Source organism: Mycolicibacterium peregrinum, assembly GCF_001665625.1.
GTDB classification, from domain to species: domain Bacteria; phylum Actinomycetota; class Actinomycetes; order Mycobacteriales; family Mycobacteriaceae; genus Mycobacterium; species Mycobacterium peregrinum_B.
In genome coordinates this window covers 1-47,528 of the sequence record NZ_LZSY01000185.1, presented here as the reverse complement: position 1 = coordinate 47,528, position 47,528 = coordinate 1, and the positions used below count along the sequence as shown (strand labels likewise).

Sequence of the window (47,528 nt, the reverse complement as noted above, 5' to 3'; positions counted from 1 at the left end):
CCTAAGCCGGAACAACGAGACCCATCTGAACCCAACTCCAGATAACTGCGAATCCAGAATGCCACCGACCGCGCCGACCCCCGGCGCGGTCGGTGGCACCTCAGATACTCAGAACCATTGACCGAACTTGCGGATGTAGAGGGTCTTGACGGTCTGAGCGACGACGCAGTAGGCCACCAACGTCGCGGCCAGCCATCCGAAGTACGCCCACGGCAGCGGCTGCAATCCGACGGCCGCCCCCAGTGGCGAGAACGGGATGAGGATCCCGAGAACGCAGACCGTCCCGGTCGCCAGCAGCACCGGCAACGCTGCCGTGCTCTGGATGAAGGGGATCTTCTGGGTTCGCAGCATGTGGACGACCAGCGTCTGCGAGAGCAGGCTTTCGATGAACCAACCCGATTGGAACAGCGATTGCATCTCGGGTGAGTTGGCGGCGAAGACGTACCACATCACCGCGAACGTGGTGATGTCGAAGATCGAGGACGTCGGCCCCATCCAGATCATGAACCGGCCGATGTTCCTGGCGTCCCACTTGCGCGGCTTGAGCAGGAACTCCTTGTCCATGCGGTCCCACGGCAGCGCCAGCTGGGAGATGTCGTACAGCAGGTTCTGGATCAACAGGTGGATCGCCAGCATGGGCAGGAACGGGATGAAGGCGCTCGCCACCAACACCGAGAACACGTTGCCGAAGTTCGAACTCGCAGTCATGTTCAGGTATTTGATGATGTTGCCGAAGGTCTCGCGGCCCTTGACCACGCCCTCTTCGAGCACCATCAGGCTCTTCTCGAGCAGGATGATGTCTGCCGATTCCTTGGCGATATCGGTGCCGGTGTCCACCGAGATGCCCACATCCGCATCCCGCAGGGCGGGTGCGTCGTTGATGCCGTCGCCCAGGAACCCGACAGTGTGCCCATTGGCCTGCAAGGCTCGCAGCACCCGCGACTTCTGCAGCGGCGTCAGCTTCGCGAAAACGGTTGTCTCGTCGACAACGCGCCGAAGTTCGTCGTCGTCGAGGGCGTCGATCTCGGCGCCGAGAATCGGCTGGCCGGGATCGAGTCCCACCTCACGACAGATCTTGGCGCTGACGACTTCGTTGTCGCCGGTGAGGACCTTCACGGTCACGCCGTGTTCGGCCAGGGCCGTGATGGCCGGGGCGGCCGTCTCTTTCGGCGGATCGAGGAAGGTGAGAAAACCGTGGACGACGAGGTCCTTCTCGTCCTCGATGCGGTATCGGTGGGTGCGCTCGGTGCGCGGGATCTCCCGGGTGGCCACGAGCAGCACCCGGAACCCCTCACGGTTGTAGTCGCGCGCTGTTTCGGCCAGCGCCTCGCGGTCGGCCTCATCGAGCGGGCGACTGGCCGTGCCGTCCCACACCTGGGTGGACACCGCCAGCATCTCCTCGACGGCACCCTTGCAGACCAGCAGATGATTGCGTTCGACGTCCTGCACGACGACGGACAGCCGGCGTCGTTCGAAGTCGAACGGAAGTTCGTCGACCTTGCGGTACGCCGAGGCGGCAAGTAGCGCTTCGGGTGTCCCGTCGGCGAAGTGCAGCACGGCGCGGTCCATCAGATTCTTGACGCCGCTCTGGTGAAAGCTGTTGAGCCAGGCCAGGGCCAGCACGTTGTCGTCGCGATCACCCCGGATGTCCGCGTGATGCTCGAGGATGATCCGGTCCTGGGTGAGCGTGCCGGTCTTGTCGGTGCAGAGCACGTCCATGGCGCCGAAGTTCTGGATGGCGTTGAGCCGCTTGACCACGACCTTGCGGCGTGACAACGCCACGGCGCCCTTGGCCAGATTGGACGACACGATCATCGGCAGCATCTCCGGGGTGAGCCCGACCGCGACGGCCAGTGCAAACAGGAATGCCTCCGGCCAGTCGCCCTTGGTGAAACCGTTGATGAACAACACGATCGGCACCATCACCGACATGAACCTGATCAGCAGCCAGCTGACGCTGTTGACGCCGCGGTCGAAGGCCGTCTCGGCGCGAGAGCCCACGACCGCCTTGGCCAGCGAGCCGAAATAGGTGTGTACGCCGGTCGATACGACGACCGCGCTGGCCGTGCCGCTCACCACATTGGTGCCCATGAAGCAGATGCTGGGCAGGTCGAGCGGATCGGCCGCGTCGTCGGCGCCGCAGGTGTCGTACTTCTCCACCGGCAGGGCCTCGCCCGTCAGCGCCGCCTGGCTGACGAACAGATCGCGAGAATCGAGCAGGCGGAGGTCGGCCGGAATCATGTCGCCGGCTGACAGTTGGACGATGTCACCGGGGACGATCTGCGCCATCGGGATCTCGGTGAGTTCGGGTGTGGCATCTGGGCTGGCCCGACGCCGGACTGTCGCGGTGGTCCGCACCATCGCCTTGAGTGTCTCGGCTGCCTTGCCCGAGCGGTACTCCTGCCAGAACCGGAGGAGGGCGCTGAGCGCGACCATGGTCACGATGATCAGCACACCGGTGTAGTCCGGCTCCTGCCCATCGCGCATCGGAAGGTAGATGTCGGTCACCGAGCTGATCGCGGCGAGCACCATGAGGACCGCGATGAACGGGTTCTTGAAGGCCTCCAGGAACTGGAGGATCGCGGGAGGTGCCTTGTCGTGGGCGACCTCGTTGGGGCCCTCGCCGGCGAGGCGTTCTGCGGCATCCTCGGACGTCAACCCGTTGAGGTGGCCTCTGACATTCGCCAGCGTGACCTCCACATCGTTGTGCGCTTCGGTGGCTGCCCGCAGGGAGAGTCGGCGGTCATCGTGTTTGGCGGGGGTCAGGGCGGTCTGCTCGACAGCAGTGTTCATGTGGCTGCTCCGGTCGGTGGTGCGCGCGCACCCCAAGTCACACCGAACCTCCTGGCGGAAGCCGTGATTCGGTGTGACTTGAGTGTGCTGTGCGGTATGAAAGGTGTCAGTTCACGTCGGTGATGGCGTGAAAGACAGTCGAATGAAGGGAATCTGGGATCACCCGGTTATCGGGCGGTATGCGAGCCGCCGCCCAGGGACGCGGTCAGGACCGCCACCGGGGTGTTGCTCATCCTCAGGTTGTGCCGCTCCTGCGGGGTCAGCGACGCACGCGTGTGAATCCACGCGATGGGGCCCTTGACCGCGCTTCGGGCATGACGAAGAAAGGTGTTGCGCTGCATCGGATCATCTCCAGTTCAATCGGAGCTCTCCGCGTCGATACGCATGCGGCAGCCTGCCACCACGGGTGTCTCGGGGTGGCGGCCCTAGCCGGTCATCGACAGCGGAAAGGCGTTTATGGACAGACGTTTTCGAATCGGACTGGGATACGGACTGTCACTCGACGTCATGTCGTCGTCACCTCCTCGCTGTCGGGCGCGCGGCGCGCCGCTGGTCTTGACGCAACCGTCAGATGCAAACACGCTGAAGAGGAAGTTTGGGCACATGGCCGAACGCGCCAACTGACGCGAGCACTTCCTCATCAGAGCTTTGGCACTACACGACGTGTCCCACCAGGGTGGGAAGCCACTTCGGGTCATCCCTTAAGCCGGGAAGACCTGTCCTAATCCTGGGCGTCTCTCGACGTCGTCGGATCAGTGGCCTGTGTTCGTGTAGGAGCCTCACCTAACGAAGCGCGGTTTTCATTAGAGACCTTACACGAGCCAATTGTCAACACGGTTCGCGGTTGGATTTCAGTTCCCAAATGGGTTGTGTCAGTTGGGTAGTGACACATCTCGCCGTTTTGGTGACGGCCGTCACCGGAAGTCTCGGAGCGGTTCCACAGCATTCACCCAAGAATCGGCAGGGCAACGGGGTTTGCGGTTGCCTGTGCGCGCCCGCCGGATGTGTTGTGATGTGCCTATGCCTGAGCAAAGTCTCGAGCCTGACGCCGGCGAGGACGAGCAAAAGCCCCCGGCCATCACTGCGCGCGGAATCATGATGCACGGGCCATGGGGCCCGGTGTACGGACCCATCGACCTCGACATCGACGAAGGCGGTGTCACGGTGCTGGTCGCGCCGTCGGGTACCGGGCGCACCGCACTGCTGATGACGCTGGCCGGGCGGATGAGAACCGCGCGCGGGCAGCTGACCGTGTTCGGGCGTACCCGGGCACCCGACATCTTCCGCTCCGCGGCGTTGGCCGGCATCGACGAACTCGACACGGTGTCGGAGTCGGTGACCGTGCGCGACCTCGTGACGGAGCAGCGTCGGTGGGACGCCCCCTGGTACACGCTCGTGGGTCGGGCCGACGAAGACGCGCTGGCTGCCATGTGCGCGCCGGTGTTCGGTGAGCTGCCGCTGCCGTCGCTGACGTCGTACTTCGACGGCCTCACCGAACTCGACCAGATCCTGCTGCGCATCGCGCTGGCCAATACCGCGACCCCGCCGCTGCTGGTGGTCGGCAACCTCGACCACCTCACCGACGACCGCAACCGCGACATCCTGCTGGGGCGGCTGTTCGCGCTCGGGGAGAAGCAGACCGTGATCACCGCGACGGTCAACGGGGTGCCCGGCCATCTGGTCTCGGCCGTGCGGGCGCAGGTGTCAGTACCCAACACGACGCTGGCCGAGCTGGCCGGTTCGCAGAAAGGTGGCGAGTAACCGTGCTAGCCGGAATGTCGTTGGGCACTGACCTCAAACGATTCTCGCGCGGCACGATGCCGCGGATCGCGCTCGTGACGGTCATCCTGCTGCCGCTGTTGTACGGCGCGATGTACCTGTGGGCGTTCTGGAACCCGTTCGGCGAGGTGAACAAGGTTCCGGTGGCGCTGGTGAACGAAGATCAGGGCGCCGTCGCGGAGGGGCAGCAGGTCAAGGCCGGGGACGAGGTCTCCGATGCGCTGGTGGATTCGGGTCAGCTTCAGCTGCATCGGGTTTCGGCGCAGGAGGCAGCCGAGGGGGTGGCCGACGGCAAGTACTACTTCTCGATCACGCTGCCGCAGGATTTCAGCACCAGCATCACGTCTCCGTCGGGTGGGTCGCCGCACCAGGCCAACGTGCGCTTCACGTTCAACGACGCGAACAACTACCTGGGCTCGATCATCGGCCAGAATGCCGCCCGTGAGGTGATCAACCAGATCAACGCGAAGATCGGCGAACGCACCCTCGGCACCGTGCTGACCGGACTGACGGATGCCGGAACAGGTCTGGTGAAGGCGGCCGACGGCGCGCAGCAGCTGGCCACCGGCAGCGCGGCGGCCAATGACGGTGCGCACCGGTTGTCCACCGGCGCCAACGCCTTGACGGCGGGCCTGGTCACCGCGCGCGACGGGTCCGCGCAGCTGGCCGCGGGCACCCGGCAGTTGTCGACGGCGGTCGACACCGCGACCGACCCGCTGCTCACGGTGCTGGACCGGGTCAGCGGGCTCGGCCTGGACCCCAACGAGGTCGGCATGGCTGCGCAGCGGCTGTCGGGGGCGGTGCGCTCGACCACCGACCGGATCGCGGCGCTCAACATCGATCAGGCGCAGGCTGCGGCGATCGTCGATCAGGCGGTCGGGTTCTTGCGGAACAGCCCCGATCCCGCGGTGCGCGACACCGGGGAGTTCCTGGCCGGCGCGCAACGGCTGCTGCAGGCGCGAGGGCTCGACCCCACCACCGACGAGGGGCTGATCCGGTTGCGGGACAACGCCACCCAGTTGGAGAACGAGCTGGGCGACCCGAACAGCAAACTGCGGGTGTTCCTCACCAAGGCGGTCACCGGAGGTTTGCGCTCCGACGTCGTCAAATTGCGCGACGGTGCGCACCAACTCAACAGCGGCGCGCAGCGGCTCAACAGCGGTCTGGTGCAGCTGACCAACGGCGGGCGCCAACTGTCCAGTGGGGCAGGCGAACTGGCTGCCGGTACGGAGAAGCTGCAGGCCGGCAACCAGCAACTGGCGACCGCGCTCAAGGAAGGCTCGACCCAGGTCCCGTCGTGGACCCCGCAGCAGCGGACCGACGTCGCGCGGACCTTGGCCGCGCCGGTGGCGCTGGACATCCAGACGCACAACCCGGCCGCCACGTTCGGCACCGGTTTCGCGCCGTTCTTCCTGCCGCTGGCACTGTTCATCGGCGCGCTCATCATCTGGATGTTGTTGAAGCCGTTGCAGTCCCGTCCGGTGGTCAATGGGCTGGGGGCACTGCGTGTGGTGCTCGCCTCCTACTGGCCTGCCCTGCTGATCGTGTTCTGCCAGGTGGTTGTGATGTATGTGGTGGTGCATTTCGGGGTGGGCCTGCAAGCCAAGTACCCGCTGTCCACCGTGGCGTTCCTGCTGTTGGTGGCGGGCACGTTCCTGGCGCTGATCCAGGCGTTCAACGCCTTGTTCGGGGTGTCGGTGGGCCGGGTGGTGACCCTGGCCTTCCTGATGCTGCAACTGGTCTCGGCCGGCGGTATCTATCCGGTGGAGACCACCGCGAAACCGTTCCAGATACTGCACCCGGTCGATCCGATGACCTACGCCGTCAACGGACTTCGTCAGCTGATCGTGGGCGGGATCGATTCCCGGCTGTGGATCGCGATCGCGGTGCTGCTCGGTGTGCTGGTGGTGTCGCTGGCCGCCAGTTCGTGGGCCGCGCGAAGAGACCGGCAGTACACCATGGACCGATTGCACCCACCGATCGAAGTGTGAGCCTCGCAAAAGCTCCCGAGAGCAACGCTATGGTCGTGAATCCTCGAGCCGAGCGACCACAGCGTTGATCTGGGCGGTGCCGGAATCGGAGAAGCTCAGGCCAACCCGATGCGCCGGTAGCGGTCCATCCGAGTCTGCAGTCGCTGCTCGCCGGGCACCGCACGCAACTGGGAAAGCTCGCTGCCGATCGCGGTCGACAGTCGCTGGGTGAAGGCCCGCGGCTCGTCTGCGGCGTCGGGATGCTCGGGCACGATCACATCGACGATGCCGGCCCGCAGCAGGTCTGTCGACCGAACCCCTTGTGCGGCAGCAAGTTCGGCGGCATGAGCGGTATCGCGGAAGACGATCGCGCTGGCCCCCTCGGGCGGCAGGGGCGCGAGCCAGCCGTTGGCCGCGGCCAGCACCCGGTCGGCGGGCACCATCGCCAGGGCGGGCCCGCCGCTGCCCTGGCCCATCAGCACCGACACCGTCGGGGTGTCCAGCGTGACCAATTCGGCCAGGCAGCGGGCGATCTCGCCGGCCAGCCCGCCCTGCTCGGCCTCGATCGACAGGGCTGGGCCCGGGGTGTCGATCACCAGGACCAGCGGCAGCTGCAGTCCGGCCGCCAAGGCCATGCCCCGGCGGGCCTCACGCAGCGCGCCGGGTCCGACCAGCCCACCCTCGCTACGGCGCTGGCCGAGCACCACCGCGGGCTGCCCACCGAAGCGGGCCAGGGCCAGCAGCATCGTCGCGGCCTCGCCGCGTTCGGTCCCGGAGAGCAGCACCCGGTCCGTCGCTCCGTGCCGCAACAGGTACCCCACTCCTGGGCGGTCGGGCCGCCGCGAGGCCAGCACCGACTCCCAGGCGGGCACGTCGGGCAGTGGTTCAGGGGCCGTGGGCGCAGGCGGCGGGACAGGGGTGTCCACGACCACCCGCAGCGTGCGGTCCAGGGTGTCGCGTAGCAGTGCGAGGGGCACCACCCCGTCGATCACGCCGTGGGCGTGCAGATTCTCGGCGGTCTGCACGCCGGACGGGAACGGTTCGCCGTACAGGTGCTCGTACACCCTGGGCCCGAGGAAACCGATCAGCGCGCCGGGCTCGGCGGCGGTGACGTGCCCGAGTGAACCCCAGGAGGCGAACACCCCGCCGGTTGTGGGATGCCGCAGGTAGACGAGGTAGGGCAGGTGAGCCTGCTTGTGCAGTTCGACGGCGGCGGCGATCTTGACCATCTGCAGAAAAGCCACGGTGCCTTCCTGCATCCGGGTCCCGCCGGAGCTCGGGGAAGCCAGGATCGGCAGCCGCTCGGCTGTGGCTCTCGTCACCGCGGCGGTGATCCGCTCGGCGGCGGCGACCCCGATCGATCCGGCCAGGAAATCGAACTCGCAGGCCACCACGGCCACCCGGCGGCCGAAAATGGTGCCCTCGCCGGTCAGCACGGATTCGTCGAGCCCGGTCTTCGCCGACGCCTCGGCCAGTTCGCGCTGGTAATCCTCGGAACGCGCGACGTCCAGGGGCGGGGCGTCCCAGCTGCGGAACGAGCCTTCGTCGAGCACTGCATCACGAAGCGCGCGGGCGCCGATCCGACTCACGCGCCCAGCGTATATAGGCTGGCCGCATGATTGGTGTGACCAGAGACGGCAGTGTCCTGACCCTGGAACTGCAACGCGAGGAGCGGCGCAACGCGCTGAACTGCGAGCTTGTCGACAGCTTGCGGGAAGCGGTCGAGCATGCCGCTGAGCAGGACATCCGGGCCATCGTGCTGACCGGCGCGGGCCCGGTGTTCAGCTCGGGCGCGGACCTGACCGACGCCGCGGGCATGGCCGAGAAGCTCCCCGACAAGGCCCTGGCGCTGAACCTGGCGATCGACAAGGCACCGGTTCCGGTCATCGGTGCGATCAACGGCCCGGCGATCGGTGCGGGCGTCATCTTGTCGATGATCTGCGATCTGCGGGTCGTCGCCCCCGAGGCCTACTTCCAGTTCCCGGTCGCGAAGTACGGCCTGGCCTTGGACAACTGGAGCATCCGGCGACTGACCTCGCTGGTGGGTTACGGTCGGGCACGCGGCATGCTGCTCGGCGCCGAAAGGCTCACCGCGGAGACCGCGCTGCAGACCGGCATGGCCAACCGCATCGGCACGCTGGCCGACGCCCAGAAGTGGGCCGCCGAGCTCGCCGGGTTCGCCCCGCTGGCGCTGCAGCACGCCAAGCGGGTGCTCAACGACGACGGCGCCTACGAGGAGTCGTGGCCCGCCCACAAGGAGCTGTTCGACAAGGCGTGGGGCAGTCAGGACGTCATCGAAGCCCAGGTGGCCCGGATCGAGAAGCGGCCGCCGAACTTCACCGGGGCCTGACATGCTGGGCGCTGCGCTTCGGTTGGGTGTCAGGTCGGCTTCACTGCTCGCCGGCGGGTGGTTGGTGCGTGCGCTGAACGGCACCTACGCGTCGGTGGGGGCACTGCCCCGCGACATCCGCCCGGTGGCGCAGCGGTCCCTGCAGTACGCCGACGGTGTGTTCGTCAACATCGAGCCGGCCTCTCCCGGCGTCACCATGAGCCGGGAAGAGTGGCGCATGCTGCTCAGCGAGATGCTCAGCTCGCGTTCGGCCAGCCGGCCGCCGGGGCCGATCCCGCTCGCCGAACCCACCGAAAACGACGGCGGAGAAGCCGCGTCGTGCGCGGTGTCCTGGTTTGGCCATTCCACCGCGCTGGTGGAGATCGACGGGTACCGGGTGCTGACCGATCCCGTGTGGAGCCGTCGCTGTTCGCCGTCGCGCGTGGTGGGCCCGCAGCGGCTGCATGAGCCGCCGCTGCCGCTGGAAGCTCTGCCGGCCGTGGACGCCGTGGTGATCAGCCACGATCACTACGACCATCTCGATATCGAGACGGTCCTGGGGTTGGTCCGGACCCAGCGGGCGCCGTTCGTGGTGCCGCTGGGTATCGGGGCGCATCTGCGCAAATGGCGGATACCCGAAGAGCGGATCATCGAGCTGGACTGGAACGAGAGCCACCGGATCGGCGAGCTGACCCTGGTGTGCACGCCGGCCCGGCACTTCTCCGGGCGTCTGTTCCAGCGCAACACCACGCTGTGGGCGTCGTGGGCCTTCGTCGGGCCGCAGCACCGGGCTTTCTTCGGCGGAGACACCGGCTACACCAAGAGCTTCGCCGAGATCGGTTCGGAATACGGGCCTTTCGATCTGACCCTGCTTCCGGTCGGGGCGTATCACCCGAGTTGGCCCGACATCCACATGAATCCAGAGGAGGCGGTGCGCGCCCATCTGGACGTCGCCGATTCCGGGTTGTTGGTGCCGGTCCACTGGGCGACGTTCCGGCTGGCGCCGCACCCGTGGGCCGAGCCGGTGCGCCGATTGCTGACTGCGGCCGATCCGGCCGGGGTGCAGATCGCGGTGCCGCGCCCGGGGCAGCGGGTGGACGCCGCGTCCGCGGCACTCGACCCGTGGTGGGAGTTCTGACCGGTTTCCGGTGGCAAACTGACGGCTTGAGCTCCACGACACCGACGGGACGAGGACTTTTCGCGGATGACGACGATCAATGTCACTGGTCTCACCGATGCCGAGGTGGCCCAGCGGGTAGCCGAGGGTAAGAGCAACGACGTCCCGACGCGTGCGGCGCGCAGCATCTCCGAGATCATCCGCGGCAACGTGTTCACCCGGATCAACGCGATCCTGGGTGTGCTGTTTCTGATCGTGCTGTCCACCGGTTCGTTGATCAACGGGGCGTTCGGCCTGCTGATCATCGCCAACAGCGCCATCGGCATCATCCAGGAGATCCGGGCCAAGCAGACCCTGGACAAGCTGGCCATCGTCGGACAGGCCAAGCCCACGGTGCGGAGAGAATCCGGTAGCCGCGCGGTGCTGCCCGCCGAGGTCGTGCTCGACGACATCATCGAACTCGGCCCGGGCGATCAGATCGTGGTGGACGGCGAGATCATCGAGGATTCCAACCTTGAGGTCGACGAGTCGCTGTTGACCGGCGAGGCCGATCCGATCGTCAAAGCCGTGGGTGATGCGGTGATGTCGGGCAGTTTCGTGGTCGCCGGTTCCGGCGCCTACCGCGCCACCAAGGTCGGGCACGAGGCGTACGCCGCCAAGCTCGCCGAGGAGGCCTCCAAGTTCACGCTGGTGAAATCCGAACTGCGCAACGGCATCAACAAGATCCTGCAGTTCATCACCTACCTGCTGGTGCCCGCCGGCCTGCTCACCATCTACACCCAGCTGTTCACCACCGACCCTCGGGTCCTGGACTCGCTCAAGCGGACCTACCACGACATCGTCGCCAACGAGGGCGGCTGGCGAGAGTCGCTGGCAATCATCGTGAGTCAGGTCTTCACCACCGATGCGGTGTGGCATGAACCGGTGTTGCGCATGGTGGGAGCCTTGGTGCCGATGGTGCCCGAGGGCCTGGTGCTGATGACGTCGATCGCATTCGCGGTCGGGGTGGTGCGGTTGGGCCGACGCCAGTGCCTGGTCAACGAGCTTCCGGCGATCGAAGGTCTGGCCCGCGTCGACGTGGTGTGCGCGGACAAGACCGGTACGTTGACCGAAAACGGTATGCGGGTCAGCGATCTGAAGCACTGCCACGGGGATCGCGAGAATACCGTCACGGAGGCGTTGGCACAGTTGGCTGCCGATGACGCCCGGCCCAATGCGAGCATGCTGGCCATCGCCGAGGCTTTCGCGACGCCGCCGGGATGGAAGGCCACCGCGACGGCCCCGTTCAAGTCCGCCACCAAATGGAGCGGTGCGTCCTACGGCGAGTACGGCAACTGGGTGATCGGCGCCCCGGATGTGTTGTTGGACTCCAGCTCACCGGTGGCCGAGGAAGCCGAGCAGATCGGGGCCCAGGGGCTGCGGGTGCTGCTGGTCGGGTCGTCCGACCTGGCGGTCGACGCGCCGCAGGCCCCGGGCACGGTCACCCCGGTCGCATTGGTGGTGCTGGAGCAGCGGATCCGTCCCGATGCCGCTGACACCATCGAATACTTCGCTTCCCAGCATGTTTCGGTCAAGGTGATCTCCGGGGACAACGCGGTGTCGGTGGGTGCGGTGGCGGGCAAGCTCGGACTGCACGGCGAGACGATGGATGCCCGGCAGTTGCCTCACGAACCTGAGCAGTTGGCCGAAACCCTGGACGAATACACGACGTTCGGCCGAGTGCGTCCGGATCAGAAGCGGGCCATGGTGCACGCCCTGCAGTCACGCGGACACACGGTGGCGATGACCGGTGACGGCGTCAACGACGTGCTGGCCCTCAAGGATGCCGACATCGGCGTCGCGATGGGCTCGGGCAGTTCGGCGTCGCGTGCGGTGGCGCAGATCGTGTTGCTGGACAACAAGTTCGCCACGCTGCCCTATGTGGTCGGTGAGGGCCGGCGGGTGATCGGCAACATCGAACGCGTCTCGAATCTGTTCCTCACCAAGACCGTGTACTCGGTGTTGTTGGCGATCCTGGTTGCGCTGGCCGGATTGTCGTCCAAGTTGTTCGGCACCGACCCGCTGTTGTTCCCGTTCCAACCGATCCACGTGACCATCGCGGCCTGGTTCACCATCGGTATCCCGGCGTTCGTCCTGTCGCTGGCCCCGAACACCGAGCGCGCCCACACGGGTTTCGTGCGGCGGGTGATGACGGCCGCACTGCCCTCCGGCCTGGTGGTCGGCACCGTAACTTTCATCTCCTACCTGGTGGCGTATCAGGGCCGGGATGCCGATCTGACGGAGCAGACGCAGGCCTCGACGGCGGCGCTGATCACGTTGCTGGTGTCCTCACTGTGGGTGCTGTCGGTGGTGGCCCGCCCCTATGAGTGGTGGCGCGTGGCCCTGGTCGCGTTTTCCGGGTTGGCATACGTGCTGATTTTTTGTTTGCCGTTGGCTCAACGCCTGTTCATGCTTGATCCGTCGAACCTCAAGGTCACCGCGGTTGCGCTGGGCATCGGCCTGGTCGGAGCATCGCTGGTGGAGGTGCTCTGGTGGGTTCAGGGGAGGGTCCTGGGGGAGAAGCGCCGGTTGTGGAGATAGCTGGCTGCGGGGAGAATGGCCAGCGTTCAGTCGAGAATCGAGAAGATAGGGTGGGCTGATGGGATTCCTGGACAAGGCCAAGAGCCTGTTGTCGCAGAACGCTGACAAGGTGGAGCAGGTCATCGACAAGGCCGGCGACATCGTCGACGAGAAGACGCAGGGCAAGTACAGCCAGCATGTCGACAAGGCGCAAGAAGCGGCGAAGAACGCCCTCAACAAGGAAGAACCGCAGCAGTAAGTTATGGCCAAATTGTCTGTCTCCGTCGATGTTCCGTTGCCGCCGGAGAAGGCGTGGGAGTACGCCTCAGATCTGTCCCGTTACGACGAGTGGCTCAGCATCCACCGGGCGTGGCGTTCGAAGCTGCCCGAAACCCTGGAAAAGGGCACGGTCATCGACTCGATCGTCGAGGTCAAGGGCATGTTGAACCGCGTGAAGTGGACGCTGGTGAACTACAAGCCGCCGCAGTCCCTGACCCTCAACGGCGATGGCCGTGGCGGGGTAAAGGTCAAGCTGATCGGAAAGATCACGCCGGCCCAGGTGGATGGCGGAGAGGGCGCGAAAGTGTCGTTCGACGTACATCTCGGTGGGCCCGCCCTGTTCGGGCCGATCGGCATGGTGGTCGCCGCCGCGCTCAAGGGCGATATCCAGCAGTCGCTGAACAAGTTCAAGGCGCTCTACGCGTCGTCGTAGTTTCTCGCAAACAGCCCCTGCTTGCGGGGGCTGTTCGGCGTCAGCGGCGAAATCGCCGGCTGACCAGCTTGCTGAACTCGGCCGTCGAACGCCGTACGGATTCGAACTCCAGAGACACCAGCAGCGTGTCGACCATCGCGAAGGGCAGCGTGGTCACGACTGCGCCGCGGCCATATTCGAGGTGCCACGACCCGGGGTGGATGGTCAGGCCGCGGGCATGCCCGCGCTCCAGACAGGTGCGCTCGCCGGGGAGCAGCGTCGGCAACGGCACCATGTCGTCGGAATCGAGGTCGTAAGAGTCGATCTGTCCGGCGAGCAGGAACTTGTGGATGTCGACGTGCTTGTAGCGTCCGGAGAAGCCCTGTGTCCCAGTGGGGGAACCGAAAAGCACGAGATACTCACGGCGGCTGAAGTACAGGAACCTGACCTTGCCGAGGATTCCGCCGGCCTTGCTGCCCACCCACCGTCCCGGTCCGGTGTCGATCAGGTCGGGATACTCGGCGGCGAGCCGTTCGATTGCGTGTGCGAGTAGCCCGCCGTCTTCCAGCGGCAGGCCGACGACCTGCTTGGCCACGGTGTGCAGCACATCCGGGTCAATCTTGTACGTCATCGGTCGAACTCCAGCGGCAGGCTGGTCGGGCCGCTCAGGCCGAGCAGTGGCTTCCAGGGAACCGGTCCGGCCACGCGAGGGTTCGGAAGCCGGCGAGACAGGATCGTGAGTGCCTCGGACAGCTCGAGCCGGGCCAGGTTGGCGCCCAGGCAGTAATGCACGCCGCCACCGAAGGTCAGGATCGGCGGCGGGCCCTCGCGGGTGATGTCGAAGCGGGTCGGGTCGTCGTAGACGGACTGATCACGGTTGGCCGCATAGGTGTTCACGATGATGAATGTCCCTGCGGGAAAACTGTAGTCGCCGATCTCGGCGTCATCGGCGACGCTGCGCACGGTGCTGCACATCGACGGCGAATGCCGCATGGTTTCCTCGACGGCGCGCATGGCCAGGTCGGGCTGCTCCCGCAGCAGCGCCCACTGGTCGGGGTGATCGCAGAGCACCTGCATCGAAGCCGCCAGTTGGCTGCGGGTGGTGTCGGTTCCGGCGATCAGGATGGAGAACGCCAGCATTCGTAGTTCGGCGGCGTCCAGCCGGTCGCCGCCGTCTTCGATCCGGATCAGGTCGGACAGCAGATCATCGGTCAGGTGGCGACGCCGGTGGGCGATCATGTGGTCGATGTAATCGTCGAACTCGCCCCACGCCTTCAATACGACGGGCTCCTCCTGCGCGAGATCGCAGTCGAAGCTGACGATTTTGAAGATGTCCTCGGCCCAGCGGGAGAATTGCTGCCAGTCCTCGCGTGGTGCGCCGAAAAGGGCGCAGATGATCGGAATCGGATACGGCCGCGCGACGTCTGCCACGAACTCGCACCGGCCGGAGTCCTGAATACTGTCGATCAATTCGTTGACGACACTGTGGATCGCGTCGTGCATGCGCGCGGTGGCACGTGGGGTGAAAGCCCGGGCGACCAGGCTGCGCAACCGGCGGTGTTCCTCGCCCTCCATGTTCAGGATGCTGCGGGTCACCCTGTCCCACAACGGACCTGACGTGATGCCATGGGCAGACAGGTGTATGCCCTGGGGGATCCCGAACCGCGGATCGCGCAGTACGGCACGCGCCATCTCGTAGGACAGCACTTCGGGCCCGATCGGTCCCAGTGCGATCGGCGCGACTTCCTGAGCCTCCCGGAACTGCGAATAGATCTGCTGCGGGGTGTCGGTGACGGAGTAGTCGAGGGTCGGCAGACCCGCGTCGAAAACGCTCGGCTTACACATTGGTGGACAGGAATGTCAGGGGCAGTCCCAGGGCGGACAGGTCGATCTCGTCGAGGTAGGAGCCGTCACCGGAGAATCCCTGACGGAACCGCGTCACCGACCCGTACCGCTGTGTCACGGCCTCAGCCGCCCCGGCGTCGGGCACACGGACCACCACGGTGTAGACACCGTCGCCGTGGCGGTCGAGGAAGTCGTTGACAGAGGCCGCCACCGATGCGGTCGAGCCGGGCAACGGGCTGATCAGCTCGACGCCGCGGTCCCAGTCCAGGTGCACATGGACGCCGAGGTCGGTGAGTTCGGCCGCGTTGAAGGTGAATCCGAGGTCGGTGAACATCTGCACCATGTCGGCTGTCCGCTCCGCGGCGACCGCGAACACGACGTGGTGCAGTGCCGGTTGGGAGGTCATCGGCGGACGAGCCCTCGGGGCCGGATGAGCCCGAGGTCGAGGTGGTTGTGCCAGCCGGGCGGGGCATCGCAGACATCGGGGATCGCGTTGATGGCGCCCATGGCCGTCCAGTCGTAGCCGGGATGGGTCATTGTGCCGTCGGCCCGCCGGACACCTTTGAGGGTCAGCTCGGTGGGCGGGTCGCCCTCGATCACGATCTCGTACCGGGTCTCGCCCCAATCCCATGCCGGTTCGAGCTTGTCGGGGCCTGCGGTCACATAGATCGCGTGGAAGACGATCAGTGGTTTCCCGCCCACCCACGCGGTCCATTCGTGGCGCTGCGCGGCGACGGTGCCTTTCGGGATCGCGCCCTCGTCGTGGGGGATTTCCGCGGCAGCGGTCGCGACTTCGACCTCGGCCGCGGTCACCTCGTCGATGGTCACGCCGAGTCCGTCGGCGATCATGTGCATCGATTGGGCGAAGAACGGCAGGCCGAGACCCAGAATCGTTGGCTCCGCGAGGAATTTGTCCTTGTCTTTGCCGAATCCCATCCAGTCGATGTGGTCCATCGGGGCGTCCTTCAGTACGTCGACGACCTCGTACACATGGATGGTGTCGATCCTGCTCATCACGCGGGCCAGGGTGAGCGGCAGGATGTCCCCGGCGTAACCGGGATGGATACCGCCACCGTGGAACGACGTCCCGCCGTCGGCGCAGGCCGCCCGGATCTGTTCGGCGGGCTTGCTGAAATCCGGTGAGGGATGAAAGAACCCGCTCGTGGTCACCACGTTCTTGCCGGACCGTAGCAGCCGGCACACGGTGTCGACGTCCATGATGATCGGCGTGTAGAAGACGCAGTCGGCGTCCAGCGCGACGATGGCGTCGACGTCGTCGGTGGCGGTCACACCGATCGGTGCGATACCCGCGATCACGCCGGCATCTTTGCCCACCTTGTCTTCGCTGTGCACCAGGACTCCGACGAGGTCGAACACGGGGCTCTCGGCAAAGTGTCGCACGCCGGCCCGGCCGACGTCGCCGGTCATCCACTGGATGATCCGGTAGGTCTTGTCAGACATTGAGCACACCTCGGGGCAGTAGTAGGGGCAGGTCGTTGTAGGTGGCGATGCCCGGGGGTGCGGCCACCACCGTGGGGATCGCGGTGATTGCGGGCATGGCGGTGATCGTCAGCCCGAGCATGATGAAGTCCTCGATGGTTTCGGCTACGAAGTCCGGGGGAGGTTCAAAGCTCAAGGTGCTCTTGATCGTCGGCCTGCCCTCCACAGTGACGGTGTAACCGAACGTGGTCGACCAGGCCGGTTCCAGCGACTGGCCTTTGGTCCACACGCCGCGGATCTCGATCACATCCCGCCCGCCGACCGTGCCTATCCACCGGACGTCGATGCCGGCGACGCAGCCGGCGGCGATGGTCCAGTCGCCGGGCAGATCCAGGTCTTCGGTGGTCTGGGCATAGCTGGGGTCGCACCGGATACCGTCGAGTTCGACGCCGAGAGCGACGGCAACCAGCTGGACCGCTTCCCGGAAGATGCCCGATCCCTTTTCGGTGATCGCCTGTAGATCAGGGTGGTCGATGGGATAACCGAAGCCCATCGGGATCTCGGTGGCCGGCGAGTTGTAGATCGTGGTGTCGAACGACTCCAGGATGGAGATCCGGTCGACGCGATCAGAGATGCCTGCGGTGACCACGGCGAACAACTGGATGAAGCCCGGGTTGATGCCGCTGCCGAAAATGGTTGAGCCGCCTCGTTCACAGGCGTCGATGACACGATCGCGACCCTCGCCCAGGCCGTGCCCGTTGATGAACTCGGACGTGGTGACGACGTTGATGCCGGCGCCGAGAATGCGGACCAGTACGTCGACGTCGGCGAACATCGGGTTGTAGACGACGCAATCCGGCTGCAGGGCCAGCAGCGCGTCGGCGTCGTCGGTGGCTGCCACGCCCAGCGGTTCGATGCCGCAGAGCTCGCCGACGTCCTTGCCCACCTTGTCGGGTGCCCAGGCGTAGCAGCCGACGAGCTCGAGTTCGGCATTCGCGACGATGGCGTGGACCGACTTGCGGCCGACGTTGCCTGTCGTCCACTGCACGACCCGGTAGGTCATGTGGTGGTCCGGCCGCCGGGCGTGAAAGTTACCGGGACCGAGCGGAATCCGCGGGTCACGGAGTTGCCGTGAAACTTCGCCTGCTCTCCCGCTGCGAGCGTGAAATCGGGCATCCGGGACAGCACCCGCTCCAGGCCCACCTGGAATTCCAGCCGAGCCAGGTTGGACCCGAGGCAGCGGTGCACGCCGGCCCCGAAACCGAGATGCCGGTTCTCGCGGCGGTCGAGGATGCACCGGCCCGCGTCGGGAAACTCCTGTTCGTCGCGGTTGGCGGCGGCGTAGTTGACGATGACCGACTCGCCCGGCGAGAACGTGCAGCCGTTCAGTTCCACCTCTTTGGCCACGGTGCGGGGGATGCCGTGGATCGACCCGGCGAACCGGATGAACTCCTCGACGGCACGGGCGAGGAGTTCGGGATCGCCGATCAGGCGGTCCCGCTCGGCCGGGTTGGTGGCGAGGTAGTGATAGGCGAAAGACATTGCGCTGGCGGTGGTCTCGAGACCGGCCTGGACCAGGAGCATGGCGTTGGACACGACATCGCCGAATGACAGTTTTTCTCCGTCGATCTCGGCGGACAGCAGGACATCGATCATGTCGTCACGCGGCGGCTGGTCCATACGAGCGGTCACGGCGTCGTGCAGGTGCTGGTACAGCCCGCCCCAGGCGCTCGTCCGGTCCTGCTCGGTGGCGCCGTTGAGCGCGGTGTCGGTCAACTCGACGCACAGCGGGACGTCTTCGATCGGCATGCCGAGCAGATACTTGAAGAACACGATTCCGGGCTGGCGCCAGGCGATCTGAGCGAGGTCACCGGATCCGCTCTCGATGAGATCGTCGATGAGCCGGTCGGTCTCGGTGCCGATCTCGGGTCGCAACGCCTTCATCCGCGCCGGCGAGAAGTACGGGTTCAGGACCTTGCGGAACTTCTGCTGCCGCGGTGGGTCGAGGGTGATCACCAGATCACCGGCGAGCTGCTCGGCGCCCTCGGGCGTCGGGTTGCTGGAGAAGTGCTCCCAGTCCTGCAGAATCTGGACACATTCCGCGTAGCGCACCGCCACCCACGCGCCGGCCGGCGTCGCGCTGAGAAACGGCTTGTCGGTGCGCGCGAACGGCGATTGGCGTCGCATCACCGAGTAGACGTCGTAAAGAAAGTCGTTGTCGTTGAAATCCTGGTGGCGCAGGTCCCAGTTCTCGGCGTGGCGTTCGAGTGACTCCGGCACGGTGGCTCCTAGCGGCTCTGCTGCTGTTGCTGGGCTGACTCACGTGCTTCTCGTTCTTCGTGGATCCGCACCAGCTCACGGAACCCGATCCGGTGGTACTTGGGTACCGGCTGGATGCCCCACTCGTCCTGCGCGGTGTCCTTGCCTTCGGCGCCCTCGGGTGGGCCGAATGCCGGGTACGGGACCTTGCATTCGAGGGTGTCGTCGGAATAGCGAACCTTGAGCAGTTCACTGCAGATCTGGGTGAGGCTCAAGGTGGGGTAGCCGTAGTAGACCGCCATGAACGGCAGGGTGAAGGCGCCCTCGAGGACGAGGGCGACCAGGCACACCAGCACCGCGCGCTTGATCCACTTGTGCATGCGCGCGTAGTAGGGCGTGGTGCCGGGAGGGAGATCCTCGGGCTTCTGGTCTTCGGTGGCTTCAGGTGTGGTTGTCACAGTGTCTCTCCTAAGTGCCGCATGAATTATGTTCAGTCGGAGAAGATTTCGCGGTTCACCGTGTGCAGGTACGGGATCGCGAGGAACGGGGTGATGTAGAAGATGTCGTAGAGCCACCACCCGATCACCGGGAACACGACGCCTGCGTAGCGGACGTCGGCATACATCGTCATGTTGAACACGTACAGGCACCAGATCAGCACGCCCATCCAGCAGGTGATGATCATCCACTGGTGGCCCCAGCGCTTCATTTGCAGAAAGCCGATCGCGGCGGCGCACCGCATCGCGAAAACGGTGAGGATCATGCCGAACACCATGGACTTCTCGCCCGGCCCGGCGGCGCCGCCCATCCACAGTTCGTTGTAGTGCCAGAAATATCCGGCGTCGAACATGGCGCCCCAGCCGACCATCAGCACCCGGTTGATCAGCGTGTGGTTGGCGACCAGGTCGAGGGCCCAGCCGAGGCTGTTGAGCATGCCGTCGATCAGCACGAGATAGCCGATGAGCGTGACGATCATCGGCCGGACGGAATACCCCGCGCGCAGTGCCTGGCGCTGCAACCACACACCGCGCATGAAGATGGGGAAGCCGATGAGCCCGGGTGCCCACATGCCCATCAGCGCGGCACCGACGATCATCCACTTGTCGGCCCGCCGCTGCGCCAGGCGGGACTGTTCGTGATGCTCTTCGAGGTTGAGGGAACCCTCTGCCGGGACGGATGCCGTCACCTTCACAGGTCCCACCAGCCTCGGGTGAACGACATGTAGAGCTGAATTCCGAACATCATCAACAGGTATCCGTAGATGACGATCTGCAGGACGATGAGGGCTTTCTTGCGGTTGCGTTCCTTCTGATCCACCATGGTGGCGATTCCTTCCTAGGCGCTTGGGCTGTCGGCGTCGGCTCCGGAGAGGCACGCGGACGCGACCTCCCGCAGCCCTTCGGTGATGGCGCCGTCGCTGGACAGCGGGGCGAGGACACAGGCCTCTGCGGCTTCGAGTTCCGTTGCACCGGCGGCGATCAGGTGTGCCGCCGTGACCAGTACCCGAGTCGACGGCGGTTCGAAGTGGAATGCCTCGTCCGCGGTACGGATCGCGGTGGCACACCGGACCAGCCGCTGTGCGGTGGGCAGTCCGACGCCGGCTTCGGTAACGATCACCTCGGCCTCGCGTTCGGGCGGCAGGTACCGCATCGGCAGTGTGACGAAACGCTGCCGGAAGGAGGGTTTGAGCTCCTTGAGCGAGCTGCGGTAGGCAGGGTTGTAGGAGCACACCAACATGAAAGCCTCTGGCGCATGAACGACTTCGCCCGCACGATCCAGGTAGAGCGTGCGCCTGTGGTCGGTGAGCGAGTGCAGCACGGCCAACGAGTCGTGGCGCGCCTCGACCACCTCGTCGAGGTAGCAGATCGCTCCGGCCTTGACCGCCCGCGTGAGGGGCCCGTCGGTCCAGACCACGTCACCGCCGGTGACCATGAACCGGCCGACGAGGTCGGAGCTGGTCAGGTCGTCGTGGCAGCTGATGGTGACGACCGGACGGCTGAGTAGTAGTCCCATGTGCTCGACGAGGCGAGTCTTGCCGCATCCTGTCGGACCGGTGAGCATCACCGGCAGGCGCTGGCGGCAGGCCTGCTCGAACAGCTGAACCTCGTTGGCATTGGCGTAATACGTGTCGGTCATGCAGATACCAGCTCCCGGTGGACGTGGGCGAGGACTCGGGGTAGTTCTTCGATTCGTCGGATGCGTTGGGACCGTTTGGGTCCGAATACCTCCGGCAGGGGATCGACGCGGACGGGGCCGACGCCGACGTAGTACATGGAGACGCCGGCGTCGTTGGCTTCCTCCACGGCGTGGGCGGCATCGGCCCACGCGTAGCGGCCCTCGTAGCCCTCGTCCGAGATCAGGCCGTCGCCGATGACGATGAGCAACCTTCGCTCAGAAGGCTGCGCGAGCAGGCGGCCGGTCATATGGCGCAGCGGCGCACCGAGTCTGGTGTAGCCACCGGTGGACAGGCCCAGGCTGCCGGGCGGTACGAAACGGCGGTCCGCGAAGTCCTTGAGGCAGCTGACTTCCACGCGATGGCGGGTGTTCCCGGTGAACGTGAATATGCCGTGGCGTTCCCGGGCCGAGGTCATCGCGCGGGACAGGGCGTCGGCGCAGGCGAGCTCGAGTTTGAAGATCCTGCCCCCGTGCACGCCCAGCGAGGAGCTGCCGTCGAGGAGGAGCGCGGTTGTCACGTCGCGGCTGGCGGGCAGCAGTTCACGGAAGAGGCGCGGTTCGACCGCCTCGCCGGTCGTCAGGTCGATGAAATGGTTGACGTACTGGTCGACGTCGAGGTCCGAGCCGTCTTCCAGCCGGCTCTTCATGGCCCGATGGGTGTTCTGCTCGAACCACTTCCGCACATCGACGGCGACTGCGCCCGCGTGCTGGTCGCGTCCGGAACGTGCCTGCTCGAGAACCGCGACGTGGTCCGGCATGAAGCTCTTCGTCCACGCGTTCCATTCCGGGTAGGGGATTCCCGGCCGGTGGTCGGGGGTGATGTCGAGGTCGTTGTCCTGAGGCCGGCTGGGTGGGGGAAGGTTGGAGTTGCGGACCCCTCCGTCCCCGCCGGCGGGGACGGAGTGTGGTGCCGGTGAACGCTTCTGGTTGGTGGTCCACGGCAGCCGTCCGAACGTGCGGCGCAGCTTGTCGGACAGCCCCTGCGGCAGGGTGTATGCCCGCGGCAGGCTGCCGAGCAGTGGGTCGATGGAGAGCTGCTGTGAGGTACGCGCAAGGGCGATGGCCCGATTCAGCATCTCCTCGGCGTCCATGTCCGCGCTGGTCGGTTCCAGGTGCGGCAGTGCTGCGCGCAGGTCAGCCAGCAGTCCGGGCCAGTTCTCGGCGACCCAGCCCAGCGCGACGCCGGCCTCGACGAGGGTGAGCGCGGCCAGTTCGCGGGTCGAGAGCTCGTTGAGTCGGTAGTCGAGGATGCGCTCTTTGGACGGTGAGCACTGCAGTGCCACACCGCAGGTCAGCGTTCGGCGGGTCCAGTCACGATGCGGGGGATAGGGCACGTGCACGACATCGAGTAGGGAACTCAGACCGAAGCCGCGGTGCTGTCCGCTGACCAGGCGCGCGCCGGTGCGGCGCTGGTCGCTCAACGCCACGGCGGTGACGGCGCAACTGCGCTCGGTGGCCATGGCGTGGGCCTCGTCGAGTTCGGGCATCTGCTGCGTCACGCCTTCAGAAGGTGCCGATGTTGGAGAACATCCAGTACCAGAACCAGATGATCAAGCCGGTGCCGCCCCAGGCGGCCACGTAGCGGAGTATCTCCCAGATCCAACCGGCCACGTCAGTTCTCCTCGCAGAAGGGATGATTCATCGGACCTCCAGTCCTCGTAGTGCGGTGATGACCAAGTTGGCCAGCATCGCGTCGCGGTGCTGGCTGTTGGCGGTGGTGGTCAGGACGCCGTAGATCCCCAGCAGGAAGAATGCGGCGCTGTAGAAGGCGTCGACCTCGGGATGCACCTCGCCGTCGCCGCGGGCACGCTCGATCTCGCGGACGAGCAGAACGATCATCGGGTGGTCGCTCCATTCGTCCTTGGTCGGACGCGTCGGCGAGAAGTGCAGCGCAAGTAGTTCTTTGAACAGAAGCGGTCCGAATCGTTGCTCCAGGCTGCCCACCAGACGGACGAGCTCGGTCAACGCCGTCGCGAGATCATGCGTGTTCTCCAGAAAGCCGGCGAATTCGGCTGCCATGCGCGTCTCTTCACGCCGCTCCAGTTCGAGCAGAACGTGTTCCTTGCTGGGGAAGTGAAAGAAAAAGGTGCCGTGGGCGACGCCCGCGGCACTGACGATCGCGCCGACGTCCGCCCCGGCCATGCCTGACGCCTGGAACTCGGCGACGGCCGCGCCGAGTATCCGTTCCCGCGTTTGCAGTCGGCGCAACTCGCGCGCCGACTGCTTGGTCTGTGGCGTCATGTTGCGCTCATTTCTAACTCACTTACTGATTGCAGTCAATGAGTTAAGTCATTGGGCTAGTCGGAGAAGATCTCGCGATTGACCGAATGCAGGTACGGGATCGCGAGGAACGGAGTGATGTAGAAGATGTCGTAAAGCCACCACCCGACGACCGGCAGTACGACGCCGGCGAACCGGACATCGGCGAACATCGTCATGTTGAACACGTAGAGGCACCAGATGACGATCCCCATCCAGCAGGTGATGATCATCCATTGGTGACCCCACCTCTTCATCTGGAGGAAGCCGATACCCGCAGCGATCCGCATGGTGAAAACCGTGAGGATCATGCCGACTTCCATCGCCTTCTCGCCGGGTCCCGCGGCCCCGCCGATCCACAGCTCGTTGTAGTGCCAGAAGTAGCCGGCGTCGAACATTGCGCCCCAGCCGTTCAACAGGATTCGGGCGAGAATGGTGTGGTTGGCGGCGACGTCGAGGGCCCAGCCGACGGTGTTGATGGCGGCGTCGATGATGACCAGATAACCGATCAGTGTGACCAGCATCGGCCGGACCGACAATCCGTCGCGCTGAGCTTTGCGAAGCAGCCAGACGCCTCTGAGGAACAGCGGCAGGCCGAAGATGCCGAGGGCTGCGGAGCCGATCAGCAGGCTGCCGGAGATGAGCCATTTGTCGGCCTGGCGCTGCGCACGCTGGGAGGCCTCCAGGTGTTCGTCGAGCCCGCTGGCCGACGGGCGCGCCACGTCGTCCGCACTGCCGCCACGCTTCAGATTGAACGTTGGCAAGTTCATGCAGACTGACTATAGTCAATAAACATGGGCAGTCAAACGCCTGCCCGCCCTCTCGCCGAAATCGCATTCCAGCCGGAGCCCACTCGAATTTTCACTGCTGGAATGCCATTTCGGCGGAGCTGGTTGGCAGCACCTCGACGGGGAGACGCGCATGGCAATGGAGCAGTTCGGCCTGGAAGGTCAGGTCGCGATCGTGACCGGCGCCGGAAAGGGCGTCGGGCAAGGTATCGCGCGAGTGCTGGCAGAGGCCGGCGCCACCGTAGTAGGCACGGCTAGAACGGAATCCGACATCGTCGAGACCATCGCCGGCATCGAAGCCGCGGGCGGTAAGGGCATGGCGGTGGTCGCCGACGCGATGAGCCGGCCCGACGGGGAGCGAGTGGTGGGCACGGCTATGGAGCGGTTCGGCCGCATCGACATCCTTATCAACAACGTCGGCGGATCCACCTATGCGCGGTTCCTCGACATCACCGACGAGGACTTCAGGCACACCTTCGACTGGTGTGTCACTTCGGCGTTCATCATGAGTCAGCTTGTCGCGCCACACATGATCGCGGCCGGACACGGCTCGATCGTCAACATTTCTTCGGGGTCGGCCCGGTTCGGCATCCGTGCCTTGACCGCCTACTGCACGGCAAAAGGCGGTCTTGAGGCGCTCACCCGTGCGATGGCGCAGGAGTTGGCGCCCAAGATCCGGGTGAACGCGATCGCGCTGGGGTCGTTCGCGACCGACGGTTTACAAGGAAGCCTTGACTTGTTACCCGGGTCGTTGGAGAAGATGAAGGAGGCGACGCCGTTGCATCGCCTCGGCGATGTGGAGGACCTCGGAAGGTTGTGCGTGTATCTGTCCACGCGCGACTGCTACGCGACGAACGCCATCTTCCACGTTGACGGCGGTATCGACTCGAACAACTCGCCGCTGCCGATCCCCGACTACTGAGCAGGAACAGGATTGACGATGCGCAGAGTGGTCCAATTCTCGACCGGGAACGTCGGCAGGCATTCGCTGGCCGCGATCATCGGCAGGCCGGATCTCAAGTTGGTGGGTGTTCATGCCTCCGGCCCGGACAAGATCGGCCGCGATGCTGCCGAATTGTGTGGAATCGCCGAGCCGACGGGTGTCATCGCGACCGACGACATCGACGCGCTCATCGCGCTCGGGCCTGATTGCGTGGTCTACACAGCCTTGGGTGAGACCAGGCCGATGGAGGCGATCGAGCAGATGTCGCGGTTCCTGGCGGCGGGGATCAACGTCGTCGGAACCTCCATGGTGTGGCTGGTGACACCGCGCCAGGCCGACGACTGGTTGCGGGTGCCGCTTGAGGAGGCATGTTCGGCGGGGAACTCCTCGCTGTATGTCAACGGCATCGACCCCGGGTATTCCGGGGACACCGCGGTGTACGCGGCGCTCAGCCTGGTCACGCGTGCCGAGTCGGTGACAGTCAAGGAGATCTTCGACTACGGCAACTACGACGACTACGAATACACCGGCACCGCCATGGGTTTCGGCACCACCCCCGACGACGACCTGCCGATGGCATTCCAGCCGGGGGTGATCACGGCGATGTTCGGCGGCCTGGTGCGCAACCTCGCCGAACGGCTGGGGGTGGAGCTCGACGAGGTCGGTCAGCGTTTCGAGCCGTGGTACAGCCCCGACCGTATCGAGTGCACGATGATGACCGTCGAGCCAGGACAACTGGCCGGAGTGCGGTTCGCCGCCGAAGGGGTGCGCGGCGGCGTTCCCATCATCACGATCGAGCACACCACCCGGCTGACCCCGGCGGCCGCGCCGGATTGGGAGTATCCGCCGGAAGGTCAGTCCGGGGTGCACAAGGTGATCGTGGAGGGCGAGCCGCGTATCGAGGTGAGCACTGAGCTGTCCCATCCGACGCTCGACGTGACCGACGCCGGATGTGTGTCCACCGCGGCACGGGTGGTCAACGCGATCGACTGGGTGTGTGACGCTCCGGCGGGATTGATTGCCGCCGAGGACATCCCACCGACCGCGCTGATCCGCGGGCTGATGTGGTGATCCTGTGACGAGTCAGCGAGTCAGGGCTTCCATGAATCCGCGCATCTCCCGCCGGACATCGGGTCCCGCAGGGGTGTAGATGATTTCGCTGTAGCCGAAGCTGAAGATGCGCGACACCTTCTGGCTGACTTCGGCCGGGGTGCCGACCAGGGACTGAACGTTGATGTTCGACTTTGCGCCGATGTGCTCGAGCAGTGGCCGGTCTCGCTCCATGAGATGGGTGACGTGGCCTTCGTCGGTCACCAGGTGACGTTCGTCCGGTGCGGCAAGCCGTTCGACAGTTTCGCGCCATTGTCGGCCGCCGGGCAGCCGGTCAACCGCATCGGCGCCTCCGGTGGCGTAGGCGTTGTGCCACTCGGCAACGCGCCACGGACCGACAGCCTGACGGACACGATCACAGTCCGGCGCCTCGCCGGGGGCCAGGACGGTTCCCGAAATCAGGGTCGCAGTGGGGAGCCGCGGATGCGGCAGACCGATGATCCCGTCGGCCACGGACTCGGCCATCTCGGCCCCTCGCGGACCGAACACACTGAGCCAGACCGGGGCCGCCACCGGTCTGGCCGCCGTCAAGCCATCGGCATGCAACATGCGTGCCGCGGCGCCATCAATGAGCGTTGTTCCGCCCGAGAGCAATTCGCGGATGATAAGAACATAGTCGCGGAGGGCCTTGAGCGTCCATGGTCGCTGGCCGAGTGTCCGCCGTGCGGTTGCGCCGGTGCCGAAACACGGCCGGAACCGGTCGTCTGACAGGCGTGCGATGGTGGCGATGGCCGATGCCATCGCCATCTCGGAGCGTTGTGCCGGGATCAGAACGGCGCTGGCCAAGCCGATGCGCGTGGTGCGCTGTGCAGCCAGACCGAGGTGCACGAACGGATCCTCCCACAGTGCCGCCGAGTCGAAGATCCATACCCGCGCGTACCCGAGTTGTTCGGCGTAGACCGCCAAGTCGGCAAAATCCGGTCCCGGTGGTAGACCGCACGACAACTCCTCGACGGTTGCGGTCACGCCAGCCGCTCCCGCAGCTCGCGCTTGAGCACCTTGCCGTAGCTGTTCTTCGGTAGCGCGTCGATGAACTCGTAACGCTTGGGCCGCTTGAAGCGGGCGATCCGCTCCAGCAGATGCGCGTCGAGCCCTGCGGCATCGACCTCACCCACCACGAACGCCACGACCACCTCACCCCATTCGGGGTCGGGAGCCCCGACGACCCCGGCCTCGACCACGTCGGGATGCTCCAGCAGCGCCTCTTCCACCTCGCGGGGATAGATGTTGCTGCCTCCGCTGATCACCACGTCCTTGGACCGGTCGCGCAGGGTGAGGTAGCCGCGGTTGTCGAACGATCCCATGTCGCCGGTGTGCAGCCAGCCGTCTTTGAGGGTCGCCGCGGTGGCCGTCGGGTTGTTCCAGTAGCCCGACATGACGACGTCGCCGCGGCAGACGATCTCGCCGATCTCGTCGACGCCCGCCGGTTTCCCGGACTCGGTGAGCACGGCGACCTCCACCCCGGAGCGGGGATAGCCGACCGAGCCCAGCGTCGCATCATCGGCGTCGATGTGGTCGCGACGCCGCAATCCGGTGATCGTCATCGGCGCCTCGCCCTGACCGTAGAGTTGGACAAAGATCGCGCCGTAGGCGGCCAGCGCCTTCTTGAGGCTGTCGACGTACATCGGGCCGCCGCCGTAGACCACGGTTTTCAGGTTCTCGGGGCGGGGCCTGCCCGTCTGGATCAGGCGCTGCACCATGGTCGGAGCGAGAAAGGCGCTGCTGCCGGGATGGTGACCGCACAGGTCCAGGAACTCGTCAGGTTCGAACGCAGCGGATGCCGGTATCACCTGACGGGCGCCGCGCAGCACGTACGGCGGGATGTACAGGCCGGAACCGTGGGACATCGGGGCGCCGTGGATCAGGCTGCAGTTCTCGTCCGGATCATCGAAATCAGCCAGGTGCGCCAGTGTCATCGCCATCAGATTGCGGTGGGACAGCATGGCGCCCTTGGACTTTCCGGTGGTGCCGCTGGTGTAGAACAGCCAGGCCAGAGCCGCGGGATCGGTCGACGGCGGGTCCGCGGGCTCGGCATCGAACCGGGCCGCATAGGTCTGGTCACCGATGGTTTCGACGGGCGCCCCGGTCACCGATGCCAGCCCCTCGGCGACCTTGGCCGACGCGAACACCTGCACGGCACCGGAATCGTCGAGGATGTCGGCCATCTCACGAGGATGAAGCTTGTAGTTGATCGGCACGAACACGCATTCGGCCGCCCAGATCGCGAACATCAGCTCGATGATCTCGGGCCGGTTCTCACTGGCGACGGCGATGCGTGTACCGCGATCACCGAGGGCCTTCAATGTGGTGGCCAGTCGCAGTACCCGGTCGCGCAACTGTGCCCAGGTGTGGACTTGGCGTTCCCCCAGGAACACCGCGCCGTCGTCGCCGAACCGGTCGGCGGCCTGATCGAGGACCACGAAAGTGTTCACTCTGCAACCCACTTGGCGTTCAGCGCGAAATCGGAAAGATACTTCGTCGAGCTCCAGCCGCCGTCGACGACGATGGTCTGACCGTTGATGAAGCTGCCCCCGTCGGAGCACAGGAAAGCGACGGTGGACGCGATGTCTTCGACCCGGCCCAGTCGGGTGTGTGGAGTCATCTCGGTCTGCATCTTGCGGAAGCCGGGATCGTTGAGGCGTTGTTCGACCATCGGCGTCACCGTCACCCCCGGGGCCACCGCATTGCAGCGGATGCCCTGGGCCCCGTACTGGCAGGCGATATGGGTGGTCAGCGCCGTCAGTCCGCCCTTGGCCGCCGAATACGCCCCGCCGCGGAGGCCGCCGACAACGGCGAACGTCGAAGTGATGTTGATGATGGCCGAACCAGGACCCAGGTGCGGGATGACGTCGCGGGCCAATCGAAATGGTGCGCGCAGCATGATGCCCAGGAAGTGGTCGAGGGTTTCGTCATCGGTCTCGTGCAGGGGCTTGGGGCTGCCGACTCCGGCGTTGTTGATCAGAAAGTCGATGCGGCCCCAGCGGGATAGTGCGGCCTCGACGATCAGTTGTGGGGCGTCATCGGCAGTCAGGTCGACGGCCAGCGTCGCGATCCGATCCGGGGCGACCCGTTCGAGTTCGGCCAGCCGGTCCTCGTCGCGGCCGGTGCCGAGCACCGCCATGCCTGCCTCGGCAAGCGCGGTGGCACAGCCGAATCCGATGCCACTGCTGGCTCCGGTGACGATCGCAACCTGCATTAGTCGTGCCCCTTCAGCGTCGCTCGGATCTGATGCTTCAACACTTTGCCCGCGTCGTTCTTCGGCAGTTCATCCCAGATCTCGACCCGCTCGGGTGTCTTGAACCGGGCCAGCCCGTGTTCGGCCAGCACCCGGCCCACGTCGGCCACGTCGGGGCGTTGGCCGTCGGCGGTCACCAGCACCGCGCAGGCACGTTCGCCGGTGCGTTCATCGGGCAGGCCGACGACGGCTGCCTCGGTGATGCCGAGTTCACCGACCAGGATGTCCTCGACTTCCTTGGGGGAGATGTTCTCGCCGTTGCGGATGATGAGGTCTTTGGCCCGTCCGGTCACCTGCAGATAGTCGCCGTCCACCCAGCGGCCGAGGTCCCCGGTGCGGAAAAAGCCGTTCTCGTCGAAGGATTCGATCTCGTCCTCGGGGTGCAGGTAGCCCCGCAGCATCTGGGGGCCACGGGCCCTGATCTCGCCGGAGACGAGCCGGACCTCGGCGATCCCTGGGCGGCCGTCGGTCTCGGCGGCGTGCTCGACGCCTCCCGGGGCCAGTGAGCCGATGGTGGTAACCGGGACCTCGGTCGAGCCGTACACGCGGCTTACCACGGCCCGGTCGAAGTAGTCCGACGCCCGCCGGATCAGTGACGGCGGTACCGAGGCGCCGCCGCAGATGAACACCTTGAGGTCGGGAAGCCGGGTGCCGGCGTGTTCGGCGGCGGCCAGCAGTTGTTCCAGAAACGGTGTGGCCCCGGCCATGTGAGTGCACCGATGTTCGGTCATCAGCGCCACACCGTCATCGGCGTTCCAGCGGTGCATCAGTACGGCGGTGCTGCTCAGCAGCAGCGGGCACTCGAAGGCGTAGATGGAGCCGCCGATGTGCGCGATGGGGGAGGGCACCAGAAAGGTGTCACCGGGGTCGATCATCCAGTGCCCGCGAAGCTGCATGATCAACGCGTTGATCGAGTTATGACTGTGCAGTACGCCTTTGGGCCGACCTGTGGTTCCCGAGGTGTACATGATCATGCGGATGTCATCGGGGTCGAGCGCGGGAAGTTCGCGTTCCGGAGCGGTCGGCAACGCGTCGAATGCGCGGTGCGGCCCCGGATCTCCGCGCAGCACCACCACCTCCGGTGGCCTGTCCATCTGGCTGCACACCCGGGTCAGCATTGCCGCGTAGTCGTGTTTGCCGAACTGGGCGGGGATGAAGATCGCCCGGCTCTGCGCGTCGTCGAGGATGAAGCACAGTTCCCGGTCGCGTAGTGACGGCAGGATCGGGTTCACCACCATGCCCGCCAGCGTGGCGCCGAGGTAGATGGCCGCGGCCTCGTGCCAGTTGGGCAGCATGAACGACACCACGCTGCCGGCCGGCATCCACGCGGCCAGCTGCAGCGCCAGAGCCCTTGCCCGGTCATGCAATTCGCGGGCCGTCAGGGTGATGTCACCGTCGACCAGCAGCACCCGGTCGGGGTTGTCACGCGCCGCGTCGGCCAGGGCGTCGACCAGGGTGGTGGACACCCACAGCCCGCGGTCGTAGGCGTCGGCCGCGCGCGCTTGGTCTCTGTGGCCCACAGCGGTCCTTCGCACCGCGCCTCAGCCCTTGACCCGGCGCATCGTCATGGCGTGCCGGAACCGGTCCGACGGGTGCGTGTTGACGGTGACCTGGGCGATCTCCCCGTCGGAGGTGGTGTAGGTGCGCTGCATCTGCAGGGCTGCGGTGCCTGCGGTGACCTTGAGGCCCGCAGCCAGCTCGGGCGAGGTGACGATCGCTGAGATCTCCTGGTGCACTTCGACGATACTGACTCCGAACAGATCCTCGATCAGCGGGAAGATCGGGCCGGAATGACGCTGCAGCAGACGCCCGACGGCGGCGAAGCTGCGGTTGATGTAGTACTCGGTACGGCATACCGGGGCCGGATCGTCGTCGGACTGCCGGTAGCCGCGGACCGCCAGCCATTGCTCGCCGAGCGGGAGCCCGGTGCGCCCCGCCAACTCCGCGTCGATCGTGACCATGGCGTTGGATTCGATGGTGAACTGTGCACCGGTCGCGAAGGCCAGCAGGTCGTTGATCGAGACCACGTCCTGGGCATAAGTATTCGTCGAGGCCCGCGGTGCCACCGTGGTGCCTGCCCGCGGCCGTGAGGTGACGAGGTTGTCGTCGCGTAGCCGGCGCAGCGCCTCGCGCACGGTGTAACGGCTGACCTCGAAGCGCTCGCACAGTTCATGTTCGGTGGGCAATTGTGACCCCACCGGGTACACCCCGTCGACGATCTCCTTGCGGAGGGTGCGAGCCACCTGCAGGTAACGATGGTCGGCTGTGACAGTCATGGTGTCAGCCTCTGCGCAGCGCCAGCACGCTGCCGTCGCCGTCGCCCGAGAGGTAAAGCGTCCCATCGGGTCCCGCGGTGATCCCGGCGAACGGGCCCTGCGGGCCGGAGAACGGCGGCATCCCCTTGAGTGGCTTGGGAGTCACGCCGGGCGGCGGTCCGACCGGCAGCCCGGTGGCGATCGTGGTGCGGCCCGCCGTGTTGAATTCGTACTCGACAACTTCTTTGCTGCCCGAGTCGACGATGTAGAGCGCGCCGTCGCGCACGAGAATGCCGTGCGGCGTGTGCAATCCGTCGACGACAACAGTGGAGCCCCCGCCGCCACCCTGGCCATCGACACGAAGAATGGCGCCGGAAACCGACACCAATGGTGCCCCGTCCGGTCCGATCACCACACCGACCGGGGTGTCCAGCCCCGAAGCCAACACAGTCACGGAGCCGTCGCGCACCGAGAGCAACCGGCCGGCGCCCTGCTCGACCACCAGCACGGATCCGTCCGGCGCCAAAGCCACACCATAGGGCTGGTCGATGCCACTGGCGATGACCTGGCTCACCTCGTCCTCAGCCCCAGCTGGGCGGAACCGCGCCACGGTGTCGGCAGCCGTGGTGACGATGAATTCGCCTGGGCCCGAAGAGGTCACCCCACGGAGGAAACCCGGATAGCCCGGTGAGAAGAGCATCGCGACTGTCTGCAGGTCCCCGTCGGGGCCGACCCGATAGAAGTAGGTGCCGTCGGCGACATAGAGGTTGCCGTCGGCGCCGACCGTCAGATCCAGCGGCCAGTTCAAACCACCCGGCAGTACCGCCTGGCTGCCGCTCGATGAGATCTCGGTGATCTCACCGGTGAAGTTCGAGACGAAGAGCCGGCCGTCGACGAAGGTGCAGTTGTCCAGGCCGGGGTTGAGCTGGGCCAGCAGCGTCTGCTCGCCATTGCGCGGGTCGATGCGCAACACCTGGCCGCTGGCCACCTGGGTGGAGACGATATAGCCGTCGGCGTCGAACTTGACCGAGTCCGGTACCCCGAGCCCGCCGGCCACCACCTGGGGCTCGCCGCCGTTGGGGTCAATGCGCCAGATCTCGTTCGCGCCCATCACGGGGAAGTAGAGCATCCCGTCGGGGCCGACCTCCATGGCGTTGGGCGAGGGCACGTTCTCCAGCAGGATGCGCGGGGCGCCACCGGCCAGGTCGAACTCCATGAGCCGGCCACCCGCGCGGCATTCTCCGACGAACAGCCGTCCCTGATGGAAGGTGATGCCGTTCGCGGAGGGGATGTCGTCGCGCAGGACGCGGGTGGTGCCGTCGGCGGCGCGCACGCTGACCCGGCCGTCCATCACCTCGGTCGCGTAGAGGTTGCCCTCCGGATCGAAGGCCACGTCGTCCGGGGCGATGATGTCGCCACCCTTGGCGCTGACGGTTTCCAGCTGTCCCGTGTCCAGGTCGAGAGCGCTGATCTGGCTGCCGGTGACCTGTGCGACGTAGATACGGCCGTCGGGGCCGGTGCGCAGGCCGTTCGCGCCGAACAGCCGGCTGGGGCCGGTGACCTGCTGCAGCGCCCAGTTCTCGGCCACGGCCGGGTTTGCGGTGTACCTCGCGTTGGCGATGCCGGGATTTGCCGATAGGGCGCTCATGACCTCGGACGTTAGCAACTCGTCGTAGTCCAGACAATAGCTGTCAGAAAGCCCAAATCCACCCTTGACGGTTGAATAAGCGCTGCGGAATAGTGTTCTCCAATATGAAGATCCTCATTTGTTGTCCGGACAATTAAGCGGCAAGGGTTGCGAATGGACAGTTCCCTGAGCCTGGACGGCCGGGTCGTGGTGGTATCGGGCGCCGGTGGTGGCGGCATCGGCACCACCGTCACGCGGATGGCGGCGGAGGCCGGGGCCACGGTCGTGGCGGTGAGCCGGTCGCAGGACAACCTCGACACCCACGTCGCGCCACTCGCGGACAAGGGTCTGAACGTGGTGACGGTGGCGGCTGACGCGTCGACGGACGAGGGCATCGCCACCGTGCTGAAGGAGGTGGGCCGGCTCCAATCTGACGGACAAGGGACGCTGTACGGGCTGGTCAATGTCGCCGGCGGTGCGGCTCCGTCCACCTGGATGCCGGCCACCCGGGTGTCGCGGGCCGACTGGCGCGAATTGTTCACCGCGAACCTCGAAACCATGTTCTTCATGAGCCAGGCTGTGGCCGCAGAAATCCGAGCCCAGGGCAACCCGGGCTCGATCGTGTCGGTGTCCTCGATCAGCGGGATGAACACGGCGCCGTATCACGTCGCCTACGGCACGGCGAAGGCCGCGATCGTGGCGGCCACCCGAACCATGGCCGCAGAGCTTGCCGCCGAAGGCATCCGGGTCAACGCCGTCGCGCCCGGCGTCACCGAAACCGCCGCCTCGGCAACCTATGTCGACGCCGATCCCGAGCGTGACCAGCGGGCGATCGCGATGGGCCGGCGCGGTACGCCCGAGGAACAGGCCGGGGCCATCCTGTTCCTGCTCTCAGATCTTTCGAGCTACATCACCGGCCAGACCATCCTGGTCGACGGCGGACTCAACCTGCGCTGGACCCATCTCGGCGGCGACAACACATCGCTGTTCCTCAAGGACGAATCCTTCCGCGAAGCCATCAGGAGGATCTAATGGCCCACACCGAATCTGATCTCGACGCCGCGATGGAGGTCGACGCCGAACCGGACGACTCGACCGGAGTCATCGCCGAGGACCTGTCTGCGCCGACGACCATCCCGGTCGAGGCCTATATCTCGACGCACTACGCACGCGCTGAACGGGATCGGCTGTGGCGCAAGGTGTGGCAGCAGGTGGGCCGGGTCGAGGAGATCCCCGAGGTCGGTAGCTACCTGACATACGACATTCTCGACGATTCGATCATCGTGGTTCGCACGGGCGCCAATACCTTTGCCGCGCACCACAACGTCTGCATGCACCGCGGCCGCAAGCTGATCGACAACCCGGAGGGGGCCAAGAACGCGACCGGTCGGGCCAGGAAATCCTTCGTCTGCGGATTCCACGGCTGGACCTACGGACTCGACGGAGCCTGCACCCACATTCGCGAACAGGACGACTGGCAGGGCAAGCTCACTGCGCGCAACACACACCTGGCGCCCGTGCAGGTGGACACCTGGGGCGGATGGCTTTTCATCAACATGGACCCGCACTGCGAGCCGTTGATCGACTACCTGTACCCGGCGGCCAAGATCCTCGACCCGTTCGGGCTGGAGAACATGCGCTACAAGTGGCGCAAGTGGTTGTACTTCGACTGCAACTGGAAGGTCGCGATGGAGGCCTTCAACGAGACCTACCACGTGTTCACCACGCACCCGGAGTTCAACCAGTTCGGCGAGTTCAAGGGTTGGGCGAAGGCGCAGGGCAAACACAGCAACATCGGCTACGACGCGCCGAAAGGCATGGACGAGACCAAGTCCAAAATCCGCCTGGGCACGGGTGATCCGCGCATCTCAACTGCCGAGATGCAGGTGTACACCATGGAAGAGACCAACGCGACGACGACGCAGACCCTGGTGAACGCCGCCAAGCGTCTGGTCGATGAACTGCCGGAGGGCACCCCCGCCGACGAGGTGCTGCAGCACTGGCTGGCCTCGGCCCGCCGCGATGACGAGGCGCGTGGCGTGATCTGGCCGACCATCCCGCCGGACATCCTGGGGCAGAGCGGCACCGCGTGGCAGATCTTCCCGAACTTCCAAGTGGGACAGGGTCTGACCAGCGCGCTGTGCTACAGTGCGCGCCCCGATCCGAGCTACAACCCGGACAAGTGCATCTTCGAGGTCGCCGTCTTAGAGCTGTACCCCAAAGGCGAAGAGCCACAGACCGAGTGGGCCTACACCCCGAAGGACTCACCGAACTGGCTGTCGGTGCTGCCGCAGGATTTCTCGAACATGGCGGCCGTGCAACAGGGGATGAAGTCAGCAGGTTTCCGCGGAACTCTGCCGAATCCCTACCGCGAACGCAGCACGGTCAACCTGCACTACCAACTTTCCAAATACATGGGCACCGGAGAACCCCGAGACATCCAGTGATTTGTGGAATCTGAGCCGTGACAGACACGGACGAAACGCCGCAAATCGCCGAGTAAGGAGACAACATGAAGGTCAATCTGGGTACGGGAGCGCAGAACTCCCACGACTGGGAGCGGGTGCTCGCCGGTGACTTCAGCACCCCGCCCGCCACCCCGGACTACAAGTGCGTGCAGGCCGCGCTGGCTCTCGGTGATCTCGCCGAGCCGCTGGGCTTCGACGGGATCTGGTTCCCCGAGCACCACGGAACGCCGTATGGCATGACGCCCAACCCGATTCAGGCACTGACCTACTTCGCCGGACGCACCGAGCGGGTCAGCCTGGGCACGTTCGTGGCGGTCGTGCCGTGGTGGAACCCGATCCGGCTGGCGACCCAGATCGCCTACCTCGACATCGTCTCCAACGGTCGCTACACCACCATCGGCCTGGGCCGCGGGGTGTCCAAGGGTGAGTTCGCAGCGGTCGGTGTGCCGCGGGAGGAGAGCCGGGACCGCTTCAACGAGACGCTGGACATCCTCAAGCTGGCGTTCTCCGGTGAGCGGTTCTCCTATGACGGCAAGATCTTCTCGTTCCCCGAGATGTCGCTGCGTCCCGAGCCGATCAGCACCGACCTGTTCGACCGGATCTACAGCTCGTCCTCGACCGCCGAGTCGCTGGAGATCCTGTCCCGGCGCGGCATGGTGCCGCTGTTCGTCGGCAACAAGCCGATCACCGATGCCGGTGAGGAGGTGCGCAAGGTCAACACCTTCCGGGCAGAGGAGGGCCTCGGGCCCTGTCAGCCCAAGAACGTGATGTTCATGTACTGCGTGCCAACGGAAGCCCAGGCCCAAGACACAGCGGAGTGGATCTGGACCGCGAACCGGGATGTCAACGTGCACTACGGCTTTGCCGACGCGTCCAACTTCAAGGGTGTCAAGGGCTATGAGGCGTACGCCGCCCGCGAGGCCAGCGCCACTGCCGTGCTCGCCTCGGAGGTCGGTAACCAGAAGAAGGGCGGCCCGCCCGGATACCACGCCTCCAACCTGCTGATCGGCACCCCCGAGACGGTGTTCGAGAAGCTCAAGGCCGCGCAGGAGGCCTGCTCGTTCTGCGAGGTCACCATCGTCCCGCAGTTCGGCACGATGCCGTACGAGAAGGCCATGGAGTCGACCAAGCTGTTCGCGGCCGAGGTGCTGCCCGCGGTGCACGATATGCCCGCCCCGCTGCACGCCGCCGCGCTGCCCGAGAAGGCCAACGCATGACCCAACCGATCTGCGGCCCCACCGACACTCCCGCCGATTTCGACATCGACGCGATCCGGGAGAAGTACGCCGCCGAGCGGGCCAAGCGGCTTCGGCCGGAGGGTGCCGACCAGTACCTGGAACTGGAAGGCGATTTCGCCGACTTCTACGAGGTCGACCCCTACACGACGGTGACCGAACGGGACCCGATCGTCGAGGACGCTGATGTCGTCATCCTCGGTGGCGGCTTCGCGGGTCTGCTGGCTGGGGCGCACCTGAAGAAGGCGGGCGTCGAGGGTATCCGCGTCATCGAGATGGCGGGCGACTTCGGCGGGGTCTGGTACTGGAACCGCTTCCCCGGAATCCAGTGCGACAACGACGCCTACTGCTACATCCCGCTGCTCGAAGAACTCGACTTCATGCCGAGCAAGAAGTTCGCCGACGGCGCCGAGATCTTCCAGCACTGCCGCAACATCGGCAAGCACTTCGGCCTTTACGACGGTGCGCTGTTCTCCACTCAGGTGCGCGACATGCGCTGGGACGACGCGACGCAGCGCTGGCAGATCAGCACGGATCGGGGCGACGACATCCGGGCCCGCTTCGTCGTGATGGCGCAGGGCTCCTACAACCGCCCGAAGCTGCCGGGGATTCCAGGCATCAAGGACTTTAAGGGACACGTATTCCATTCCGCACGATGGGATTACGACTACACCGGCGGCGACGCCGACGGTGGCCTGCACAAGCTCGCCGACAAACGTGTGGCCCTGGTCGGCACCGGCGCGACCGGTATCCAGTTGGTGCCGCACCTGGGCCGTGATGCCCAAGAGCTGTTCGTCTTCCAGCGGACCCCGTCATCGGTCGACGCACGCACCAACCCACCCACCGATCCGGCCTGGGCGGCTTCTCTACAACCAGGTTGGCAGGAAGAGCGCAAGCGCAACTTCCACAACTGGTCGCCGTTCGTCGGGGTGGTGTTCGGCGAACCAGATCTGGTGTGCGACTTCTGGACCGAGCTCGGGCGCAACCTGACCGCCCGGATCGCGGCCAGCGAGAATCCGGCCGAGGTCACCATCGAGCAGATCATGGCGTTCCGGGAGGAAGAAGACTTCAAGATCATGGAGCGGCTCCGCCGTCTGGTCGCCGAAGTTGTCGAGGATCCCGCGACTGCCGAGGCGCTGAAGCCGTACTACCGATTCATGTGTAAGCGGCCGACGTCGAGTGAGCACTATCTGACCACGTTCAACCGTCCCAACGTGAAACTCGTCGACGTGTCGGCGTCCAAGGGGGTGGAACGGCTGACGGAGAAGGGCATCGTTGCCGACGGCGTCGAATATGAGGTCGACTGCGTCATTTTCGCGAGCGGCTTCGAGATCTCGACCGAGATCAGCCGCCGGTTTGCGATCGATGTCATCGTGGGCCGCGACGGGCTGTCGCTGTTCGACTACTGGCAGAACGACTACAAGACCCTGCACGGGATGACCAGCCGCGGATTCCCCAACCAGTTCTTCATGGGCTTCATCCAGGGCGGCGTCTCGGCGAACACCACCGCGATGTTCGAACAGCAGGCCAAGCACATCGCCTACATCATCGCCGAGGCCCAGAACCGGGGCGCGACGACGGTCGAGCCCAGCGAGGAGGGCCAGGACGCCTGGGTCTCGACGGTCCGCGAGCTGTCGATCGACAACTCGGCGTTCGAACTGTCCTGCACGCCTGGCTACTACAACAACGAGGGCCGCGGTGGCGCGGAACGCAACGGTGCTTTCCTCGGTGATTTCTACTCGCCGGGGTTCTACGCCTTCGATGAGCTGATCGCCGACTGGCGGGACAAGGGCGACCTCGACGGATTAGAGCTCACCTCATGACGACGACCACTGCGCTCGATACCCGGGACATCAAGCCGCGCATCGGAACCGAGATCAGTGCCGACAAGGCCACGCTGCTGTCCGGTGAGCACGCCGGCCGGATCCGGGAACTGCTCGAGCAGCGCGGGGTGCTGGTGTTCCCGCAGATCGGGTTCACCGACGACGAGCAGATCGCGTTCACCGAAACCCTCGGTACGTTTGCCCCCGAGCACCACGGCGAGAAGCTGTACAAAGTCTCCCTCGACACCGAGGTGAACAAGCAGGCCGACTATCTCAAGGGTTCGCTCTACTGGCACATCGACGGCACCATGAACGAAGTGCCGATCCTGGCGTCGCTGCTGCAGAGCGTGGCGCTGGGTAACCCGGAGGAAGGTGACACCGAGTTCTGCAACACCTACGCCGCCTATGAGGACCTGTCCGACGAGGACAAGGCTGAGATCGAGGGCCTGCGGGCCATGCATTCGGCGTGGAACACGATGTTCTACTACGACCCGGAACCCAGCGCCAAGGCTCTGCGCCGCATGATGGCCATCGGCGATCGGGAACTGCCGTTGGTGTGGACGCATCAGTCCGGCCGCAAGTCGCTCGTGCTCGGTGCCACCGCACGGCACATCGTCGACGCGGACGGCCCGATCGACTTCCGCAAGAGCGCCGAACTGCTGGTGCGGCTGCGGGATTGGGCCACCCAGGCCGACTTCACCTACCGGCACAAATGGACCGTCGGTGATCTGGTGATCTGGGACAACACCGGAACCATGCACCGGGCCACACCGTATGACCCGACGTCGGGCAGGCTGCTGCAGCGCACCAAGCTCGAGGGCGAGGAGCCCTTCGCTTGAGCACTCTGAGATTCGACGATCGCGTCGCCGTCATCACCGGCGCCGGCCGCGGGTTGGGCCGCGAATACGCCCTTCTCCTGGCATCGAAGGGCGCGAAGGTCGTCGTCAACGATCCTGGTGGCAGCCTCACAGGAGACGGGACCGACACCGCACCGGCGCAGCAGGTAGCCGACGAAATCGTCTCGGCCGGTGGAGAAGCCATTGCCGTCACCGATTCGGTGGCGACGGCAGAAGGCGGTCAGGCCATCGTCGATGCGGCCGTCGAGCGCTTCGGCCGCATCGACATCCTGATCCACAACGCCGGGACAGTTCGCCGCGCGTCGCTCAAAGAGATGAGCTACGACGACTTTGACGCCGTGCTCGACGTGCATCTGCGCGGCGCATTCCACGTTGTGCGCCCGGCATTTCCGCTGATGTGTGAGGCCGGGTACGGCCGCGTGGTGCTGACCTCGTCGATCGGCGGGCTCTACGGCAACAACGAGGTGGCCAACTACGCTGCGGCCAAGGCCGGGATCCTCGGGCTGTGCAATGTGGTGGCAATCGAGGGCGCCGCCGAGGGCGTGTTGTGCAACGCGATCGTCCCTGGCGCGGTGACCCGGATGGCCGAGGGCCTGGACACCTCGGCGTACCCACCGATGGGCGCGGACCTGGTGGCCCCCGCGGTGGGCTGGCTGGCCCATGAAACCTGTTCGGTCACCGGCGAGTTCTTGGTGGCGATCGCCGGGCGCATCGCCCGTGCCGTCGTCGCCGAGTCGCCCGGGGTGTACCAGCCATCGTGGACCGTAGAGGAGGTCGGCGAGCAGATAGACCGCATCCGCGACGTGAGCGAGCCGGTGATCTTCCCGGTCGTTCCTGACGGGCACGCCGACCACATCCGCTACAGCTTCGGACGTGCAGCAGAGGGAGCCCGATCATGAGAACCGGTCCATTGCAAGGGGTTCGGGTCGTCGATCTCACCGCCATGGTGATGGGGCCGTACTGCACGCAGATCATGGCCGACATGGGCGCCGACGTGATCAAGATCGAGACACCGGCGGGGGACAATACCCGCTACATCTCGGTGGGGCCGGCCCCCGGCATGAGCGGGGTGTTCATCAACGTCAACCGCGGCAAGCGCAGCGTGGTGCTGGATCTGCGGTCGGAGCAGGGCAAGGCGGACCTGCGGGCGCTGGTCGCCGATGCCGATGTGTTCATCCACTCGATGCGCGCCAAGGCCATCACCAAGCTCGGTTTCGGTTACGACGACGTCGCTGCGATCAACCCTGGCATCGTCTACACCAACTGCTACGGGTATGGCCGGCGTGGTCCGGATGCCGACAGGCCCGCCTACGACGACACCATCCAGGCCGAGTGCGGATTGCCTGCGGTGCAACAGCAATTGACCGGTGAGGCCTCCTACGTCGGCACGATCATGGCCGACAAGGTGGCCGGGTTGACCGCCCTTTATGCGACGACGATGGCGCTGTTCCACCGGGAGCGCACCGGCGAGGGCCAGGAGGTGGAGGTCAGCATGTTCGAGACCATGGCCTCCTTCATGCTGGTCGAGCATGCCAACGGCGCCATGTTCGACCCTCCGCTGGGGCCTGCGGTGTACCCCCGGGCGGTCACCCCGAATCGCAGGCCGTATGAGACCAAGGACGGTCACATCGCGGCGCTGATCTACAACGACAAGCACTGGAATGCGTTCATCGAACGGGTGCAACCCGCCTGGGACAGCCACGAATACGCGACTCTGGAGCAGCGGGCCCGCCAGATCGACACGGTGTACGGGCTGCTGGCGGGCACTCTCAAGGAGCGCACCACCGCGGAGTGGCTGGACCTGTTCGCGGAGTTGGAGATTCCGGCGGCTCCCATGCTCACGCCGGATGAGCTCTTCGACAACGAGCATCTCAACGCAGTCGGACTGTTCGAAACCGTCGACACCCCGCACGGCCGGGTGCGCATGCCCGGTGTGCCCACGTGGTTCTCCCGAACTCCGGGACACGTCGCCGGGTATGCACCGGAACTGGGCGCGGACACCGTCGAGGTGCTCGCTGAACTCGGTCCGCGATAGAAAGGCCAGGAGTGGATTTCGACTTTGGTGAGGCGGCCGACACGCTGCGCGGTGAGCTGCGGGAGCTGATCGCCGATCAGGTGCCCGCCGACTTTCTCGGCGCGTTCACCGATGACCCCGCCGATCTGGCGGTGGCGCAGCAGTTCTGCCGGACGCTGGCACAGCAGCATCTGCTGTGCATGTCGTGGCCGAAGGAGTTCGGTGGCGGCGACGCCTCGGTGTGGGAGCAGACCGTGGTGCGCGAGGAGATGTGGGCGCACCACGAACCGCGCGGGGCCCAGTACATGGGCGTCAACTGGGTCGGGCCGATCATCATGCGGCACGGCAGCGAAGAGCAACAGCGCAAACATCTGCCGCCGATCGCCAACGGCGAAGTGATCTGGTGCCAGGGCTTTTCCGAGCCGGAGGCCGGCTCCGACCTGGCCTCGCTGCGCACCTTTGCCCGCCGGGAGGACGACGGCTGGCGGGTCAACGGCCAGAAGATCTGGACCTCCTACGCCACCATGGCGCAGTGGATCTTCCTGCTGGCCCGCACCTCCAAAGTGGGAGAAGGCGCAACCCAGAAGAAACAACAGGGCATGACGATCTTCCTGGTGCCGATGGATTCCCCGGGGATCACGGTGCGCCCGATCCGGACCATGATGGGCCCGCACCATCTCAACGAGGTGTTCTTCGATGACCTCTTGGTCACCGAGGCCGATGTGTTGGGCACCGTGGATCAGGGCTGGTCGATCGTGCAGGACGTGGTGTCCTTCGAGCGCGTCGGTATTGCCCGCTACGCGCGTTGTGAGCGGCTACTGCAAACCGCACCCGAGATCCTCGGCGACGCCTGGGAGCAGCTGCCCGCCGAGCTGCGGGGCCGGTGGACCCGGATGCTCACGCACTGCCGCCGGGCCCGTTTGATGGCCTACCGGGTGGTGTCGATGCAGGCCACCGGGCGCGTGAATCCCGGTGACTCCGCGGCATATCGGATCGCGGTCACCAGGCTGGATCAAGAGAGCGCCGAGGTGCTCATGGAGATAGCGGCTGCGCTGCCGCGGCGCGAGGACAGCCGTATCGAGTACTTCCGTGCCGAGGTCGAAGACCACTGGCGGTACTCGCAAGCATCCACGGTGTCCTCGGGCAGCATCGAGATGCAGCGCATCCTGCTGTCGCGCACCTTGCTGGCCGGAAAGGCGTGACGGCGATGATTCTCGATCTCAGCGATGACGCGAAAGAGTATGGCCGTCAGGCTCTGAAGGCATTCGAAGCAGCCGGCGGCGATCAGCTGCTGGCTCAGGCCGACGCCAAGCCGGACACCCGCGCCGGCCTGACCACGCCCGTGCTGGAAAGTCTCGGCGCCTTCGAACTGGAGCCGCGCACCGATGCGGACTCGTTGGAAGCCGCAGCTGCCCTGTGTCGCAGTGCGGGCTACTGGGCGCTGCCCTATCCGGTGGCCGAGCGGCTTTCGCGCCCGGCAAACCTCGACGTCGACGGCCTGGTCATCGTCGATCCCGACGCGCCCGAGGCGGCGCTGCAGGGTCTGGACAACCGTTGGGCCACTGTCACATTGGATGGTCAGCGCAGCACAGTGACCAAGACGGGTGCGTCGGGTCCGTCATTCACCACCGCACTGGAACTGTCGGCACTGGACGACGCGGGCACCGCAGATGTCGCCCTGGCCCTGGTGCTGCCGTCGTGGACGCTGCTCGGCATGCTGGATCGGGCCATCGACCTGACCGTCGCGCATGTCAGTCTGCGCAAGCAGTTCGGCCAGCCGCTGTCGGCCTTCCAGAGTGTGCAGTTCCAGCTGACCGACGCTGAAGTGGAGCGCAGCGGTGTCGACATGCTGGCCAAACACGCGCTGTGGAGCCTGGGCATCCACCCCGCAGACGAGGCGATCAACGACGCACTGGCGTTACGACTGGCCACGATCGAGGCAGCAGAGGTGGTCTTCCGGGTGTGCCATCAGCTGCACGGAGCCGTCGGCTTCTGCGACGAGACCGTACTGTCCTGGTTGTCGCGCTACAGCCAGCCGTTGCGCCGCTTGCCGTTCGGGGTGTCCAAGACCCGCGACACCCTCACCGCCCGGCTGGGCCGGCGCGGACTCACCGGATTGTTCTCGTCATGACCGACCTCGACGATTTCCGCACCACCGTCAAGGACTGGTGCGCACACCACGTACCGAATGACTGGCGCCCCAACCAGACCGGCGTCGGCGACGAAGAGTTCGTGTCCTTCCAGAAATCCTGGTTCGCCGAGCTGCACACTGCCGGGTACGCCGTGCCGCACTGGCCTGTCGAATGGGGCGGCGGCATGTCCGTGCCTCAGCAGATCGTGCTGTATCAGGAACTGGCCGCCCACGATGCGCCCCGCCTGGTGCTGGCGTTCGTCGGGATCCACCACGCCGCGTCCACGCTGCTCGCGGCGGGTACCGACGCGCAGCGCAGCAGACATTTGCCCGCCATCCTCGACGGTGAGATCTGGGTACAGGGTTTCTCCGAGCCGGAGGCCGGATCCGACCTCGCGGCGCTACGTACCACGGCCAGAGCTGATGGCGACAACTTCATCGTCAACGGCCAGAAGCTGTGGGCCAGCGGCGCGATGCACGCCGACTGGTGTCTGCTGCTGGCCCGCACCGATCCGGACGCACCCAAGCGGCACGGCATCTCGTACTTCCTGATGGACATGACCACACCCGGCATCGATGTGCGGCCGATCCGAAATGCGGTGGGGGATTCGCATTTCTGCGAAATCTTCCTCAACGACGTGGCAGTGCCCGCGGCCAACCTGATCGGCCCGGTGAACAAGGGCTGGCAGGTCGCCCAGGCCACGCTCGGTGCTGAACGTGGCATGACCATGCTCGAACTGTCCGAACGCCTGGGCAATGCGGGTTTCACCTGGCTGCTGGAGGCTGCGCCGACAGATGATCCGGTGGTGGCAGACCGGTTGGCGCAGTTCGAAATCGAGCTGACTGGCCTGCGCGGGTTGTGCCGAGATCTGGTCGAGCGCACCGAGGCAGGGAAGGCCGGACCGGCCGACGCCTCGATCGTCAAGCTCTACTACAGCGAACTGTTGCAGCGGATGACGGGTTTCGGTGCCGAGATCGGTGGCCTGGCCGCCCACACCGTGCTGACCAAACCGGCTTCCAGCGGATGGGAGTCGGGATCCTGGATGCTCGATTTCATCGGATCGTGGGAATGGACCATCCCCGGCGGCGCCAGCGAGATCCAGCGCACCATCATCGGTGAGCGCGGACTGAGCCTGCCACGAGAACCGAGTGCGGTGTAGATGAGCGACGTTCCTGATTTTGCGGCGATCCACGACGAGCTGCGTTCGGTAGCAGCCGATCTGCTGGCCAAGGACACCATCGACTGGCCGCTGCTGATCTCGGCAGGCTGGATCGGGCTGGATGCGCCGGAGGATGCCGGTGGTGCCGGCGCCACGTTCGCCGAGGTCGCGGTGATCTGCGAGGAGCTCGGTCGGGCCGCCGCGGCCACCGGTTATCTGGGCGGTGCCGTGCTGGCCATCGGTGTCCTGAATATGTTGCACCCCAATGAATCGCGCGACGCACTGCTCAAGGCCGTCGTGTCCGGAAGTATCCGGGCCGCGATCGCGCTGCCCGGAGCAGGCGATCCGGCGCCCTTCGAACTGGCCACCACCAGGCTGGGCTGGCGCATCCACGGCAGTGCCGCGTTTGTACCGGACGTCGTCGGAGCTCAACGGCTGCTTCTGCCTGCCCGTGACGCCGATGGCGTGGCGGTGCTGGTGGACGTTTCCGCCGGCTCACCCGGTCTCACGGTCACCGAGCAACCGGTGCTCGACGAGACCCGCACGCTCGCCATCGTGACGGCCGAGGGTGTCGAGGTCGACGAGGACGCGGTCTGGCATTTCGATGGTGATCCCGACTCCGGCCTGGATGCACTCACCGACCGGGCCGCGCTCGCGGTTGCCTGCGACAGTCTCGGTGTCGCGCAGGCCATGCTCGATACCACGGTGTCCTACACCGGGGTTCGCCAACAGTTCGGCCGTCCGATCGGCTCGTTCCAGGCCGTCAAGCACGCCTGCGCCGACATGCTGGTGCAGATCTCGGTGGCCAGACAGCTCGTCGGGGCCGCCATCGCGTCACTCGATCCCCGCGCGGTTTCCATGGCCAAGGCGTACACGACCGAGGCCGCCGTCGAGGTGGCCGGCAAGGCCATGCAGTTGCACGGCGGCATCGGCTACACCTGGGAGAGCCGGGTGCACGTCTATCTCAAGCGAGCCGCGCTCAACCGTTCGCTCTACGGCTCGCCCGCCGAGCACCGCGCCAAGGTCGCGCAGCGTTATCGGTGAGCTGCGTACAGTAGCTGCGTGCGGGTAGGCGCGGGGGTATCAGCGATTGTCGGCGTATTTTTCTGCGGTCTGGTCGCTTCCGGGTTTCTGTTGTCCGACTACTACCGTCTGCGTCCGTTTCTGCTCCACCCCGTGATCTTCGGCGTCGCAGGTTGCGTGGCGCTGGCCATCGCCTGGGGGTTGGGGATTCGTCAGCCGGTGGTCAAATGGCTGGGCGTGGTGCTGATCGTGGTGATCGGAGTGGTGTGGGGCGGCATGGCGTGGTTTGCGATGTTGCTTGCCGGCGGCGGACGTGGGAAAGAGAGCCAACGGCTCCCATCACCGAACGGTGACATGGAGCTGGTCGTGTTCAGCGGCGGCGGGATCACGATCGACCCGATCACGTCGGTACAGGTGTACACCGACAACGGTCTGCTGTCGCGGGAGAATTATCTGGGTTGCGTCAACGGCGACCGTGACGGGCTCAAAGATGTCGAGTGGACCGGTCCGAGGACGGTGCGGGTCGAGCTGTTGCGTGGCGGACCGACCACCATCACGCTGGACGACCGAGGTCGGCCGGATCAGACCATCAGTTGTTGAACCGGGCGATGAGTTTTCCGCGCGGCAGTGGTCAGACCTAGCGACTGTCCATTCCGTGAAGGAGAAATATCGTGGTTACCCGTCAGAGCGCCCCGCTGGGCGCCCCCAATTGGATCGACCTGGCCACGTCCGACCTTGAGCGTGCCCAGCAGTTCTACGGTGCGGTGTTCGGGTGGACGTTCGAAACCGGCGGCCCCGAGTACGGCGGTTATGTCACCGCGGCGGTCGATGGTCAGGTGGTCGCAGGGCTGATGCGCAATGATCCGCAGTGGAACGCGCCCGATGCCTGGACCACCTACCTGCACACCGCCGATGCCGATGCCACGGTGGCGGCCACGATCGCCGCCGGTGGGAGCAATTGCGGTGGCGTGATGGACATTCCGGCCAAGGGGCGGATGGCGATGATGACCGACACCGCGAACGGGTTCTTCGGTATCTGGCAGCCTGCGGGGCACGACGGCTTCGCCCTGTTCAACGAGGCCGGCGCACCGGTGTATCACCAGCTGACCACCAGTGACTACGCCAAGGCGCTGGACTTCTACCGGACGGTGTTCGGCTGGACCACCCAGGTCGTGTCGGATACCGATGAGTTCCGTTACAGCACAGCATCATTTGATGGTGAGGAATTGGTCGGTGTGATGGACGGGGCGGCGTTCATCCCCGAAGGCGCGCCGTCGGCCTGGACCACTTTCTTCGGATCCGATGACGTGGACAAGACGATCGAGCTGTTAGTCGCCAACGGTGGTTCGGTGGTGCGTGCGGCCGAGGACACCCCCTACGGGCGGCTGGCCGCGGTGGCCGATCCGACCGGGGCCGGCTTCAATCTGTCGTCGCTTCAGGGCTGAGCGCGAAGTCGGCGAAGTCGAAGCCTGGCACCACCACGCAACTGACCAGGGCCGGCTCGTCGTCGCGGGGCTTTGCGCGCTGCCAGTGGCCGGGCGGCACCAGCAGTTGCGGGTGCTGCCCGGCTTCGATGTCCGGGCCCAGCAGGCGGGTGCCCGCCGTGTTCCGGTCCGCGCCGATCTCCAGGACCAGCGGGCTGC

44 protein-coding genes and 1 riboswitch are annotated in these 47,528 nt (G+C 65.8%); of the genes, 22 read left to right on the top strand and 22 right to left on the bottom strand.

What is annotated here, in order from left to right; all coding sequences use genetic code 11:
• Positions 1–108: 108 nt before the first annotated feature.
• Positions 109–2,793: a magnesium-translocating P-type ATPase gene (mgtA, locus tag A5779_RS29940; RefSeq protein ID WP_064887332.1), complete on the bottom strand. Its 2,685-nt coding sequence runs from the start codon at positions 2,791–2,793 to the stop codon at positions 109–111.
• A gap of 626 nt (positions 2,794–3,419) precedes the next feature.
• Positions 3,420–3,591: riboswitch (M-box (ykoK) riboswitch) on the bottom strand.
• A 222-nt stretch (positions 3,592–3,813) separates the two neighbouring features.
• On the opposite strand from mgtA, the gene A5779_RS29935 reads away from it, so the two are divergent.
• Both A5779_RS29935 and A5779_RS29930 read left to right on the top strand, forming a co-directional pair.
• Complete coding sequence (locus tag A5779_RS29935) at positions 3,814–4,554, top strand: ATP-binding cassette domain-containing protein (protein WP_064887331.1); 741 nt, start codon at positions 3,814–3,816, stop codon at positions 4,552–4,554.
• A gap of 14 nt (positions 4,555–4,568) precedes the next feature.
• Complete coding sequence (locus tag A5779_RS29930) at positions 4,569–6,563, top strand: YhgE/Pip domain-containing protein (RefSeq protein ID WP_064887330.1); 1,995 nt, start codon at positions 4,569–4,571, stop codon at positions 6,561–6,563.
• Positions 6,564–6,658: 95 nt separating this feature from the next.
• Here the strand turns inward: A5779_RS29930 and A5779_RS29925 are convergent, their stop codons facing one another.
• The gene (locus tag A5779_RS29925) at positions 6,659–8,131 is read right to left on the bottom strand and encodes a carboxyl transferase domain-containing protein (protein WP_064887329.1); all 1,473 of its coding nucleotides are present in this window, start codon (positions 8,129–8,131) and stop codon (positions 6,659–6,661) included.
• 26 nt (positions 8,132–8,157) lie between these two features.
• Here A5779_RS29925 and A5779_RS29920 point away from each other — a divergent pair, with 26 nt between their 5' ends.
• The 5 genes from A5779_RS29920 to A5779_RS29900 all read left to right on the top strand — a co-directional run bounded on the left by A5779_RS29920 (position 8,158) and on the right by A5779_RS29900 (position 13,259).
• Positions 8,158–8,892 (top strand): enoyl-CoA hydratase, encoded by a 735-nt coding sequence (locus tag A5779_RS29920; RefSeq protein ID WP_055117418.1) that lies wholly within the window; start codon positions 8,158–8,160, stop codon positions 8,890–8,892.
• A gap of 1 nt (position 8,893) precedes the next feature.
• Positions 8,894–10,009 (top strand): MBL fold metallo-hydrolase, encoded by a 1,116-nt coding sequence (locus tag A5779_RS29915; protein WP_064887328.1) that lies wholly within the window; start codon positions 8,894–8,896, stop codon positions 10,007–10,009.
• Positions 10,010–10,075: 66 nt separating this feature from the next.
• Entirely contained in the window at positions 10,076–12,568 is a 2,493-nt protein-coding gene (locus A5779_RS29910; protein WP_064887327.1) for a cation-translocating P-type ATPase, read from the top strand.
• Between the two features lie 58 nt (positions 12,569–12,626).
• On the top strand, positions 12,627–12,806 hold the full coding sequence (locus A5779_RS29905) for an antitoxin (RefSeq protein ID WP_055117413.1): 180 nt from the start codon (positions 12,627–12,629) through the stop codon (positions 12,804–12,806).
• 3 nt (positions 12,807–12,809) lie between these two features.
• Positions 12,810–13,259 (top strand): type II toxin-antitoxin system Rv0910 family toxin, encoded by a 450-nt coding sequence (locus A5779_RS29900; protein WP_036447721.1) that lies wholly within the window; start codon positions 12,810–12,812, stop codon positions 13,257–13,259.
• 40 nt (positions 13,260–13,299) lie between these two features.
• On the opposite strand, the gene A5779_RS29895 is transcribed toward A5779_RS29900, so the two are convergent.
• The 13 genes from A5779_RS29895 to A5779_RS29840 all read right to left on the bottom strand — a co-directional run bounded on the left by A5779_RS29895 (position 13,300) and on the right by A5779_RS29840 (position 23,986).
• Positions 13,300–13,869, bottom strand: a complete 570-nt coding sequence (locus A5779_RS29895) for an isomerase (protein ID WP_064887326.1) — start codon at positions 13,867–13,869, stop codon at positions 13,300–13,302.
• Positions 13,866–15,083, bottom strand: a complete 1,218-nt coding sequence (locus A5779_RS29890; protein WP_064887325.1) for a cytochrome P450 — start codon at positions 15,081–15,083, stop codon at positions 13,866–13,868. The genes A5779_RS29895 and A5779_RS29890 overlap by 4 nt, the downstream gene beginning before the upstream one ends.
• Positions 15,076–15,489: a VOC family protein gene (locus A5779_RS29885; protein ID WP_064887324.1), complete on the bottom strand. Its 414-nt coding sequence runs from the start codon at positions 15,487–15,489 to the stop codon at positions 15,076–15,078. The genes A5779_RS29890 and A5779_RS29885 overlap by 8 nt, the downstream gene beginning before the upstream one ends.
• The gene (locus A5779_RS29880; protein ID WP_064887323.1) at positions 15,486–16,544 is read right to left on the bottom strand and encodes an NAD(P)H-dependent amine dehydrogenase family protein; all 1,059 of its coding nucleotides are present in this window, start codon (positions 16,542–16,544) and stop codon (positions 15,486–15,488) included. The genes A5779_RS29885 and A5779_RS29880 overlap by 4 nt, the downstream gene beginning before the upstream one ends.
• Positions 16,537–17,586, bottom strand: coding sequence for an NAD(P)H-dependent amine dehydrogenase family protein (locus tag A5779_RS29875; RefSeq protein WP_064887322.1), 1,050 nt, complete (start codon positions 17,584–17,586; stop codon positions 16,537–16,539). Before A5779_RS29875 ends, A5779_RS29880 begins: the two co-directional genes overlap by 8 nt.
• The gene (locus tag A5779_RS29870) at positions 17,583–18,803 is read right to left on the bottom strand and encodes a cytochrome P450 (protein WP_064887321.1); all 1,221 of its coding nucleotides are present in this window, start codon (positions 18,801–18,803) and stop codon (positions 17,583–17,585) included. Before A5779_RS29870 ends, A5779_RS29875 begins: the two co-directional genes overlap by 4 nt.
• Before the next feature lie 8 nt (positions 18,804–18,811).
• Positions 18,812–19,240 carry a hypothetical protein gene (locus tag A5779_RS29865; protein ID WP_064887320.1) on the bottom strand — a complete coding sequence of 143 codons (429 nt, stop codon included), beginning with the start codon at positions 19,238–19,240 and terminating at the stop codon, positions 18,812–18,814.
• Between the two features lie 32 nt (positions 19,241–19,272).
• Positions 19,273–19,974 (bottom strand): hypothetical protein, encoded by a 702-nt coding sequence (locus A5779_RS29860; protein WP_064914346.1) that lies wholly within the window; start codon positions 19,972–19,974, stop codon positions 19,273–19,275.
• Positions 19,971–20,102 (bottom strand): hypothetical protein, encoded by a 132-nt coding sequence (locus A5779_RS34835; RefSeq protein WP_269085858.1) that lies wholly within the window; start codon positions 20,100–20,102, stop codon positions 19,971–19,973. The genes A5779_RS29860 and A5779_RS34835 overlap by 4 nt, the downstream gene beginning before the upstream one ends.
• Positions 20,103–20,117: 15 nt before the next feature.
• Positions 20,118–20,918 (bottom strand): CbbQ/NirQ/NorQ/GpvN family protein, encoded by an 801-nt coding sequence (locus A5779_RS29855; protein WP_064887319.1) that lies wholly within the window; start codon positions 20,916–20,918, stop codon positions 20,118–20,120.
• Positions 20,915–22,444: a nitric oxide reductase activation protein NorD gene (locus A5779_RS29850; RefSeq protein WP_064887335.1), complete on the bottom strand. Its 1,530-nt coding sequence runs from the start codon at positions 22,442–22,444 to the stop codon at positions 20,915–20,917. Before A5779_RS29850 ends, A5779_RS29855 begins: the two co-directional genes overlap by 4 nt.
• A gap of 151 nt (positions 22,445–22,595) precedes the next feature.
• Positions 22,596–23,198, bottom strand: coding sequence for a TetR/AcrR family transcriptional regulator (locus A5779_RS29845; RefSeq protein ID WP_064887318.1), 603 nt, complete (start codon positions 23,196–23,198; stop codon positions 22,596–22,598).
• A gap of 56 nt (positions 23,199–23,254) precedes the next feature.
• Positions 23,255–23,986, bottom strand: a complete 732-nt coding sequence (locus A5779_RS29840) for a hypothetical protein (RefSeq protein ID WP_064887317.1) — start codon at positions 23,984–23,986, stop codon at positions 23,255–23,257.
• Positions 23,987–24,137: 151 nt separating this feature from the next.
• On the opposite strand from A5779_RS29840, the gene A5779_RS29835 reads away from it, so the two are divergent.
• Both A5779_RS29835 and A5779_RS29830 read left to right on the top strand, forming a co-directional pair.
• Positions 24,138–24,926 carry an SDR family NAD(P)-dependent oxidoreductase gene (locus tag A5779_RS29835; RefSeq protein WP_064887316.1) on the top strand — a complete coding sequence of 263 codons (789 nt, stop codon included), beginning with the start codon at positions 24,138–24,140 and terminating at the stop codon, positions 24,924–24,926.
• 18 nt (positions 24,927–24,944) lie between these two features.
• On the top strand, positions 24,945–26,018 hold the full coding sequence (locus tag A5779_RS29830) for an NAD(P)H-dependent amine dehydrogenase family protein (protein WP_064887315.1): 1,074 nt from the start codon (positions 24,945–24,947) through the stop codon (positions 26,016–26,018).
• Between the two features lie 12 nt (positions 26,019–26,030).
• Here A5779_RS29830 and A5779_RS29825 read toward each other — a convergent pair whose 3' ends face one another.
• Genes A5779_RS29825 through A5779_RS29800 form a run of 6 tightly spaced genes read right to left on the bottom strand, consistent with a single transcriptional unit; the run spans position 26,031 to position 33,195 of the window.
• Positions 26,031–27,023, bottom strand: coding sequence for an LLM class flavin-dependent oxidoreductase (locus tag A5779_RS29825; protein ID WP_082941907.1), 993 nt, complete (start codon positions 27,021–27,023; stop codon positions 26,031–26,033).
• Entirely contained in the window at positions 27,020–28,489 is a 1,470-nt protein-coding gene (locus A5779_RS29820; RefSeq protein ID WP_064887314.1) for an AMP-binding protein, read from the bottom strand. Before A5779_RS29820 ends, A5779_RS29825 begins: the two co-directional genes overlap by 4 nt.
• Positions 28,486–29,253, bottom strand: a complete 768-nt coding sequence (locus A5779_RS29815) for an SDR family NAD(P)-dependent oxidoreductase (protein WP_064887313.1) — start codon at positions 29,251–29,253, stop codon at positions 28,486–28,488. The genes A5779_RS29820 and A5779_RS29815 overlap by 4 nt, the downstream gene beginning before the upstream one ends.
• Positions 29,253–30,812, bottom strand: coding sequence for an AMP-binding protein (locus tag A5779_RS29810; protein ID WP_064887312.1), 1,560 nt, complete (start codon positions 30,810–30,812; stop codon positions 29,253–29,255). The genes A5779_RS29815 and A5779_RS29810 overlap by 1 nt, the downstream gene beginning before the upstream one ends.
• Positions 30,813–30,833: 21 nt before the next feature.
• Positions 30,834–31,568, bottom strand: coding sequence for a GntR family transcriptional regulator (locus A5779_RS29805; protein ID WP_064887311.1), 735 nt, complete (start codon positions 31,566–31,568; stop codon positions 30,834–30,836).
• Between the two features lie 4 nt (positions 31,569–31,572).
• Positions 31,573–33,195, bottom strand: a complete 1,623-nt coding sequence (locus A5779_RS29800) for an SMP-30/gluconolactonase/LRE family protein (protein WP_064887310.1) — start codon at positions 33,193–33,195, stop codon at positions 31,573–31,575.
• Between the two features lie 153 nt (positions 33,196–33,348).
• Here A5779_RS29800 and A5779_RS29795 point away from each other — a divergent pair, with 153 nt between their 5' ends.
• The 13 genes from A5779_RS29795 to A5779_RS29735 all read left to right on the top strand — a co-directional run bounded on the left by A5779_RS29795 (position 33,349) and on the right by A5779_RS29735 (position 47,330).
• On the top strand, positions 33,349–34,206 hold the full coding sequence (locus A5779_RS29795; RefSeq protein ID WP_064887309.1) for an SDR family NAD(P)-dependent oxidoreductase: 858 nt from the start codon (positions 33,349–33,351) through the stop codon (positions 34,204–34,206).
• Complete coding sequence (locus tag A5779_RS29790) at positions 34,206–35,621, top strand: aromatic ring-hydroxylating oxygenase subunit alpha (RefSeq protein WP_064887308.1); 1,416 nt, start codon at positions 34,206–34,208, stop codon at positions 35,619–35,621. The genes A5779_RS29795 and A5779_RS29790 overlap by 1 nt, the downstream gene beginning before the upstream one ends.
• A 65-nt stretch (positions 35,622–35,686) precedes the next feature.
• Positions 35,687–36,859, top strand: coding sequence for an LLM class flavin-dependent oxidoreductase (locus A5779_RS29785; RefSeq protein ID WP_064887307.1), 1,173 nt, complete (start codon positions 35,687–35,689; stop codon positions 36,857–36,859).
• On the top strand, positions 36,856–38,700 hold the full coding sequence (locus A5779_RS29780; protein WP_064887306.1) for a flavin-containing monooxygenase: 1,845 nt from the start codon (positions 36,856–36,858) through the stop codon (positions 38,698–38,700). Before A5779_RS29785 ends, A5779_RS29780 begins: the two co-directional genes overlap by 4 nt.
• Positions 38,697–39,539, top strand: a complete 843-nt coding sequence (locus A5779_RS29775) for a TauD/TfdA dioxygenase family protein (protein WP_064887305.1) — start codon at positions 38,697–38,699, stop codon at positions 39,537–39,539. Before A5779_RS29780 ends, A5779_RS29775 begins: the two co-directional genes overlap by 4 nt.
• Positions 39,536–40,456, top strand: a complete 921-nt coding sequence (locus A5779_RS29770; protein WP_064887304.1) for an SDR family NAD(P)-dependent oxidoreductase — start codon at positions 39,536–39,538, stop codon at positions 40,454–40,456. Before A5779_RS29775 ends, A5779_RS29770 begins: the two co-directional genes overlap by 4 nt.
• A complete protein-coding gene (locus A5779_RS29765) occupies positions 40,453–41,592 on the top strand; it encodes a CaiB/BaiF CoA transferase family protein (protein ID WP_064887303.1) in 1,140 nt (379 codons plus the stop codon). Before A5779_RS29770 ends, A5779_RS29765 begins: the two co-directional genes overlap by 4 nt.
• An 11-nt stretch (positions 41,593–41,603) precedes the next feature.
• The gene (locus tag A5779_RS29760) at positions 41,604–42,773 is read left to right on the top strand and encodes an acyl-CoA dehydrogenase family protein (RefSeq protein ID WP_064887302.1); all 1,170 of its coding nucleotides are present in this window, start codon (positions 41,604–41,606) and stop codon (positions 42,771–42,773) included.
• Between the two features lie 5 nt (positions 42,774–42,778).
• Positions 42,779–43,702, top strand: coding sequence for an acyl-CoA dehydrogenase family protein (locus tag A5779_RS29755; RefSeq protein ID WP_064887333.1), 924 nt, complete (start codon positions 42,779–42,781; stop codon positions 43,700–43,702).
• Positions 43,699–44,862 (top strand): acyl-CoA dehydrogenase family protein, encoded by a 1,164-nt coding sequence (locus A5779_RS29750; RefSeq protein WP_064887301.1) that lies wholly within the window; start codon positions 43,699–43,701, stop codon positions 44,860–44,862. The genes A5779_RS29755 and A5779_RS29750 overlap by 4 nt, the downstream gene beginning before the upstream one ends.
• Positions 44,863–45,906 carry an acyl-CoA dehydrogenase family protein gene (locus A5779_RS29745; protein ID WP_064887300.1) on the top strand — a complete coding sequence of 348 codons (1,044 nt, stop codon included), beginning with the start codon at positions 44,863–44,865 and terminating at the stop codon, positions 45,904–45,906.
• A gap of 18 nt (positions 45,907–45,924) precedes the next feature.
• Positions 45,925–46,485: a hypothetical protein gene (locus A5779_RS29740; protein WP_064887299.1), complete on the top strand. Its 561-nt coding sequence runs from the start codon at positions 45,925–45,927 to the stop codon at positions 46,483–46,485.
• Positions 46,486–46,556: 71 nt separating this feature from the next.
• Positions 46,557–47,330 carry a VOC family protein gene (locus A5779_RS29735; RefSeq protein WP_064887298.1) on the top strand — a complete coding sequence of 258 codons (774 nt, stop codon included), beginning with the start codon at positions 46,557–46,559 and terminating at the stop codon, positions 47,328–47,330.
• On the opposite strand, the gene A5779_RS29730 is transcribed toward A5779_RS29735, so the two are convergent.
• Positions 47,305–47,528, bottom strand: a 224-nt coding sequence (locus A5779_RS29730; protein WP_165609845.1) for a cupin domain-containing protein, incomplete at its 5' end; no start/stop codon positions are given. The two genes, A5779_RS29735 and A5779_RS29730, sit on opposite strands and share 26 nt — an antisense overlap.

Coding starts and splice junctions, on each gene's coding strand:
- mgtA (WP_064887332.1), bottom strand. CDS start 2,793: ATGAACACTGCTGTCGAGCAGACCGCCCTGACCCCCGCCAAACACGAT.
- A5779_RS29935 (WP_064887331.1), top strand. CDS start 3,814: ATGCCTGAGCAAAGTCTCGAGCCTGACGCCGGCGAGGACGAGCAAAAG.
- A5779_RS29930 (WP_064887330.1), top strand. CDS start 4,569: ATGTCGTTGGGCACTGACCTCAAACGATTCTCGCGCGGCACGATGCCG.
- A5779_RS29920 (WP_055117418.1), top strand. CDS start 8,158: ATGATTGGTGTGACCAGAGACGGCAGTGTCCTGACCCTGGAACTGCAA.
- A5779_RS29915 (WP_064887328.1), top strand. CDS start 8,894: ATGCTGGGCGCTGCGCTTCGGTTGGGTGTCAGGTCGGCTTCACTGCTC.
- A5779_RS29910 (WP_064887327.1), top strand. CDS start 10,076: ATGACGACGATCAATGTCACTGGTCTCACCGATGCCGAGGTGGCCCAG.
- A5779_RS29905 (WP_055117413.1), top strand. CDS start 12,627: ATGGGATTCCTGGACAAGGCCAAGAGCCTGTTGTCGCAGAACGCTGAC.
- A5779_RS29900 (WP_036447721.1), top strand. CDS start 12,810: ATGGCCAAATTGTCTGTCTCCGTCGATGTTCCGTTGCCGCCGGAGAAG.
- A5779_RS29895 (WP_064887326.1), bottom strand. CDS start 13,869: ATGACGTACAAGATTGACCCGGATGTGCTGCACACCGTGGCCAAGCAG.
- A5779_RS29890 (WP_064887325.1), bottom strand. CDS start 15,083: ATGTGTAAGCCGAGCGTTTTCGACGCGGGTCTGCCGACCCTCGACTAC.
- A5779_RS29885 (WP_064887324.1), bottom strand. CDS start 15,489: ATGACCTCCCAACCGGCACTGCACCACGTCGTGTTCGCGGTCGCCGCG.
- A5779_RS29880 (WP_064887323.1), bottom strand. CDS start 16,544: ATGTCTGACAAGACCTACCGGATCATCCAGTGGATGACCGGCGACGTC.
- A5779_RS29875 (WP_064887322.1), bottom strand. CDS start 17,586: ATGACCTACCGGGTCGTGCAGTGGACGACAGGCAACGTCGGCCGCAAG.
- A5779_RS34835 (WP_269085858.1), bottom strand. CDS start 20,102: ATGGTGGATCAGAAGGAACGCAACCGCAAGAAAGCCCTCATCGTCCTG.
- A5779_RS29855 (WP_064887319.1), bottom strand. CDS start 20,918: ATGACCGACACGTATTACGCCAATGCCAACGAGGTTCAGCTGTTCGAG.
- A5779_RS29850 (WP_064887335.1), bottom strand. CDS start 22,444: ATGCCCGAACTCGACGAGGCCCACGCCATGGCCACCGAGCGCAGTTGC.
- A5779_RS29845 (WP_064887318.1), bottom strand. CDS start 23,198: ATGACGCCACAGACCAAGCAGTCGGCGCGCGAGTTGCGCCGACTGCAA.
- A5779_RS29840 (WP_064887317.1), bottom strand. CDS start 23,986: ATGAACTTGCCAACGTTCAATCTGAAGCGTGGCGGCAGTGCGGACGAC.
- A5779_RS29835 (WP_064887316.1), top strand. CDS start 24,138: ATGGCAATGGAGCAGTTCGGCCTGGAAGGTCAGGTCGCGATCGTGACC.
- A5779_RS29830 (WP_064887315.1), top strand. CDS start 24,945: ATGCGCAGAGTGGTCCAATTCTCGACCGGGAACGTCGGCAGGCATTCG.
- A5779_RS29815 (WP_064887313.1), bottom strand. CDS start 29,253: ATGCAGGTTGCGATCGTCACCGGAGCCAGCAGTGGCATCGGATTCGGC.
- A5779_RS29805 (WP_064887311.1), bottom strand. CDS start 31,568: ATGACTGTCACAGCCGACCATCGTTACCTGCAGGTGGCTCGCACCCTC.
- A5779_RS29800 (WP_064887310.1), bottom strand. CDS start 33,195: ATGAGCGCCCTATCGGCAAATCCCGGCATCGCCAACGCGAGGTACACC.
- A5779_RS29795 (WP_064887309.1), top strand. CDS start 33,349: ATGGACAGTTCCCTGAGCCTGGACGGCCGGGTCGTGGTGGTATCGGGC.
- A5779_RS29790 (WP_064887308.1), top strand. CDS start 34,206: ATGGCCCACACCGAATCTGATCTCGACGCCGCGATGGAGGTCGACGCC.
- A5779_RS29785 (WP_064887307.1), top strand. CDS start 35,687: ATGAAGGTCAATCTGGGTACGGGAGCGCAGAACTCCCACGACTGGGAG.
- A5779_RS29780 (WP_064887306.1), top strand. CDS start 36,856: ATGACCCAACCGATCTGCGGCCCCACCGACACTCCCGCCGATTTCGAC.
- A5779_RS29775 (WP_064887305.1), top strand. CDS start 38,697: ATGACGACGACCACTGCGCTCGATACCCGGGACATCAAGCCGCGCATC.
- A5779_RS29765 (WP_064887303.1), top strand. CDS start 40,453: ATGAGAACCGGTCCATTGCAAGGGGTTCGGGTCGTCGATCTCACCGCC.
- A5779_RS29755 (WP_064887333.1), top strand. CDS start 42,779: ATGATTCTCGATCTCAGCGATGACGCGAAAGAGTATGGCCGTCAGGCT.
- A5779_RS29750 (WP_064887301.1), top strand. CDS start 43,699: ATGACCGACCTCGACGATTTCCGCACCACCGTCAAGGACTGGTGCGCA.
- A5779_RS29745 (WP_064887300.1), top strand. CDS start 44,863: ATGAGCGACGTTCCTGATTTTGCGGCGATCCACGACGAGCTGCGTTCG.